At 54.4% G+C, this 57,119-nt stretch carries 57 protein-coding genes, 2 tRNA genes and 3 pseudogenes (2 of these 62 running past the window's edge); 26 read left to right on the top strand and 36 right to left on the bottom strand.

Translation table 11 applies throughout. The features are described 5' to 3' along the window. The 4 genes from glyS to NHAL_RS01080 all read right to left on the bottom strand — a co-directional run. A protein-coding gene (gene glyS, locus NHAL_RS01095; protein ID WP_013031319.1) for a glycine--tRNA ligase subunit beta crosses the window boundary here: on the bottom strand, positions 1-834 show its start. It extends 1,242 nt beyond the left edge of the window; 834 of the gene's 2,076 nt are visible here — the first part of the coding sequence; it begins with the start codon at positions 832-834; its stop codon lies beyond the left edge, outside the window. Further along, entirely contained in the window at positions 827-1,771 is a 945-nt protein-coding gene (glyQ, locus tag NHAL_RS01090; RefSeq protein WP_013031318.1) for a glycine--tRNA ligase subunit alpha, read from the bottom strand. Before glyQ ends, glyS begins: the two co-directional genes overlap by 8 nt. A gap of 124 nt (positions 1,772-1,895) precedes the next feature. Continuing rightward, on the bottom strand, positions 1,896-5,660 hold the full coding sequence (locus NHAL_RS01085) for a translocation/assembly module TamB domain-containing protein (RefSeq protein ID WP_013031317.1): 3,765 nt from the start codon (positions 5,658-5,660) through the stop codon (positions 1,896-1,898). Next, on the bottom strand, positions 5,657-7,390 hold the full coding sequence (locus NHAL_RS01080; protein WP_013031316.1) for an autotransporter assembly complex protein TamA: 1,734 nt from the start codon (positions 7,388-7,390) through the stop codon (positions 5,657-5,659). The genes NHAL_RS01085 and NHAL_RS01080 overlap by 4 nt, the downstream gene beginning before the upstream one ends. 264 nt (positions 7,391-7,654) lie before the next feature. On the opposite strand from NHAL_RS01080, the gene gshB reads away from it, so the two are divergent. The 16 genes from gshB (at position 7,655) to NHAL_RS21425 (ending at position 23,076) form a co-directional block, all read left to right on the top strand. Next, the gene (gene gshB, locus NHAL_RS01075; protein WP_013031315.1) at positions 7,655-8,617 is read left to right on the top strand and encodes a glutathione synthase; all 963 of its coding nucleotides are present in this window, start codon (positions 7,655-7,657) and stop codon (positions 8,615-8,617) included. Between the two features lie 8 nt (positions 8,618-8,625). Next, positions 8,626-9,537, top strand: coding sequence for an energy transducer TonB (locus NHAL_RS01070; RefSeq protein WP_013031314.1), 912 nt, complete (start codon positions 8,626-8,628; stop codon positions 9,535-9,537). Between the two features lie 293 nt (positions 9,538-9,830). Next, complete coding sequence (locus tag NHAL_RS01060) at positions 9,831-10,394, top strand: YqgE/AlgH family protein (RefSeq protein WP_013031312.1); 564 nt, start codon at positions 9,831-9,833, stop codon at positions 10,392-10,394. After that, positions 10,391-10,834 carry a Holliday junction resolvase RuvX gene (ruvX, locus tag NHAL_RS01055; RefSeq protein ID WP_013031311.1) on the top strand — a complete coding sequence of 148 codons (444 nt, stop codon included), beginning with the start codon at positions 10,391-10,393 and terminating at the stop codon, positions 10,832-10,834. Before NHAL_RS01060 ends, ruvX begins: the two co-directional genes overlap by 4 nt. 43 nt (positions 10,835-10,877) lie before the next feature. Further along, complete coding sequence (gene pyrR / locus NHAL_RS01050) at positions 10,878-11,411, top strand: bifunctional pyr operon transcriptional regulator/uracil phosphoribosyltransferase PyrR (protein ID WP_013031310.1); 534 nt, start codon at positions 10,878-10,880, stop codon at positions 11,409-11,411. Beyond that, a complete protein-coding gene (locus NHAL_RS01045) occupies positions 11,408-12,382 on the top strand; it encodes an aspartate carbamoyltransferase catalytic subunit (protein ID WP_013031309.1) in 975 nt (324 codons plus the stop codon). The genes pyrR and NHAL_RS01045 overlap by 4 nt, the downstream gene beginning before the upstream one ends. Beyond that, positions 12,382-13,671, top strand: coding sequence for a dihydroorotase (locus tag NHAL_RS01040; protein WP_013031308.1), 1,290 nt, complete (start codon positions 12,382-12,384; stop codon positions 13,669-13,671). The genes NHAL_RS01045 and NHAL_RS01040 overlap by 1 nt, the downstream gene beginning before the upstream one ends. Beyond that, the gene (locus tag NHAL_RS01035) at positions 13,668-14,543 is read left to right on the top strand and encodes a dihydroorotate dehydrogenase electron transfer subunit (protein ID WP_013031307.1); all 876 of its coding nucleotides are present in this window, start codon (positions 13,668-13,670) and stop codon (positions 14,541-14,543) included. The genes NHAL_RS01040 and NHAL_RS01035 overlap by 4 nt, the downstream gene beginning before the upstream one ends. Before the next feature lie 333 nt (positions 14,544-14,876). Continuing rightward, positions 14,877-15,752, top strand: coding sequence for a tetratricopeptide repeat protein (locus NHAL_RS01030; RefSeq protein WP_013031306.1), 876 nt, complete (start codon positions 14,877-14,879; stop codon positions 15,750-15,752). 447 nt (positions 15,753-16,199) lie between these two features. Then, the gene (locus NHAL_RS01025) at positions 16,200-16,478 is read left to right on the top strand and encodes a type II toxin-antitoxin system RelE/ParE family toxin (RefSeq protein ID WP_013031305.1); all 279 of its coding nucleotides are present in this window, start codon (positions 16,200-16,202) and stop codon (positions 16,476-16,478) included. Positions 16,479-16,487: 9 nt separating this feature from the next. Further along, positions 16,488-16,790, top strand: a complete 303-nt coding sequence (locus tag NHAL_RS01020) for a HigA family addiction module antitoxin (RefSeq protein ID WP_013031304.1) — start codon at positions 16,488-16,490, stop codon at positions 16,788-16,790. Between the two features lie 394 nt (positions 16,791-17,184). Then, entirely contained in the window at positions 17,185-17,373 is a 189-nt protein-coding gene (locus tag NHAL_RS21370; RefSeq protein WP_041354533.1) for a hypothetical protein, read from the top strand. After that, positions 17,292-18,635, top strand: a complete 1,344-nt coding sequence (locus NHAL_RS01010; RefSeq protein WP_238985535.1) for a copper amine oxidase — start codon at positions 17,292-17,294, stop codon at positions 18,633-18,635. The genes NHAL_RS21370 and NHAL_RS01010 overlap by 82 nt, the downstream gene beginning before the upstream one ends. Before the next feature lie 474 nt (positions 18,636-19,109). Next, positions 19,110-20,714, top strand: a complete 1,605-nt coding sequence (locus tag NHAL_RS01005) for a c-type cytochrome (RefSeq protein WP_013031303.1) — start codon at positions 19,110-19,112, stop codon at positions 20,712-20,714. Positions 20,715-21,314: 600 nt separating this feature from the next. Next, the gene (locus tag NHAL_RS21430) at positions 21,315-22,451 is read left to right on the top strand and encodes a multicopper oxidase domain-containing protein (RefSeq protein ID WP_049780563.1); all 1,137 of its coding nucleotides are present in this window, start codon (positions 21,315-21,317) and stop codon (positions 22,449-22,451) included. 43 nt (positions 22,452-22,494) lie between these two features. Then, complete coding sequence (locus NHAL_RS21425) at positions 22,495-23,076, top strand: cupredoxin domain-containing protein (RefSeq protein ID WP_203434345.1); 582 nt, start codon at positions 22,495-22,497, stop codon at positions 23,074-23,076. Between the two features lie 263 nt (positions 23,077-23,339). Here NHAL_RS21425 and NHAL_RS00985 read toward each other — a convergent pair whose 3' ends face one another. Continuing rightward, positions 23,340-23,687, bottom strand: coding sequence for an EF-hand domain-containing protein (locus NHAL_RS00985; protein WP_013031301.1), 348 nt, complete (start codon positions 23,685-23,687; stop codon positions 23,340-23,342). A gap of 193 nt (positions 23,688-23,880) precedes the next feature. On the opposite strand from NHAL_RS00985, the gene NHAL_RS00980 reads away from it, so the two are divergent. The 4 genes from NHAL_RS00980 (at position 23,881) to NHAL_RS00965 (ending at position 28,020) form a co-directional block, all read left to right on the top strand. Continuing rightward, positions 23,881-24,537, top strand: a complete 657-nt coding sequence (locus NHAL_RS00980; RefSeq protein WP_013031300.1) for a queuosine precursor transporter — start codon at positions 23,881-23,883, stop codon at positions 24,535-24,537. Positions 24,538-24,930: 393 nt separating this feature from the next. Further along, entirely contained in the window at positions 24,931-25,494 is a 564-nt protein-coding gene (locus NHAL_RS00975) for a Slp family lipoprotein (RefSeq protein WP_013031298.1), read from the top strand. A gap of 21 nt (positions 25,495-25,515) precedes the next feature. Beyond that, positions 25,516-26,010 (top strand): Slp family lipoprotein, encoded by a 495-nt coding sequence (locus NHAL_RS00970; protein ID WP_013031297.1) that lies wholly within the window; start codon positions 25,516-25,518, stop codon positions 26,008-26,010. A gap of 150 nt (positions 26,011-26,160) precedes the next feature. Continuing rightward, positions 26,161-28,020 (top strand): PQQ-dependent sugar dehydrogenase, encoded by a 1,860-nt coding sequence (locus NHAL_RS00965; protein WP_013031296.1) that lies wholly within the window; start codon positions 26,161-26,163, stop codon positions 28,018-28,020. Positions 28,021-28,150: 130 nt separating this feature from the next. On the opposite strand, the gene NHAL_RS00960 is transcribed toward NHAL_RS00965, so the two are convergent. The 23 genes and pseudogenes from NHAL_RS00960 to NHAL_RS00855 form a co-directional block, all read right to left on the bottom strand. Continuing rightward, the gene (locus NHAL_RS00960; protein WP_013031295.1) at positions 28,151-29,077 is read right to left on the bottom strand and encodes an alpha/beta hydrolase; all 927 of its coding nucleotides are present in this window, start codon (positions 29,075-29,077) and stop codon (positions 28,151-28,153) included. 215 nt (positions 29,078-29,292) lie between these two features. After that, positions 29,293-29,658, bottom strand: a pseudogene (locus tag NHAL_RS00955) (SDR family oxidoreductase). A gap of 32 nt (positions 29,659-29,690) precedes the next feature. After that, positions 29,691-30,218: an enoyl-CoA hydratase-related protein gene (locus tag NHAL_RS00950; protein WP_203434344.1), complete on the bottom strand. Its 528-nt coding sequence runs from the start codon at positions 30,216-30,218 to the stop codon at positions 29,691-29,693. A 256-nt stretch (positions 30,219-30,474) separates the two neighbouring features. Then, the gene (locus tag NHAL_RS00945) at positions 30,475-31,539 is read right to left on the bottom strand and encodes a M28 family peptidase (protein WP_238985408.1); all 1,065 of its coding nucleotides are present in this window, start codon (positions 31,537-31,539) and stop codon (positions 30,475-30,477) included. Next, the gene (locus tag NHAL_RS20050; RefSeq protein WP_083761340.1) at positions 31,536-31,709 is read right to left on the bottom strand and encodes an addiction module antidote protein; all 174 of its coding nucleotides are present in this window, start codon (positions 31,707-31,709) and stop codon (positions 31,536-31,538) included. Before NHAL_RS20050 ends, NHAL_RS00945 begins: the two co-directional genes overlap by 4 nt. A gap of 196 nt (positions 31,710-31,905) precedes the next feature. Further along, positions 31,906-31,981: transfer RNA gene (locus tag NHAL_RS00940), tRNA-Lys, on the bottom strand. Between the two features lie 65 nt (positions 31,982-32,046). After that, positions 32,047-32,721, bottom strand: coding sequence for a 7-cyano-7-deazaguanine synthase QueC (queC, locus tag NHAL_RS00935; RefSeq protein ID WP_013031293.1), 675 nt, complete (start codon positions 32,719-32,721; stop codon positions 32,047-32,049). Next, positions 32,718-33,359, bottom strand: a complete 642-nt coding sequence (gene queE, locus NHAL_RS00930; protein ID WP_013031292.1) for a 7-carboxy-7-deazaguanine synthase QueE — start codon at positions 33,357-33,359, stop codon at positions 32,718-32,720. The genes queC and queE overlap by 4 nt, the downstream gene beginning before the upstream one ends. 45 nt (positions 33,360-33,404) lie before the next feature. Beyond that, on the bottom strand, positions 33,405-34,169 hold the full coding sequence (gene ybgF, locus NHAL_RS00925) for a tol-pal system protein YbgF (protein WP_013031291.1): 765 nt from the start codon (positions 34,167-34,169) through the stop codon (positions 33,405-33,407). A 2-nt stretch (positions 34,170-34,171) separates the two neighbouring features. Beyond that, a complete protein-coding gene (gene pal / locus NHAL_RS00920; protein WP_013031290.1) occupies positions 34,172-34,747 on the bottom strand; it encodes a peptidoglycan-associated lipoprotein Pal in 576 nt (191 codons plus the stop codon). Positions 34,748-34,781: 34 nt separating this feature from the next. Continuing rightward, the gene (gene tolB, locus NHAL_RS00915; RefSeq protein ID WP_157862453.1) at positions 34,782-36,068 is read right to left on the bottom strand and encodes a Tol-Pal system beta propeller repeat protein TolB; all 1,287 of its coding nucleotides are present in this window, start codon (positions 36,066-36,068) and stop codon (positions 34,782-34,784) included. A gap of 6 nt (positions 36,069-36,074) precedes the next feature. Then, the gene (gene tolA / locus NHAL_RS00910) at positions 36,075-36,965 is read right to left on the bottom strand and encodes a cell envelope integrity protein TolA (protein ID WP_013031288.1); all 891 of its coding nucleotides are present in this window, start codon (positions 36,963-36,965) and stop codon (positions 36,075-36,077) included. An 8-nt stretch (positions 36,966-36,973) separates the two neighbouring features. Further along, a complete protein-coding gene (tolR, locus tag NHAL_RS00905; RefSeq protein WP_013031287.1) occupies positions 36,974-37,420 on the bottom strand; it encodes a protein TolR in 447 nt (148 codons plus the stop codon). Between the two features lie 9 nt (positions 37,421-37,429). Beyond that, positions 37,430-38,107, bottom strand: coding sequence for a protein TolQ (gene tolQ / locus NHAL_RS00900; protein ID WP_013031286.1), 678 nt, complete (start codon positions 38,105-38,107; stop codon positions 37,430-37,432). Further along, positions 38,097-38,504 (bottom strand): tol-pal system-associated acyl-CoA thioesterase, encoded by a 408-nt coding sequence (gene ybgC, locus NHAL_RS00895; protein ID WP_013031285.1) that lies wholly within the window; start codon positions 38,502-38,504, stop codon positions 38,097-38,099. Before ybgC ends, tolQ begins: the two co-directional genes overlap by 11 nt. After that, entirely contained in the window at positions 38,497-39,543 is a 1,047-nt protein-coding gene (gene ruvB, locus NHAL_RS00890; protein ID WP_013031284.1) for a Holliday junction branch migration DNA helicase RuvB, read from the bottom strand. The genes ybgC and ruvB overlap by 8 nt, the downstream gene beginning before the upstream one ends. Beyond that, a complete protein-coding gene (gene ruvA / locus NHAL_RS00885; RefSeq protein WP_013031283.1) occupies positions 39,540-40,139 on the bottom strand; it encodes a Holliday junction branch migration protein RuvA in 600 nt (199 codons plus the stop codon). Before ruvA ends, ruvB begins: the two co-directional genes overlap by 4 nt. Continuing rightward, complete coding sequence (gene ruvC / locus NHAL_RS00880; protein ID WP_013031282.1) at positions 40,136-40,660, bottom strand: crossover junction endodeoxyribonuclease RuvC; 525 nt, start codon at positions 40,658-40,660, stop codon at positions 40,136-40,138. Before ruvC ends, ruvA begins: the two co-directional genes overlap by 4 nt. A 101-nt stretch (positions 40,661-40,761) precedes the next feature. Next, positions 40,762-41,508: a YebC/PmpR family DNA-binding transcriptional regulator gene (locus NHAL_RS00875; RefSeq protein WP_013031281.1), complete on the bottom strand. Its 747-nt coding sequence runs from the start codon at positions 41,506-41,508 to the stop codon at positions 40,762-40,764. 31 nt (positions 41,509-41,539) lie between these two features. After that, the gene (locus NHAL_RS00870) at positions 41,540-42,469 is read right to left on the bottom strand and encodes a branched-chain amino acid transaminase (protein ID WP_013031280.1); all 930 of its coding nucleotides are present in this window, start codon (positions 42,467-42,469) and stop codon (positions 41,540-41,542) included. A 45-nt stretch (positions 42,470-42,514) separates the two neighbouring features. After that, entirely contained in the window at positions 42,515-45,421 is a 2,907-nt protein-coding gene (gene glnE / locus NHAL_RS00865; protein WP_013031279.1) for a bifunctional [glutamate--ammonia ligase]-adenylyl-L-tyrosine phosphorylase/[glutamate--ammonia-ligase] adenylyltransferase, read from the bottom strand. Positions 45,422-45,591: 170 nt separating this feature from the next. Further along, positions 45,592-45,981 carry a type II toxin-antitoxin system VapC family toxin gene (locus NHAL_RS00860; RefSeq protein WP_013031278.1) on the bottom strand — a complete coding sequence of 130 codons (390 nt, stop codon included), beginning with the start codon at positions 45,979-45,981 and terminating at the stop codon, positions 45,592-45,594. Continuing rightward, positions 45,981-46,229, bottom strand: coding sequence for a ribbon-helix-helix domain-containing protein (locus tag NHAL_RS00855; RefSeq protein WP_013031277.1), 249 nt, complete (start codon positions 46,227-46,229; stop codon positions 45,981-45,983). The genes NHAL_RS00860 and NHAL_RS00855 overlap by 1 nt, the downstream gene beginning before the upstream one ends. Positions 46,230-46,723: 494 nt before the next feature. Here NHAL_RS00855 and NHAL_RS00850 point away from each other — a divergent pair. The 5 genes and pseudogenes from NHAL_RS00850 to cueR all read left to right on the top strand — a co-directional run bounded on the left by NHAL_RS00850 (position 46,724) and on the right by cueR (position 52,165). Continuing rightward, positions 46,724-47,631, top strand: a pseudogene (locus tag NHAL_RS00850) (tyrosine-type recombinase/integrase). After that, positions 47,628-48,715 (top strand): annotated as a pseudogene (locus tag NHAL_RS00845) (IS91 family transposase). The pseudogenes NHAL_RS00850 and NHAL_RS00845 overlap by 4 nt, the downstream one beginning before the upstream one ends. A 311-nt stretch (positions 48,716-49,026) precedes the next feature. After that, the gene (locus tag NHAL_RS00840; protein WP_013031276.1) at positions 49,027-51,486 is read left to right on the top strand and encodes a heavy metal translocating P-type ATPase; all 2,460 of its coding nucleotides are present in this window, start codon (positions 49,027-49,029) and stop codon (positions 51,484-51,486) included. 46 nt (positions 51,487-51,532) lie between these two features. Continuing rightward, positions 51,533-51,742: a heavy-metal-associated domain-containing protein gene (locus NHAL_RS00835; protein WP_013031275.1), complete on the top strand. Its 210-nt coding sequence runs from the start codon at positions 51,533-51,535 to the stop codon at positions 51,740-51,742. Positions 51,743-51,760: 18 nt separating this feature from the next. Beyond that, entirely contained in the window at positions 51,761-52,165 is a 405-nt protein-coding gene (gene cueR, locus NHAL_RS00830; RefSeq protein WP_013031274.1) for a Cu(I)-responsive transcriptional regulator, read from the top strand. Between the two features lie 232 nt (positions 52,166-52,397). Here the strand turns inward: cueR and groL are convergent, their stop codons facing one another. The 3 genes from groL to NHAL_RS00815 all read right to left on the bottom strand — a co-directional run bounded on the left by groL (position 52,398) and on the right by NHAL_RS00815 (position 55,103). Further along, positions 52,398-54,047 carry a chaperonin GroEL gene (gene groL, locus NHAL_RS00825; RefSeq protein WP_013031273.1) on the bottom strand — a complete coding sequence of 550 codons (1,650 nt, stop codon included), beginning with the start codon at positions 54,045-54,047 and terminating at the stop codon, positions 52,398-52,400. 65 nt (positions 54,048-54,112) lie between these two features. After that, positions 54,113-54,403 carry a co-chaperone GroES gene (gene groES, locus NHAL_RS00820; RefSeq protein ID WP_013031272.1) on the bottom strand — a complete coding sequence of 97 codons (291 nt, stop codon included), beginning with the start codon at positions 54,401-54,403 and terminating at the stop codon, positions 54,113-54,115. 241 nt (positions 54,404-54,644) lie between these two features. Next, the gene (locus NHAL_RS00815) at positions 54,645-55,103 is read right to left on the bottom strand and encodes an FxsA family protein (protein ID WP_013031271.1); all 459 of its coding nucleotides are present in this window, start codon (positions 55,101-55,103) and stop codon (positions 54,645-54,647) included. Between the two features lie 125 nt (positions 55,104-55,228). Here NHAL_RS00815 and NHAL_RS00810 point away from each other — a divergent pair. Further along, positions 55,229-55,304 (top strand) — tRNA-Phe (locus tag NHAL_RS00810). A 125-nt stretch (positions 55,305-55,429) separates the two neighbouring features. Here NHAL_RS00810 and NHAL_RS00805 read toward each other — a convergent pair. From NHAL_RS00805 to NHAL_RS00790, 5 genes are all read right to left on the bottom strand, one after another. After that, on the bottom strand, positions 55,430-55,867 hold the full coding sequence (locus NHAL_RS00805) for a DUF29 domain-containing protein (RefSeq protein ID WP_013031270.1): 438 nt from the start codon (positions 55,865-55,867) through the stop codon (positions 55,430-55,432). A 426-nt stretch (positions 55,868-56,293) separates the two neighbouring features. Beyond that, entirely contained in the window at positions 56,294-56,554 is a 261-nt protein-coding gene (locus tag NHAL_RS00800; protein ID WP_041354518.1) for a nucleotidyltransferase family protein, read from the bottom strand. An 89-nt stretch (positions 56,555-56,643) separates the two neighbouring features. Next, complete coding sequence (locus NHAL_RS22375; RefSeq protein ID WP_157862452.1) at positions 56,644-56,925, bottom strand: GNAT family N-acetyltransferase; 282 nt, start codon at positions 56,923-56,925, stop codon at positions 56,644-56,646. Beyond that, positions 56,852-57,085 (bottom strand): hypothetical protein, encoded by a 234-nt coding sequence (locus NHAL_RS21365; RefSeq protein WP_041354516.1) that lies wholly within the window; start codon positions 57,083-57,085, stop codon positions 56,852-56,854. The genes NHAL_RS22375 and NHAL_RS21365 overlap by 74 nt, the downstream gene beginning before the upstream one ends. A gap of 19 nt (positions 57,086-57,104) precedes the next feature. Next, on the bottom strand, positions 57,105-57,119 hold the 3' end of the coding sequence (locus tag NHAL_RS00790) for a nuclear transport factor 2 family protein (protein WP_013031269.1). It continues 339 nt past the right edge of the window; only the last 15 of its 354 coding nucleotides appear in the window; its start codon lies off the right edge, out of view; it ends in the stop codon at positions 57,105-57,107.

Genomic DNA, 57,119 nt, shown 5'->3' with positions numbered 1-57,119 from the left:
GAGGACCTCTTCCGGCAACTGGAGAAAGTCCGGTTCAAATCGTCCCGCCAGGGCCACCGGCCATTCAACCAAACCGGTGACTTCATCCAACAAAGCATCCTCCACCAGGGCTTCCCCGCCTACCTTCTTGGCAGCCTCCACCACCTGGGCATAGATGGCCTCACGACGGACAGAAAAATCGGCGAGCACCTTGCCTTCGGTCTCCAATAACGGCCCGTAGGCGGCAGGTTCCGCCAGATAGAGGGGGGCAGGATGATGAAAACGATGGCCCCGAGTCTCTCGGTCCGCTTGGACACCTAGCAACTCTGCAGGAATAGCTTCATCCCCAAAAAGGAGCACTAACCAATGGACGGGGCGGATAAACTCTACCGAGAGGTCATTCCAGCGCATGCGCTTGGGAATGGGCAAGGCCTGAAGGGACTGGGCCAGAATATCCGGCAGTAATTCCCGGGTGGGCGCCCCCTGCCGCCGTTGCCGGTGCACTAACCAAGCCCCCTTCTCACTCTCCAAGCTCTCTAGCTCATCCACCGGCACGCCACAGCTTCGGGCAAAACCCTGGGCCGCAGCAGTCGCTCTGCCCTCATCATCAAAAGCCGCTGTCAGTGCCGGCCCCCGACGCTCCAGCACCCGATCGGGTTGGGAAGCGGTCAACTCCTGCACCCACACAGCCAAGCGTCGTGGCGCGCCATAGCCTTTCAAACTCCCATAGGCTAATCCTGCCGCCTGCAATCTTTGGCTAAGTTCTTGGGTCAGGCTCTCGGACAGTTTGCGCAGGGCTTTAGGGGGCAGCTCTTCGGTGCCAATTTCGATTAACAGGTCCCGGGTTTCAAGCACAGGCCGCCTCCTTGGTGACTCCTGCCAACATGGGAAATCCCAGGGCCTCCCGTCGCGCCAGGTAGGCCTCGGCCACCGCCCGCGCCAGGGCCCGGACTCGCAAAATGTAACGTTGGCGCTCCGTGACCGAAATGGCACGACGGGCATCCAGAAGATTAAAGGTATGGGAAGCTTTCAGGACCATTTCATAGGCAGGCAAGGGCAACCCGGCTTCAATCAAGCGCTTGCTTTCAGCCTCGCAACTGTTGAACCAAGCGAATAAACTTTCCGTGTCGGCTTGCTCAAAATTGTAGGTGGACATCTCCACCTCATTCTGGTGAAAGACATCCCCATAAGTAATGCGCCCTAAGGGACCATCGGTCCAAATTAAATCGTAGACGCTGCTGACCCCCTGTAAATACATGGCAATCCGCTCCAGGCCATAGGTAATTTCGCCGGTCACGGGCCGGCATTCCAATCCCCCCACCTGTTGAAAGTAGGTAAACTGGGTAATTTCCATGCCATTCAGCCACACCTCCCAACCCAGTCCCCAAGCACCCAGGGTAGGGGATTCCCAGTTGTCTTCCACAAAGCGGATATCATGCACCAGGGGGGATATCCCCAGCATCTGCAGGGATCCTAAATAAAGATCTTGGATTTCCAAGGGCGACGGCTTGAGTACTACTTGGTATTGGTAATAATGCTGGAGCCGGTTAGGATTATCCCCATAACGCCCATCCGTGGGACGGCGTGAAGGCTGGACATAGGCGGCACTCCAAGGCTCAGGGCCGATGGCGCGCAGAAAAGTGCCGGGATGAAAGGTCCCTGCGCCCACCTCCATGTCGTAGGGCTGGAGAAGCACACACCCCTGCTCAGCCCAATATTGTTGCAGCCGCAAGATGAGTTCCTGAAAAGTTGCAGGCATGGTCGCTGCAACAGGGCGGGGCTTGCTGATCAAAAGATTTTCTCTCCTCTTTCCGATGACTTTTTGATTAAATGTCCAAGTATATACCGTGCAGGGAAATTCCAATGCTAGGATGATAACCCGTCATTCTTGCAGGAGCATGATAGCTTTCCCCTTCCTAGCGCTCCAAGTTGTAAAATAGATCGACACCGCTTTCAAGGCCAGTCTCGGCTTGCAAGCTCCAATGCTCGCTCAAGGTATAGCGCATCTGAAAGGCATTAAAGCGTTCAAATATCCCGATTCCATAACCAATATAAAGGCGTGGTGAAAGGTGTTTACTCAGCATCAATGCCTGGCTCTGGTCCTCCCCTCTGGTTTCAATCCCGACTTCCTCCAAGCCAAAGGTTTCCCCAATTCGTTTGGCCAAAAGATTGCCGCCGGAGAGGCCAAGAGAAGTCGCAGCTTTCGCCAATAATTCGCCCTCATCACCGGACGCAGTGGCCAAAGGCCGTCCCAGGAGCAGATAGGCCAAAATATTATCCTCATTCATGGCCGGCTCGGAAAATAAAGTCAGCACCGGGGCATTCGCCAAACCCTGAATTCGAACTCCAGCAATGACATCACCGATCTGGCGCACCGCCTCCACATCTAGCCGAGGATTATTCATAGGCCCGGCGAAAATCACCCGCCCCTGCTGAATCTTTAGCTGCTGTCCATAGGCCTTATACTGGCCCTCCACCACCCGCAACTCGCCATTTCCCCTGGTGACTTTCCCAGGGGTCTCGGTCACCAACAGGTTGCCTGCTACCCGTCCTTTAAAGCCCAAGGCCTGCACCGAGACTTTATCCCCCAGGGTGATTCTAACCCGGGCATAAATGGGGAGCGCCTTGGCTTCAGCTTCCTTTTCCTGGGAGACTATCACCACATCGTTAGAGACCGGCACGCCCCCCCTTCGCTTGATATCCGTAATTTCTACGTTCGCCTCAGGGACCGCAACTTCCCCTTCCACCCGAATCCCCTCTGCCGCCACCTTTATCTCCAACTGGGGCGAGATCAATACCCGGATTTCAGTGGTTTCCATGGCTTCAAAGCGTTCCCCTGACACCGTCACCCTGGCAGGCCAACCTGCTGTCGGGTCCAGGCGAGCCTGGCCATCGAAAGCCAGTTGCCCCTCACCGGAATGGACTTCCCCCTCAAACGTTACCCTCTCCTGCTCACTGGCCTCTACCCGCAACCGGATTCCCGTCAATGCCAGGCCCAGGGGAACCACCTGGGCACCCCCTTCTTGCAGTATCACTTGCCCGCGAAGCCGGGGTGCGGCCACCCGCCCCCCTAAATCCAAATCCACCTCCAATTGCCCCTGAACCGCCTGCAATTCCGGCAGCAACAGCTCTACAAAAGCAAGGTCATCGAAAGCGGCTGAAACCTGGCCTTCCAACGGCAATTGCCCTAGGGCCGTTAGATCCCAAGGGGCGGGAGGCAAACGCAGGGAAGCATGAACCGGCGCGGCACTAGGTTCCGCCAAAAGCAACTGGAAACTTCCTTCCCCCCCGTCCTTTTCCAGGCGAAGCTTAACTTGCGCCCCTTGATGGGAAAAACGTAGGGTCTGCCCTTCAGCCGCCACCTGGGCCAACTGACCCTCGGAAACATTGAGTTGCAACTGGGCCTGGGCTAGTTGGCGCGCCTCCCCTTGCATCCTAGCCTCACCGGCAACAGTCCCTTCCAAAGTGGTTTTTTCCGGCAAAAGAGGCGCCAGTACCGCTAAAGGAAAATCCGCCATACCAAGGCTGGCTTGCCAAACGCCTCCCTGCTGCCAGCCCCCCCCAAGGCAAAGCTGAGCACTCTGTTGCTGCCAACACCAGGGAGCAAGGTCAACCCGGCTGGGGCTCAGGGTGAGAGGGGCGGGAGCCGCTGTCTCCCAGCGGCCCGTTTGAGAGTCCGTGAACAAAGCCCTAGAAAGTTGCCCTTGCCAAGCCGTTTCCCTCCAGGAACCCTGGGCCTCAAGGTCCAGGGAATGCTCCGGGGCTGCCACCTCCAGGCGCAGCTCATGTTGCGCTGGTGTCCCCCGCCCTTGGAATTCCAAGGAATGGAGCGCCTGCGTCCCCAAAGTGAAATCACTCGCCTCGACCCAGAGCTGTGAGGGCCGCTTTCCCTGCAAGTCTACATTCACATCAGCCGCCACCGATGCCAACTGAAGGTCCTGATAGGCCAACTTTTCCCCTTGGAGACGAAGGGTCAACGCAGGTTGCTGGAGCGGCCCGCCGAGATGACCCTTGGCCCTCAAATCCCCCTGGGCTGTAGGCAACAATTGGGAAAGGTCTGGAGAAGCAAGCCGCCAGTCCAACCCCAGCTCCTCGTTGATTGTTCCCTCCATTGAAAATTGGGAATCCCCCGAGCGGACTCTCAAATCGGCAATACGCCAGATCGTCTCTTGAAGTTGGACCTGTCCTTGGGCCGCCACCGGATAGCCCCGCAAGGATCCGGAAAGGGTTTGGAGATTGATCATGAGGGTCCGGGCGCTATCCTCAAAAGTACCGCGGGTATGGGTGCTAAAGGCCAGTTCCCCTGGCCATGCAGGCCATTGCTCCGCCGGGTTGAGAGATTTCCCCGCTAACTGCAACTGCCAGGCCAAAGCGGGAGACCAACGAAAATTTCCCGAGCCGCGCAAGAACCCATCCAACAACTGTCCCTGTAATTTTTCCAGTCCGAACTGGGTGGTATCCCCCCCGCCGGCTAAATGCCATTCGCTAGTGGGGATGTTCTGGCCCGCAAGGGCGCTGCTCATCTGCAATTGGTAGGCTGCGGGAGAGCCCGCCAAAGTCAATTGTCCCCAATCACTGGAGACCTGGGCCGTGCCCGTCAACGGCCAGGCCAGATCCTGCCACTGCCCCTCCAGAGTCAGTTGGGGTTGGCCCTCTGCCATCATCCCCTCCCCTCGAAGGGCTAAATGGGCGGGGCCCTCAATTTGCTGCACACTCAGTTGATTTAAGACCCAATGCCCTATTGCCCGCTGTTCCCCTGAGAGCTTGCCACTCAGCTTGCCCAATCGGGCTTCCTGGATCTGGTAAGAACCCCGCACCTTAAACTGGTTGAGTCCGCCGGCTCCTTTAAGATCCAACCCGAGGCGTAGGGGGGGCCACTGGGAAGACAAATGCCCCAGCTCGGTTTCGGGAATCTCAACGACCGCTACCCAGCGTGGCTGTTCCAATAGTTCAAATAATCTGCCCCGGAATTGGAGAGGGAAGGGGGTTTGAACTTCTTGCCGAAGGGTCAGTTGGCGCAGATCCCCCTGCACCTTGCCGCTGCCAACCACCTCCCCCAATTCAGGAGCCGGGATCTTCCACCCCATGGCAAATTCCAGGGGATAAGCTCTCTGGAAAGCGATTCCTCCCCTCACCTCCAGTTGCCCTTGGGGGGCGGAGATTCCCAACTCGGCCACCTCTAGGGCCTGACCATCGAAATTCCCCCTCAGAACCATAGTGTCTATCACCACTGGGGACACCCCTAACGGATGCCAGGAAAGATTCTGGAGCCGAACACTTTCTGCCCTCACTTTTAAGGGGAGTTGTATCTCAGGAAGGGTCATCGACGCTTCTTGAGCACTAGGCGCTGGAGGACGCTCCTGACGCCAACTGACCTCCCGAAGGTGCAGCCGCTCAACCCAGAAGGTCGCCTCCAGCAAGGCTGCCGGCCGCCAGGCAAAGTGAAGATGCTTGATGTCCAGGGTAAAATCCGGAGTTCGGTAGCGCAGCCCGGTCAGGGTAAGGGCCTCCCCCAAACGCCCCTCCACCTGTTGGGTCTGCAACTCTCCTGGCGCCACCCGCGCCGCTTGGGTCAATAGCCACCGGGTCCCTATCTCAGTCTGGGTCACATAGGCGATACTGCCCATGAGCAACACCACTGCCAAGAGGATAAGGGCACCCACCCACCGTAAAAACTTCACAAATCAGGACCTAAGTAGACATGTAAGCGAATAGGCGTATCGGCCTTAGAAAGGGCCCAGGCAAGATCCACCCGGACGGGTCCTACCGGGGAAATCCAGCGGATACCCACCCCTGCTCCTTGCCGTAAATCCAAGGAGAAATCATTAAATGCATTTCCCGCATCATAAAAGGTAGCCACCGCCCACTTATCGAGAAAGCGATATTCGTACTCCAGGCTACCCACCAGAAGATTTCTTCCCCCCACCACCCGATCCTCCTCGTCTTTAGCCCCTAGGGCATTAAAAGCATAGCCCCGCACACTCTGATCACCACCCGCAAAAAACCGTACCGAGGGCGGAAGCTCTGAAAACTCCGACACCAAACTCATCCCCAGCGCTCCCCGCACTAGCACCCGACTGCGGGACCCCAAGCTACGGACCATTTTCCCCCGCAGAGTAAGCTGGGAAAAAGTATTATCCGAAAGCAACTCCTGCGCTGCTCCCCGCAGTTCCAAACTGAGGCGATGGCCGCGGCGGGGATAGATAGGATCGTCGGCCTGGCTCCGATACCAAATGACACCGGGCATCAACAGATTGGCCGTCCCCGACTCCCCATCAATTTCAAAATCCTCCCAACGATAATCCAAAGATAAGGTTTCCCGCCACCCGTCCCGGGCCGTGATCCGACGGACTCCCACTTGGGCAATGCGGCTATCACTGGTGCGGGTTGATTCTCGGCCAAAACTGGAAGCAAATCCCAGTTGATCCGTACGGGGGTCTCGCATAGGGATCACATAGTTGGTATCAAAAGCCTGGCGAATCTCTGAAGCTCTCAGGGCGAAACCAAAGCGATGGCCGCGACGATTAACATATCGATTTTCCCAACCCAGATTAATTCGCGGCCCCGTGTCTGTCCCAAAACCTACTCCCGCCGAATAACGATGGCGCTTCTTGGCTTGTAAGCGAACCCCTATGGGTACTTTGTGTTCCACCGCCTGCTCAGGCTGAGGCTCCACTTCCACCTCAGCAAAATAATCGCTGTCCACTAACGCTTTGTGGAGTTCAATCAGGCCTGAGCTTTCATAAAACTCCCCTTCCTCAAAAGGCACATAACGGGCTAAGAGCTGGGGCCGCACGACGGTCTCGGAAAAAGTCACCGGACCAAAGCGGTAACGGGGGCCGGTGTCAAAATGTAGGACCACGGTAGCCGCATAGGCTTCAAGGTCTACCTGCAACTTCTGTTGGATAAACTCCGCCTGAAAATAACCACGCTCAGCGGCTAATTGCTGCAAAGCGGCCTTCCCCTGCTCATAATCGGCGTGATTCAGGGGATCCTTCCTTTTAACAGGGAAGTCCTCTTGTAATGCCTGAAAAGCAGGGTCCTCCGTCCCCTCACCGGTAAGGTTTAAATTCACCTCCTCCACCCTCATCCGGGGACCCGGATCAACCCGGTAGCGGGCCAACCATTGCTCGGGATATGGTTGCAATTCCGCCTGGATCTGGGGCCAGTAATAACCATAAACGACTAGGGCGGTCTTGATCTCATCCACCGCCTTATCATGAAGGCGGCGAATTTGCCCCACGGTCAGCTTCGGGTCCTCCTGGTGGTGGACAATACTGAGATAGGCCATCACATTTTTCAGGACTTTCCCTTCCACACCCTGCACCTCTACTTCAAGGCGGGCTTGAGGCCAAGCAGATCCGATCCCCAAGAAAAGGAGCAAAAGAGCGAATAAGGTCCGCTGAAACATCACCGGCTTTATTTTTAGATTCTTATGAATTGCACGATTCAGAACCCAAATTTGTGTTCCAAGTACCTAGGGCATCGTCGCCAGGTATGCGATACTTAAACGGGTTGAAAAGCAAACTCTGAATAGGCCCCTGGGGATGCTCATAATAGTGGGTACACCGTATTTCCTAATAAGTAATAAGTAAGGGGTCTCGCTGGGTCTTCGATACAAAATAGCGCTTGATCAAGCCAATATCTAAGTGACTAACGAGTTGGGGTATTACTGGTGACCATTCGACTCGGCGTGGTAATGGATCCTATTGCCACCCTCAATATCAAAAAAGACAGCACCTTTGCAATGCTACTAGAGGCCCAGTCCAGGGGCTGGACCTTGGGCTACATGGAGCAAAGCGAACTTTATCTCAAGGACGGTCATGCCTATGCCCTGCTTCGAGAGCTCATGGTCAAAGACGATCCTGCGAGCTGGTATCAACTCGGTCAACCCCACCCCGTGTCACTGACCGAATTGGATCTTATCCTAATGCGAAAAGATCCCCCCTTTGACATGGAATATGTCTACACCACCTATCTGCTTGAGCGGGCAGAACAAGCCGGGGTGTTGGTCGTGAACAAACCCAGTAGCCTACGCGATGCCAATGAGAAACTCTATACGGCTTGGTTTCCCCAGTGTTGCCCCCCCACCCTGGTCACCCGTAAGGCAACGCTACTGCGGGATTTTCTGGCTGAACAACAGGATATCGTCCTCAAGCCTTTAGATACCATGGGAGGGGCCTCCATCTTCCGGGTTCGTCAAGAGGACCCTAATCTGGCGGTTATTATTGAAACCCTGACCCACCAGGGCCAACGCCAGGTGATGGCTCAGCGCTACCTGCCGGAAATTCGCTTTGGCGACAAACGCATTTTAATGGTGGATGGCCAACCCATTCCTTATGCCCTTGCCCGCATCCCAGCGCCAGGGGAAACTCGCGGTAATCTTGCCGCCGGAGGCCGGGGTGAGGGGATTCCCCTCAGCGCCCGAGACTATTGGATCTGTGAGCAGGTGGGTCCCACCCTGAAGGCACGGGGACTTATCTTCGTAGGCCTAGACGTGATTGGCGATTATCTCACTGAGATTAATGTCACCAGCCCCACTTGCATCCGGGAATTGGATGCCCTTTATGGCCTCAATATCAGCGCCCAACTGATGGATTGCTTGGCCAGCCGGCTAGCACCACAAGCAAGGGCTTAAAGGGAGCCATGTCCTTCACAGCTTTTACTATCCCCACCATGAGCTACCGGTTGGGCTTGGCGCTGCTCCTCTCGGCTCTGCTCCATGGAGCTGCGATCCTCAGTATAGGCCAGTTGAATATTCTTCCCCCGCCGACTCCAGTCCACTCCCCCCCCTTGGAAATTGTGCTTGTCCCCATCAAACAAGAACAAGCCCCTGAGAAACCGGACTTTCTGGCCCAAGCCAATCACATCGGTGGGAGTCTGAAAGAGAAACAACCTCCACGGCCGACGCCCCCTAGCCCCCCCCCTGCTTCCAAGCCTCTCCAGACAGCCTCCAACGGGACAACTCAACCCTCAGGGGCGACCCTAACCGAGAAAAAACTTCCTCCCCCCGAGCCCGTCACCACGCCCTCCGTGCTGACTCAAAAACACGCTTCCCGCCCTGTGACTCAACAGGCATCCGAACCCGAGCCACTCGACACCGTGGAAGTGGAGGATTCTCCCAAGCCCCGGCCCTCGGCCCGAGAGTTGATCGCCGCCTTAGAAGGACAACTTGCCAAGGAAATCCAGGGTTATGCCAATCAGCCCCGTAAGCGGCACATTGATTCCAGCACCAAGGAATATGCGGCAACCGCTTATTTAGATGCTTGGCGCAAAAAAATAGAGCGGGTCGGAAAAATGAATTATCCAGAGGAGGCCAAGCGGCAGGGACTTTCGGGAAGCCTCATCCTGGTGGTGGACCTAAACGTAGATGGCAGCGTCGCCAATATTGTGGTACGCCGCTCTTCTGGTTATCAGATTTTAGACGAGGCGGCCATCCGAATCGTGCGCTTGGCCGCCCCTTTTGCCAAAGTGCCCGAGAACTTACTTCAGGGTCACGATATACTGTCTATTACCCGCACCTGGCAATTCCACAGCGGTATTGGAGTTTCGCCATGACTGATTTCAATTTTGTTCCTACAAAACTTCATCAATCTGGAGAATTCGCGGTTCCTCGCGGTCCTCGACGAAGGGATGACCTTGGTCTTGGGGTCTTTACCGCTCCTCGCGCTTTCACTTCGGGCGCTCCCCACCCTAGGCTCCGAGAGCAAGAAAACCATAGCGCCAATTCATGGCAAAACGCAAGCAATGCGGCCCTCGCGCTCGGCGCGCCGTTTCACTTCGCGACCTTGCTAGGGGGTCGCCTAACATCCATGTGAGGCTCCAATGCTGCTTGGTATAATGACTCTACCATGAAGACGATGCGCTATCTCCGTAATCATTTTTTGATAGCCATGCCTACCCTGGAGGATGCCAATTTTGCTCGCACGGTCACCTATATCTGCGAGCACAACCGGGACGGCGCCATAGGCCTCATTATCAATCGCCCCTTAAATATCACCCTGAAGCAAGTGTTGCAGCACATGAAAGTCAAAAACTGCCCCCAAGAGGTGGGGGCAAGTCCTGTACTTCTAGGGGGCCCCGTCCAACAAGACCGGGGGTTCGTGCTGCATCGTCCCATTGGCCACTGGGAAGCAACGCTCACGGTCAGCGATGAGGTGGGTATTACCACCTCCCGCGACATTCTCGACGCCATTGCCCAAGGGCAAGGCCCCCAACAGACCCTGATTGCCTTGGGCTATGCCGGTTGGGGGCCTAATCAGTTAGAGCAGGAGCTGGCGGAAAATGCTTGGCTAAGCACCCCTGCCAATAGCACGATTGTTTTTGACACCCCTTACCCACAGCGCTGGGAAGCGGCCGCGGCCTTAGCCGGAGTCGACCTCTCCCGCCTCTCCGGAGAGATTGGGCACGCATGAAGGGGACCGCTGCCACTCCCCCTCCCCCAAAGCCCCGAGTGGTTTTTGGCTTTGACTTTGGCATGCGTCAGATAGGGGTCGCCGTAGGCCAGGAAGTGACCCACAGCGCCACTCCCCTGACCACCTTGAAAGCCCGTGACGGAAAACCCAATTGGGACCTGGTCACCCGGCTTATCGAGCAATGGCGCCCTGACTTGCTGATCGTCGGACTACCTCTTAATATGGATCAATCCGAGCAGCTCTTGACTCAAGCGGCTCGCCGCTTTGGCAATCGCTTACATGGCCGGTACGGTTTGGCCGTGGAATGGGTTGATGAGCGTTTATCCACCATCGAGGCCCGGGAACGGTTAAATCTTAAGCCCTCTTCCCTTGGCCGCCACCCGGAGCTTGATCAGGTAGCTGCCCAGTGTATCTTGCAAACTTGGCTAAGAGAGCAATAAACCATCCGCGGCGAAAAGCGCGGATTTCCGGTGCGAGGTCCCTATGAATCTTCCGCGGTCCCTTTCGTTAGATGTGGAGGCTTTATGCCGTAAGCTAGCAACAGACCTAAGCCAGCGGATGGCTGAACAACAATGGGATAACCCGGCCATGATTGGTATCCACACGGGAGGGGTGTGGGTGGCAGAGCGTTTATTGGCCCAGCTAGATAATCTAGTTTCCGACCCTTTAGGGGTGCTTAACATTGCCTACTACCGGGATGATTTCACCCGCATCGGCATGCATCCCCAAGTGCAACCTTCCCAATTACCCTTTTCTGTCGCCGATCGGCATATTATCCTGGTAGATGATGTGCTTTACACGGGACGAACGGTACGAGCAGCGTTAAATGAGATTTTCGACTATGGTCGCCCTGCCAGTGTTACTTTAGCCGTCCTCGTAGAACGGGCCGGCCGCGAGCTGCCGATACAAGCAGACGTGCTTGGCCATCATTTGGATCTAGCCCTTAACGAACAAGTCAAACTGACCGGCCCAGAACCTTTGCAATTTAGCATCCAGTGTGTCGAGCCTAACGAATGAATAACATTCAACTGGACAGCGAAGGCCGATTACGCCATTTTCTCAGCATCCAGGGACTGAACCGGGAGCTGCTCACCCGTGTCCTGGATACTGCCGAATCCTTTGCTGCCATTGGCGCCCAACAGGTGAAAAAGGTTCCCCTGCTGCGGGGAAAAACCATTGTCAATCTCTTTTTCGAGAGTAGCACCCGAACCTTAAGCACCTTTGAATTGGCGGCCAAGCGTCTTTCAGCGGACGTCATGAACCTCAATGTGCGCACCTCCTCCACCAAGAAGGGGGAAAGCCTACTGGATACCCTCCGCAGCTTGGAAGCCATGCACTGCGACATGTTCGTGGTCCGCCACTCCGACAGCGGCGCCGCCCACTTCATCGCCCGCCATGCCCCCTCCCATGTCAGTGTTATCAATGCGGGAGATGGTTGCCACGCCCACCCTTCCCAGGCCATGTTAGACATGCTCACAATCCGCCGGCATAAGGGCTCATTTCCCAATCTCCGGGTAGCGATTGTGGGCGATATCCTCCACTCCCGGGTGGCCCGCTCCGAGATCCATGCCCTGTCAACCCTAGGAACGGGCGAAATCCGGGTGATTGCCCCCCGGACCCTGCTACCCCGCAGCGTGGACTCCTTGGGAGTTCATGTCTTCCACAACATGAAGGAAGGTCTTAAAGATGTGGATGTAGTGGTGACGCTGCGGCTCCAGCGGGAACGCATGCAAGGCGCACTCCTGCCCAGCGAACGGGAATATTTTCGACTCTACGGTTTAACCGAAGAAAAACTTGTCCTCGCTCGGCCCGATGTCATCGTGATGCATCCGGGCCCCATCAACCGGGGAATAGAAATCGAATCGGCCGTTGCCGACGGACCCCATTCGGTCATCCTGGAACAAGTCAGCCATGGCATCGCGATTCGCATGGCGGTGATGGCCATGGCCATGCAGGTACCGGTCCCTGAAGCCAAGGAGGCCCGTTAATGCGCTTGGTCATTAAAAATGGGCACCTCATTGACCCCTATAACGAGGTGGATGCCGTCCAGGACCTCTATCTAGCCGATGGCCGGGTAGTGGCCATCGGTAACGCCCCAGAAGGTTTTAGGGCCGAACAGGAAATCAACGCCCAGGGCCAAATCGTATGCCCCGGACTGATTGATTTGCGGGCCCGCTTACGGGAACCGGGACAGGAGCGGAAGGGAACTATCGCCACGGAAACCTTGGCCGCCGCCAAAGGGGGCATTACCACCCTCTGTTGTCCGCCGGATACCATTTCCGTCGTCGACACCCCCGCTGTGGCCGACCTGATTGCCCACCGGGCAGCACAACATCAGCGAACCCGAATTCTGCCACTCGGTGCTCTCACCCAAGGATTAAAAGGCTTACAATTGGCGGAAATGGCTATCCTCCGGGAAGCAGGTTGCGTAGGGGTGAGCAATGCCTTAGTTCCCATCGCCAACAGTCAGGTCATGCGCCGGGCCATGGAATATGCCGCCACCTTAGGGATCACCGTCTTTCTCCATCCCCGGGATCCTTGGCTCGGCATTGATGGCTGTTGCCACGAAGGCATTGTCAGCGCCCGCCTAGGGCTGACGGGCATTCCCGAGACTGCAGAGACTGTTGCGCTGGCCCGGGATCTATTGCTCATTGAACAAACCGGCGTTCAGGCCCATTTCTGCCATCTCTCTAGCAGCCGGGCCGTTCGAATGGTGCGGGAAGCCCGGGCCGAAGGGCTCCCCATCACCGCCGATGTGACCGCCTATCATCTCCATCTCACCGAACACGACATTGGGGAATTCAACAGCCAGTGCCACGTCATTCCCCCCTTGCGTTCCCTACGGGACCGGGATGCTCTCCACGAGGGCCTGCGGGATGGCGCCTTCAGCGCCATTTGCTCCGATCACCAGCCCCATGAGATCGATGCCAAACTGGGCCCTTTCCCTATTACCGAACCGGGGATTTCAGGACTGGAAACCTTGCTTCCCCTCTCCTTGCGACTCACCCAGGACGATATTTTGACTCTCCCCGAAGTCATTGCTTATCTCACCTACCAACCTGCTCAAGTACTCGGCATTGAAGGCGGCCATTTGGCCCCTGGACAGCGAGCCGATATCTGTATTTTTGATCCCCACGACCACTGGGTTCTCAAGCCTGAGGAAATGGTCAGTCAGGGGAAAAATACCCCCTTTGGAGGATGGGAATTTCAAGGGCGGGTCACTCATACTCTGCTGGAAGGCCAGGTGGTTTTTGCCACTGAAACTAAAGACCCATGAAACCCAAATCCCACCGGGGCACCATTCTGATGGAAGACTGCGAGGTCTTGGCCCATGACCCCCATCCGGGTGATCAATATGTGTTGAGAGTCACCGCCCCCGGCATCGCCCCCCGTGCGACCCCTGGCAGCTTCGCCCATCTCCAGTGCGATCCTAGCCTTCCCATGCGGCGGCCCCTCTCTATCATGCGGGTCGATGCCCGCCACGGCTGGATGGACTTTCTTTACAAAGCGATAGGCCAAGGTACTCGATTGCTGGCCCAACGGAAGCCTGGTGAGAAAATCAGCATCCTGGGCCCCATCGGCCAACCCTTCCAAATAGACCCTGCCTATCCACGGCCCCTACTTCTCGGCGGCGGCGTAGGCATCCCCCCCATGGTGTTTTTAGCCGATACTTTGCGCCGGGACAAACAATTCAAGCCCCTGGTGCTCATGGGTTCGGAAGTCCCTTTCCCTTTCCGGCCACGGCCCTCCCAATTTCTGATCCCAGGCTTGCCGGAGGGAGCCATCGGCGCCATGCCCCTGTTAGAAGATTGGAAAATCCCCAACCGGCTTACCAGCCTCCAGGGCTACCCAGGTTGCTTCGAAGGCTTTATCACCGACTTAGCCCGCCACTGGTTGCAAACCCTGGACCCCGCCCAACGCCAAGCAGTCGCCATTTACGCCTGTGGTCCCCACCCCATGCTAGAAGCCACGGCAAAACTTGCCCAGGAATTCGATCTCCCCTGCCAGGTCTCCCTGGAAGAATTCATGGCCTGCGCCGTGGGCGGTTGCGCCGGCTGCGTGGTAAAAGTTCAAACCTCCCAAGGACCGGCCATGAAACGGGTTTGCGTAGACGGACCAGTATTTGATGCGAAGGCGGTGTTTGCCTAACGAGCAAAATTCCCTAGCGAAAAGGGGGTAAATAGAACACGTCATCAAGATCTTGCTACGTGCATACAAAAATATATAGCTACAAAAAGCACAATGCAAGACCTGACACGTTAATGATGCTTGACAGTCATAAATAAGCCTGCTACTTAAAAGCAAAAGAAATCAGTAAGATCTATTTCTGCTGATTGTCAATAATAACAGATAGTTATCTACAATTTACTGAATTAGATCTCACTTTTGACGTTTTATAAGGCGTCGTTTAGGAGGTCTACGTGTAGATAACAACGTTTGTGTGCGCTTAAGAAGTGATATTCCGATTTAATGGGTGGACTCATGCAAGCTCCAAAGAAGTATTGGTGGGTTGTCGGCGTTGCGGTTCCTATCGTTGTTGCGATAATTACTATGATCCCGGACATAAGGAAAGATGGGGACAGTAAACCGATATATGTTGATGTTGTTGGAGCGCAATTCACCGGCAAGGTCGCTTTCAACAATGTGACTGTCATTGCTGAACAAGCACTCCAGGTATTGGGTAAGGACTTACCAGACGACGTAGTGACGACTTTACGCCAAGCATTGGAGTTTGCCCAGTCGAAAGAATTCGACAAGGCAATCCCGCTTCTCCAGGGTGCGGTGGCAGCCGCGCCAGTTCCGGCGGTATTCAACAACCTGGGTGCTGCTTATCTGGCAACTGGCAATCAAGATAAGGCTAAAGAGTACTTTAAGAAAGCCGTTACGGAAGCGCCAGACGAAGAGACAGCGAGCTTTAATCTTACTCAGCTACCAGGGATTGACAGCATTCGCATTAAGGAAGAATCTGAAGAAAAGCCTACACCAAGCACCCGTCCAGCACTTGCCGAGGTCGGGTCAGGAAGCTCCAATGCCCTAGCTCCAGTGGCAGGTGGGTATTCTAGTATCAAGCTCCAGACCGGTGACGTACGTAGGGTCAAGTACACCGTTAAGATTAACGGACTCCCCCTGGGAATCTATCAATTCGATAAGAATCTTGTTATAGATCGCTTCCTAAAGCAAGGTGTGCAGAATACTATCTCCTTTGAATTCGAAAAGGCAAACGATTACGGTCCTGACCTGTGGATAGACGCCAGGCTTCCTGGGCATAAGGATTGGTTCCGGATCTATGAGTTTACCGCTATTAAAAATCGCCTCAAGGGCAGCGTTACGATACCGTTTGCCGGGCCTGAGAAATGATTGCGCTCGAATAAAGGGGTCAGATCTTGCTATATGCGCAATAAAGGGGTCAGATCTTGCTATATGCTTTTTACTAGCTCATTCTACTGGAGGCACTCAGCAAGACTAATCCTATATTTCCTATAATCCTAATCACACCCGAGGGACTTATGGTGCTGCCCGTGCTACAGAAGCCTCCGACAACCAACAGACAGCCCGCGATCACTACGATAAATCACTAAAATTGACAGCCAATCGCGATACCGAGCGCCCAGAACTTGCCCAAGCTAAGGCGTTTCCAGCCAGGCAATGACCATGGTTGATCCCAAATCTAGCCTAGATGGAGCAAAACTAAGAGATGAAGTATTCGAACTAACCCTGAAGTCCAATAAATGCTGCAGAAGCGGCACCGCTAAGGCAGGACATCAAAAATTGTAACCTATCTAGTTATAGGTTACACTCTACCCTATGATCAAGGGCTTCAAACATAAAGGCCTGGAACGGTTCTTTCTCCACGGAACAAAGGCAGGCATTCAAACTAAGCATACTGAACGTTTGCGTTTGATTCTAGGTCGTTTGAACGCCTCTACATGCCCTCAAGACATGAACCTACCTGGATTAGGTCTACATGAATTGAGCGGCGATCGCAAAGGCATTTGGTCTGTGAAGGTCAGTAGTAACTGGCGAGTCACCTTCACTTTCTCAGGTGGAGATGCCGACGATGTGGACTATGAAGATTATCATTGAGGCAAGTTTATGCAGATGCACAACCCTCCCCATCCTGGTGAAATCCTAAAGCACCTGTGCCTTGAACCTTTGGGTTTAAGTGTTACTGAAGCCGCCAAGGCGCTTGGGGTTAGCCGAAAGACTTTATCGAGCATTTTAAATGGCCGTACGGGTATTAGCCCTGAGATGGCTATTCGTCTTTCTATTGCCTTTGATACAACAGCGGAAAGCTGGTTAAATCAGCAAGTTCAGTATGATCTCTGGCGGGCTGAACAGCACCGTGGCAAACTTCAAGTAAAGAAGTTGTCATCCAAGCAATCTGAATATACCTAACGCAGCGCTGCACCTGAGGCGGCTTTAATCTTTCAGAAATTGCGCAGCGGCTCTTTCCCCGCCACCAAATAGTTAAAATAGCATTAAAAAGGGTCAGGTCTTGATAGATGCTAAACCTTAGTTTTAGTTCTAGAATACCCCCAGAATAGAAATGATGTGACCCCGTAACGTGGTGTGCTCCACTTGCATTCAGCATACTCTACGAACAAGGCTCAAGGGGCAACATTATTGTCAACGTTGCACCCGGTTCCTATCAAAACTATATTCCTCTGTATTGCATCGCCAGTTAGCATTTACAGTAGAGCAGGATAAAGGGGGAAACACTGCGAGAAAACCTATTCCGCCATTATGGTTAGATACCATCCAGGGCATAATTCAAGGGAGATACGAAACCATGAAGAAGACCGTGCTTACTGTCTTTCTCCTCGCAGTTATTAGCCCGCTGACAGTGGCAGCTCAGGGGGTACGGCATCCCCTCGACCCACTGACATGGCAGGAGTACTGGACCGTGCTGGAAGTACTCCGGAAGGCGGAATACTTAGATGCAAATACCCGCTTCTCAATGGACCAGGCTTTCGTCTGAACGGACATCAGGTAGCGTGGCAAAAGTGGCGCTTTCATGTTCGCCCCGATCAACGGGTCGGGATGATCATCTCGGCGGTCACCTATGGTGAAGGTGATCAAGCCCGTCCTATCTTGTACCAAGGCCACCTGTCAGAGATATTCGTGCCCTATATGGATCCCTCCTTCGCTTGGTATGCCCGCAATTTTCTTGATGCCGGGGAATTCAGTTTCGGCGGCCTTTCCAAGCCCCTGATCCCCAAACAAGATTGTCCCGAACATGCTATCTACTTCGATGCTCTGGTTGCAGGAGACAGGGGGCGCCCGCACACGGTGCCCAAAACCATCTGCGTGTTCGAGCGGGTGACGGGCGATATGGTATGGCGCCATTGGGACGAGGATGGAGGCTCGAAAAGCCGTGCAAAGCGAGATCTTGTTGTACGAACTGCGGTGGTCATTGGAAATTACGACTATGTGTTCGACTGGATCTTTCAACAAGACGGAGCGATTCGGGTGGCTGTGGGAGCTACGGGCATAGCCGAAACTAAAATGGTCACTCCGAAGACAGCTTCCATGAACACAGGCCCAGCCGGCGGAACCCATGGCTCGAATGGTCAGGAGACCCCCACTACCACGGAGGATGCCGATGCTTACGGGCACTTTGTTGACCGGCAGATCGTAGCGGTCAACCATGACCACTACTTCAACTTCCGGCTGGATCTTGATGTAGATGGCATTGCAAACAGCCTGCTCATCGACCGCTTGAAGACCCAAATTCTTCCGGAGGGCCACCCGCGCCGGAGCGTGTGGGTACGTGAGCCGATGCTGGCACGCCAGGAAGCCGACGCCCAACTCAATATTAGCCTGGATCGACCTGCCCTTTGGCGCGTGATCAGCGATTCTCAAACCAACCATGTGGGATATCCAACCAGCTATCAACTCATGCCGGGTAAAAATACCAACACGCTGCTCAGCCCGGATGACTATCCGCGTCGCCGCGCCGGCTTCATTGATCATCATCTGTGGGTCACCCCTTATCGCGTGAACGAACGCTACGCAGCAGGAGACTATCCGACCCTTAGCAAACCGGAGCAAGGGTTACCCGCTTGGAGCAGTGAGAATCGTTCAATCGAGAATACCGACATCGTTCTCTGGCATACAATCGGCATGCATCACCTGGTCAGAGCAGAGGATTGGCCCGTGACGCCTATGCTGTGGCACAGCTTCGAACTCCGACCCTTCGACTTCTTTGACCGTAACCCAGCGCTGGATCTGCCTAAGTAAAGAAAGACACCGAAAATGGTGTCATGGTTTTGCCTATTGCAGCCTAACTATCAAACTCCCAGATAAGCACTAAACAAGGTTAGTCCCTTTACCTGTGCAGGGTCCAGAATGTGCCCGCACCGCTACACCCCAATGCTGGTTATACCAATTTAGTTAAAGAATGCAATTTATTGAGGCTTCAAGTGGTTGTTTAGACTGAATCTATAGAATGCAAAATTACATGAAATTGGTATTACATGGGGGGTGTCAACTAGTTAGTTATGGGGCTTTGGAGCGGTAATTAGAAACTCTCCCCTACCCGATAATTATCTAGCCTATTATGGATGCCGAGCATTGTTCTGAACTTTCCTAATGCCAGTCCCTCTTGAAAACTAAAGTGGAAGTGCTAAACCCTACAATAATAAGGAGCGTAACCCTATAGACAAAAAAAGCATGCTAGCGTTGGAAACTCACCGCTGGCAAGGAGGTCATTCTATGACATGGCTAGGGCGAAATTTGTGCATACTTTTGCTGTTTTATCTGGTACCAGGCTATTCTTCAGAAGAATTTTCTGGGTCCCTCCCCGAGCTTAGAGCTTCCTTGCCTAGTGGGAAGCCTACTCTGCATCGCCGCGAGCCTGGCTTCAACCACGCCGGTAGCGGAGAAAAAAACTCCGCCATCCAACGCGGCCGTGATATCTGGTTCAATAATACTTATGGCGGGGAGAAATTCTTCGATTTTCTAGCTGACAGGCGCCTGCAGGTCGGTTTTAAGAATGTCATCAACACCCCAAGGGATCGCCGTTTTCAGGCCTGGGGCACCCTCAATGATCCTGACTGCAGGGCAAACCCCCAAGGGGGACCGGATCTCTGTTCTGATCCTAATGCCAGCGGCGTTATCGGAATCCGCCGATTTCTTACTGCTGATGGACGGACGATCTTTGGTCTCTCCTGTGCCTCATGCCACGCGGGTTTTGATCCACTCAATCCTCCCTTAGATGTCAATGAACCGAGTTGGGACAATATCCACCCGACGATTGGCAACCAACATTTGAAAGCCGGCAAGATCCTCGCAGCGAATCTTCCTGCCGATGATCCGCGGCGCTTTATGTTTGAGGGGTGGCCAGATGGCACTGTCGATACCACGGTCCTTTTCAGCGACCATATCATGAACCCAGGCACAATTACCCCGATTTGGGAGCTGCGGCACCGTCCCACCTTTAACGTAGGACCTGATAAACCTAAAATTCGGATGGGCCAGGGGGGCGAGGACGACCTGGGCAGCCAAAGGGCGGCTCTGCGTGTCTACACGAATATTGGGGTCTGCTTCTTTGAATGCGTCGCACCGAGTCTTGCTGAGGACAGGCCTATTGATCTCAAGCAGTGTCGCCGCGACTGTGCCGACCTTCCTCCAGAACAGGATCTCAATGATTTGAGCCGATTCCTTCGTTCAATCAAGGCGCCAAAATTCCCGGAGTCGATCCAAACAAACTTCTCCCGTGAGCGTTCACGCAAAAAATATCTCTTTGCCTGGGGACAAAAGGTGTTCAAAGATAACTGTGCTTCCTGTCACACCTTTAAGGGTAAGGCGGGACGTGTTCTCTCCAATGATGAGGTGAATCCGCTTATCCAAGCACCGGAAAACGCCACCAATGCCTGCCGCGCCCTCACTTCCCAATGGGAAGCTGACCATTTGTGGGCGGCTTTCTCTTCCCAGGTCTATAAGGACCGGGCGGCGGCCGGTTTAAAGGGGTATCGTACTATGCCACTTGCGGGAATTTGGGCAACGGCGCCATTTCTCCACAATCAATCCGTCGGTCCTTACCCTGAAGCGAACACCTCGCCTGAGGAACGCGCAGAGATCTATGAAGTCGCGATGCGGGAACTGCTCTCGCCATTTCGCGTGCCCCAGATCAATATGTTGCCGGTATCGATCGGACCCTTCCCGGCGGGTACACCCTTGACCTACGTCTTTAGCCGTGACCCAGAGACCAATGAGCTCCTCTGCGACGATATCATTGAGAACCGAGGCCATTACTATGGCTCAGAGCTTCCCGAGGAAGACAAAGAGGCCCTTATCTTTTGGCTTAAACGACAGTAGGCGCTTCCCTTAATGGAGTAATCTCATTCATACCCAAATTATTCCATTCGCCCTCGTATTAATATTGATTTACGGCAAGGAGAAGTACAGCTAACTCCCTCAAAACTTCTGCGCTGCTACGGGCAGTATGGTGGAAAATTTTAGCAATGCTGCAATGGCGGCTGTGCTCCTTAACACTTTCCCTCGGGGAAACCGTTCAAAAAAATGGCAAGGGCACCCTTTTCTTGGGCACCCTTGCCGCACTTGCACACTGAAAAAATAGGCCAGCAGCGCAGCCCCTTAAACTATGGGCAATTTAAGCGGCACCCAAACCTAAGCCAAGCAGGATGACGGCAAACAGCACATAGAGAATTAACAAGGAAAAAGTAAGCAGTGAACTGCGGGATTGGGTTTCTTGTTTCCGTTTCATTTGGATATACCTCCTTTAGTGCTGTTAGATAATGTCAGGATAAAACATGAAACTGAAGACAAACTGAAAAATGGGGCAGGTTTACTTTATAAAAATAAAAAACAAGTGCACAGAACACGACAAACCGCACAAAAAAGAGATGGAAATAGCTTTTCGGCTCGCTCAGTTATCCAAGGTGAACAGGAGTAGATATGCGTACCAGGAATCTTATCGCTCTCACGCTCACTAGTGCGGCCACTTTTCTTATGAGTCACCCGATCTTTGCCAAAGGTGATCCTCAAGCTGGCCGCGAAGTATTCCGCAAGTGTCAGGCTTGTCATAGGCTTGAACCTGCCCAATACCAAGTTGGTCCCTCACTTGCTAATCTCTTCGGGCGTCAGGCGGGCAGTCTTAAGGAGTTCAGTTATTCCCAGGCAATGGAAGAGGCCGATATTATCTGGACGGAAGACACTCTCAATAAATTCTTAGCCAACCCGCAACACTACCTACCTGGAAGTCAGATGCACTTTGCGGGTCTACGCAATGAAGAGGACCGTGAGAATGTCATTGCTTACCTTAAGCAGGGGATAAACGCCTCCCTTCGACGCACCCCTGCCTCCCCCGAAGAAACCAAACTACAGCAAGAAAACAATACACAAAGCGTAGCAGCCTACACCCCCGATCTTACCGTGACCTTGAAAACCGGGGTTGCCGCAGGGCGTCTCGTTTTCATCGGTGTCGGTGCCGATATTGACGGGGTGGTGAACCCTACTCTGGAGGTACATAAGGGAGAGGTAGTGCAGATCAACCTGGTCAATGGCGAAGGCACTACCCATGATATTTTTTTCCCTGAGTTCAACGCCCGCTCCGAGCAGGTGACCACTCCAGGCAGTAGTACGACGCTGGCTTTCCGGGCCACCAGCGCGGGTGAACTCACTTATTATTGCACCCTTCCCGGACATCGCGAGGCCGGAATGGAAGGGCATCTCCTAGTACGTGAAACACCTCGGGAGGAATTGGCAAAGGCTCGGGATATTGTGCGCAATCCCCATGATGTGCCTCAACCTGTGGGAGACCGAGAGTCCAAGAAGCTTGAGTTCGGCCTTGAGGCGGTAGAATTGGAAGGAGAACTTGCGGAAGGCACGACTTATCACTACTGGACCTTCAACGGCACGGTGCCCGGTCCCCTGCTCCGAGTCCGGGTTGGCGATACAGTCAAACTCAAGCTCGCCAACGAGATTGACAGCGACATCATTCACTCGGTCGATCTCCACGCAGTGACCGGACCTGGGGGAGGCGCCACTTATCTTCAAGTCCCCCCCTGGCGAGGAGAAATCCATTACCTTTAAAGCGCTTACCCCAGGGCTCTATGTTTATCACTGTGCCACCCCGATGGTGGCCCATCACATTGCCAATGGAATGTACGGCATGATTCTGGTGGAGCCTGAAGGCGGGCTACCGCTAGTCGATCGGGAGTATTACGTGATGCAGGGGGAAATCTACACCCAGGCCTCCTTCGGCAAGAAAGGACGCCAGGAGTTCAGCGTTGAGAAACTGCTGGATGAAGCCCCTGAATATTTTGTCTTCAACGGCGCGACGGGGGCGCTTACCAAAGACTACCCGCTGCACGCTCAGGTAGGTGAGACAGTACGCATTTTCTTCGGAGTGGGCGGACCAAACTTCACCTCCTCTTTCCACATCATTGGCGAGATATTGGACTACGTCCATGAATGGGGCGGGCTGAGGAGCGGACCGGTTGAGGGGATTCAGACAGTGCCCGTAGCGCCTGGTGGCGCTGCTATTGTGGAACTTAAACTGGATGTACCAGGCAAATACATCCTGGTCGATCACGCCTTATCCCGTATGGAACGGGGACTGCGCGGATTCCTTTACGCCAAGGGCAAGGAGAAACCAGAAATCTACCAAACTGGCGCTTCTTTCGAGAATAATAGCAGACACCCTATCAAGCGGTGAAAACTCCACCGACCAATAAACGACTCTCGCTCCTATTGGGGTAAAAAACTGGCAAAAGTCATCGACTAAAGAAGAACTATGATGTCAAACCCGATTGCAACGGGTCAGAAGATTCCTATTGCCTGCCGACGAGAAGAATATACCAGGCCGACTTCAGGATTGGCGAAATATTTTCTCTGTCGGATTAAAGATAAAGAAGAGGCACCTGCCAGCTTGAGAGAAGCTTTTTCAGAGGTGCCCCCTCTCTCTTGCCTGTTACCTCCCTAGTATCCCTCGCTGCCTTCACCTGCTCCGCGGTGGTGCTCTTTCTTATATTCCTTCTTATGTTTCTTAGCGGCGGCCTCCCATTCTTCCTGAGTTAATAAGTCGTCATCATCCTTATCCATACGTTCGAATTTCTCCTCCATGGCCTCTTCAAATTCGTCCTCGCTGATCTTTCCATCACCATCTTCATCCAGCTTTTGGAACATTTTTTTGTGCATCTCCTGCTCTTCCGCTGCCCCCTCTTCTTCACTGCCATAGGGATTCCCAGCAAAGGCGGGTATTAAAACCAGGGATAAGACTCCCCCAAGAAAGAGGGAATAACACATTACCTTGTATTTCATAGCCATCTTGAAGTTCCTCCTTTCAGCCATTAATCCGCAGAAGTCGTGCAAAGCATGCCTTCCTCTTAACTTAAAGGATAGAAACTTCTCCAAACATAACAAGGTGAAACGGTATGGCGGATCACCCTTCTAACGGAGCGACAACGGGCTCAGGTTTACCGATAGAGCATAATCAAAAAATTGCAGAGGGAGGTACATCATGGATGCTCAGACAATTAATCCAACAAGGACCAAGAGTAGCTATTCTCCTGCCTTCCTGGTGATCCTAGCAGGCTTCATCACCTCCTTGCTCATCGCCAACATTATTGCCGTCAAGCTAATCGATATTTGGGGCTGGGTCATGCCAGCCGGGGTGATCATCTTTCCCCTGAGCTATATCATCGGCGATGTGCTGACTGAGGTCTACGGTTACCGTCGCGCCCGCCAGGTGATATGGCTGGGCTTTTTCTGTAACCTCTTGGCAGTAGGCGCCATCACCTTGGCCATGGCACTGCCTCCCGCTGCATTCTGGGATGGGCAAGAAGCCTTTGAGCGCATTCTGGGCTATGCCCCTCGCCTGTTGCTGGTTTCCTTCCTGGCCTATCTGGTGGGCGAGTTCACCAATGCCTACGTGCTTGCCAAGATGAAGATCGCCACCCAAGGACGCTGGCTATGGACACGTACTATTGGCTCCACACTTGTGGGTCAGGGACTGGACTCAGCGGTGTTCATCATCGTAGCCTTTTTGGGCACTATACCGCTGGAAGGTCTAGTTCTCGCCATCCTGATCCAATGGGGCGTGAAATCCGCATATGAGACAGTGGCAACTCCCCTCACTTATCTAGTGGTTAACTACTTGATTGGAGTTTCGCCATGACTGATTTCAATTTTGTTCCTACAAAACTTCATCAATCTGGAGAATTCGCGGTTCCTCGCGGTCCTCAACCAAGGGGTGACCTTGGTCTTGGGGTCTTTACCGCTCCTCGCGCTTTCACTTCGGGTGCTCCCCACCCTAGGCTCCGAGAGCAAGAAAATCATAGCGCCAATTCATGGCAAAACGCAACTAATGTGGCCCTCGCGCTCGGCGCGCCGTTTCACTTCGCAACCTTGTTAGGGGGGCGCCTAACATCCATGTGAGGCTCCAACGTACTGAAAGAGCCGATGTTTACGACCATGAAACGAATTTCAACCCATTCAAGATCAAAAAATTTAAAAGACAGGATCAATCGGACTGAAACGGGACCAAACTATTTAAAGGGAGAGGGGACTGATGAAGAAACAGCGCTACCCCATTTTCATCCTCGGGATTTTATTGTCCGCGTGCGCCCAAATGCCCAAGCCCATTCAGGAAGAGTTGCCCGTTAATCCGAGCATTGAGACCGTGCGCGCCAATATTGATGACTTTCAAGGGCAAAGAGTGCGATGGGGTGGCGTTATTCAGGAAGTCAAAAATTTTGAAGCGCGGACCATCATTGAAATCGTCGGCAAACCCCTCAACAATGAGGGAAGACCGAGGGCTGTCGATGAGAGTCCAGGGCGCTTTCTGGCCGCTTTCCCGGGGTTCCTTGATCCGGCGATTTACACCAGCGGGCGCCTTATCACGGTCCTTGGAGAAGTGACCGGTGCTGAAACGGACGAGATTGGCGCGTTCAACTACCGCTACCCGGTGGTCCATGTGGATCGTGATTACTTGTGGCCCAGCAAGGTCGTGCAATATGTCTATCCAGATCCCTTCTTCTACGACCCATGGTTTTACTCTTGGCCCTACTATCGTTTCAGTCCCTTTTTCTACGATCCCTGGTTTTACCCTTGGCGGCGGCCTTATTATTGGTAAGAAAGCAGTAGGAGGCCCATCGTGAAGCTTGTTTTCCTAATGCTCGCCGCGCTAGGGCTGGGCTCTTGTGCCACTGCGCCTAAGTTGGAGACGGCTGGCGCCGCCCAAGACCTTGCCCCTCCTGAAGTGGCCGCCAACTTTGATGCTTACCAGGGGCAAAGGGTGGTGTGGGGTGGCCTTATCGTTAACCATACGAGTCTGGCGGAAAGCACAATGCTGGAAGTGCTGGCCTACCCGCTTTCAGGCAACCTAGAGCCCAAAACCCAGGCTCAACCTCTGGGCCGCTTCATTCTCCAAAGCGACTCTTTTCTGGAACCGATCGATTATTCACCGGGGCGAGAGATGACGGTGGTGGGCAGCATAACAAAAACCACCACGGGAAGGATTGGCGAAATGGAATATACTTATCCGGTTTTGCGACCGGAGCAGATTTATTTATGGCCCCGCGAAAAAGAAGCGGGAGGCGGTGGTAGAACAGGCTTTCATTTTGGAATAGGAGTTGGAATCGGGCTATGAGGAGAGCAATTTCCTAATAGCCACAGGCTAATTTTTTTGGGAAAAGCCTCCACACCGCCACTACACTGTTAATCATAGTGATAACAAGCTGACCGCGAGTTCCAGCCTTACCCTAAACCGAACTTGCGCTACCTTAAAGGAAGCAGGGTGATGAATAAGACAATGCACCTAGGGGGGCTCGCGATGCTTGCAACCTTACTGACAAGCATCGCCTCCGCTCCTGCTAATGGCAACGAACCGCTTGAAGATCCCATTCCCAGGTCAATTCCAGAAGGCCGTGTCCCCATCGCACTCGAAGCGGTGGCTGAGAGGCTGACGGCCCCCAATTGGGGGACGGCGGTACCGGGCTGCGCTAACCTGCAGAACCGTCTCGTAGTCACGGACCAAGACGGGATCCTCTGGGCGATCCATCTGACAACAGGCGAAAAGCGCGTGTTGCTCGATGTCAGCGATCGATTAGTCTCTCTCGGCGTGGCGGGTCCAGGCACCTTTGATGAGCGAGGTTTTCTAGGCGTGGCCTTCCATCCCGAGTTTGCAGATAACGGTCTTCTTTACACCTATACCTCAGAGCCGGTGGATGGTCCAGCCGATTTCTCCACCCTACCCGCAGGGGAAACAGCCAATCACCAGAGCATAGTGCTTGAATGGCGAATCCCTGACCCCTGCCATCCCGATTCGGTCGTCGATCCTGACAGTGCCCGAGAGTTGCTTCGCATTGATGAACCTCAATTTAACCACGACGCCGGTGCCCTGAACTTTGGAATGGACGGGAAGCTTTATATTTCGCTCGGTGACGGCGGCGCTGCCGATGACCAGGGAGGAGGTCATGTCCCCGGAGGCAATGGTCAGGACCCCAGCAATATTCTCGGCACCATCCTCCGGATCGATCCGGACGGCTCGAACGCCGCCAACGGCCAATACGGTATCCCAACCGACAATCCCTTTGTTGGTCAGTCGGGTTTTCTCGACGAGATCTTCGCCTATGGCTTTCGCAATCCCTTCCGCTTTTCCTTCGATTCCCGCACGGGGGAGATGTGGATTGCGGATGTGGGGCAAAATGATATCGAGGAAATTGACGTGGGCCTCGCCGGCGGCAATTACGGCTGGCGCTTGAAAGAGGGGTCGTTCTGTTTTGACCCCAACGGCAATGATCCTGGCTTTGTCTTTGAATGCCAGCCGGATGATGTGCCTGCTGATCTTATCGACCCGATCGCCGAATACGACCACGACGAGGGCACCGCTGTCATCGGTGGCTTCGTGTATCGTGGTATTCAGCTGCCCTCACTCCGGGGGCGATATGTGTTCGGTGACTTGTTCGATCCCGCCAGCGGCAGTGGCCGACTTTTCTACCTGGAAAGGAATCCCCGAATCTTTAAGTTCCCGTCTGTGTTCGGTGATTTTTCCGATTCTCCCAGCGGCAGTGGCCGGCTTTTCCAGCTTGAAAAGAATCGCCGAATCTTTGAGTTCCCGCTGGCTAATCAGGAGAACCTGGGTCTGTCGTTGCTCGGCTTTGGCCAGGATGCCTTCGGCGAATTGTATGTCCTCGCCAACATGACTGGCACGCCTTTCGGCGACACGGGTGTTGTGCTCAAGATCACTCGGGACCGGGGCCAAATCCCAGCCCGCTTTTCAGCTCACTTGAGCGGAGATGAAGAAGTCCCGCCAGTGGATACGCAGGCCCAGGGGCAAGCCCTTTTCACAGTGAACCAAGCGGCGACCGAACTGACCTTCAAGCTCATTGTTGCCAACATCGAGGAGGTGATTGCAGCGCATATTCATTGTGCACCCCAGGGCGTGAACGGCCCCATTGGCGTTACGCTCTTTAGTGGTGGCCCGGTGACCGTCAACGGCATTTTAGCAGAAGGGACCACCACCACACCCGATGCCGGTAATGCCTGTACTTGGGACGACATAGCAGATGTCAAGGCTGCCATGGGCAACGGCGGTGCCTACGTCAATGTCCATACCTTAGCTCATCCGGCGGGTGAGATCCGGGGACAGATCCGTTGATCAACTGAACGCTATTTTGTAGTTATGGGATATTCCTGGGAAGGGAAGCCCATCAAGCAGCGAGCGGGGATGTGTTCGACCTTCGGCCACGCCATCGCTACAATCGATTCCTTTGTCCTTTGTATTGGGCTTAAAGGTATCGTTTGAAAAAACTTGTGGTCCTGCGTAAGAATTCCTCGCGCAACGGGGAAAGTTTATCGCAATCAGGCACGAGACGAACACCCTGCGTATGTCTACGGCCTGGCAATAACCACAGTTGGGTATTGGGTCCACCGGCTTGGTTTAAACGGCGTGCATGGTCGGGGGGAAGAATTTCATCCTCTTGTCCATGTATCAACAAGAGTGGGCGCTGTTGTATTTTACGGACTGCCTGCAAAGGCATAGCCTTATCAATATCAAGGCCATACACGACTCTGCCCATCAGTTCAAATCCTGGGGCGAACATGACACCCCATTCTGAAGGCAAGCCTGTCTGGCGCTCCAATTCACCGCCGATTACATCAAAGAGATTCGCATAAGCGCTGTCAGCAATCACTGCTTTGATCGCCTCAATGTCGGCTGCGGCAAACAAAGCCACTACCGCGCCATAAGAAGTGCCATGAAGCCCGATACTTCCCGGCGGGATAGCCGCCTCGGTTTGCAAGTAATCAACTATCGCTTGAATGTCGTGATGCTCATGCAGACCCAACCCAATATGTTCACCACCGGAACCACCGTGGGCCCTTAAATCGAACAGGAAAACCTGAAAACCGGATGCCTGATAAGCGCGTACGACATCCGGCGTCTGACAGTCCCAAGCATTAGAATGGATTCCATGTACCAATATAATCGCTCGAGACTGGTTGGCGGGCACCAACCAACCACGCAAGCGGATATGGTCTTTTGAAGTTTCCACCCATACAGATTTGGTGTTGGGAAAACCCAGTTGCACCGGCGTTTGTGTCATCGGCTTATGTTCGGGAGTGAGCAATAAGTGTAGCACCGCCCAGGAACTACTAAGATACCCGAGCAACACCGATGCGACAATAATAAGCACTCCCCTCTTGAGCCCCATCATAGCACCTCCATTGCACTCGGCACGGGCGAGCAAATGCCCGCAAGTCCTATTCCTGCCACTCACAAAACTGCTCGCCGGTGAAGAGCCACTTTCTATTGCGTTTAGGCCGGGAAAAAGGCTATAAGACCCCACCTATCGGTACTATAAAGTCAATCTCCAATTTTTGGTATAGCAGATAAAAAACCTCTTACTCCAACCCCGCCGGTTCTTTCCCCTCACATCTTTTTTTTCTTCAACATTTTTGCAAAACCCATCCCCATCATACCTGCACCTCCCTGCACCCAGCCGCCATCCACCGGCAACACGGCACCGGTGATATAGCTGGCACAGTCCGAGGCGAGAAACAGGCAGGCATGGGCGATGTCATCAGGTGTGCCCATGCGCTTGAGCGGAACTGAGTCGATAACTGCCTGGCGAGCTGATTACGTAGGGGCCAAACGCCGCATGCCCTCGGTGCCATCGGTGGGGCCAGGAACCACAACGTTGACGCGTACCCCTTGTTCGCCCCATTCCAGCGCCAAGGTACGGGTGATCATATCCACTCCAGCCTTGGCAGCACAGACATGGGATTGGGCCGCCATGGGAATCAGCGCCTGCGGAGCGGAGATATTGATTACCATGGCGCCCGGCTTTTGCAGCTGAATGCCTCTCCCAACAGCAGTAATTCGGCGGCCTTGGCATGCCCCAACCAACGCGGCAACAAATAGCTGGCGGCATATTCGAGACAGAGGCCAAGATTAACGAAGGGTAGCTGCAGTTGCGCACCCTGGGCGGCGTAAACCAGATCGCAGTGGAATAGCAATGTGGTGCCTATACCCACCGCAGGGCCGCGCACCGACGCCACTACTGGCTTACGGCAATGCTGCAAGGCGCGCATAAACCGAACCACCGGATGATTCTCATGGATTGTCGATGCCTGCCTGAAATCTTTCAAGTCATTGCCGCTAGTGAAATAACCGGCAGTGCCATAAATCAGAATCACCCGCACATTATCAATCTCGTCCGACTGTTCCAGAGCATCCGCTGCAGCAGCGTACATGGCTAGTGTCAAAGCATTTTTATATTTAGGCCGGTGAAATCCGATGGTGAGCAGTGGTTGCCTCTGCTCCACCAACAACTGAGGACAATCACTGGGAATCACTATCATCACCCTCCCGGAGTACCCATCAATTTGCGGTCTCCTGATCCTCAAGGAAATCAAGATTTTTCGCTGCCTGAATGATGAGCTTAGAGGCTTTATTTTGAGATATCGACGATTTTTGCCAAGTCTTCTTACCCCAACCCGTTAGACCTGTATAGCAAAAAGGAGCTACTGAAGGGCCAGAAAACTATATCGTGTGCTTTACAATTTTTTTTATTTTGGGATAGCCACAGAAAGTCGTTTTGCCACGGTGAGCTTACAGATCTGCCGAGGCGAGTTCGAGCAACATCCCGTAAAGACCCACCGTAAGCTGCACCAAGGAATCATAGTCCAGTTTATCGGGCGTATCCTGGAACGAGTGGTAATAGGGGTAACGGTACAACGCCGTATCCGTCACCATGATGGCGTCATAGCCATAGCGCCAGAAGGAACTGTGATCGCTCCAATCCACACCGGGGATGAGAGCGGGTGCCGACAGATATTCCAAGGGAAAATTAGAGTGCTTCCGAAAGGACCCAACGGCGCGGTGTAGCAACCCGCGAGATCGCAGATTGGAGACAAAGCCAACGAAATTGCCCCGATCCGGATAGAATAGGCCAAACAGGGGAGGATACTTCTGGGTGTCGGGCTCGTTGCGATAGTAGCCAATGGTTTCCAGCACCACTACTCCCTTTAGTCGCTTACCACGTTCGCGGGCCATGCGCGCGTAAACTCGGCTGCCCATCTTCGGCGTCTTGAAAAAAGGGGGTTCCTCATTGACGAAGGCGACGAACCTTAGCGAGCGAGGCAGTTCTTTACCTGCCAGTTTGTGCGAGAGTTCGAGCAGCGCAGCAACGCCGCTGGCATTATCGTTGGCGCCGGGACTGCCGGGCACCGTATCGTAGTGGGCCCCCACCAAAATGACTTCTTCGGGGAACTCGGTCCCCTTCAGGGCCACTTCCAGGTTCTCCACTTCCTGCCCTCGTACGATATAAGGGTACGCCGCCACCTCATAGCCCTGGGTTTCCCATTGATGGCGGATATACTCCGCGGCGCGGGCCAGGGAATTAGGAGTAAACATATTGCGCTCGCCGATGCCCGTGGCCAGCGCCTCCACGTGGGCTCGGAGCTGAGTAGCCCGGCTTTTTTTGATGGCGGGCGTCATTGCCAGTCCTGGGGAGTGTTGATCTGCTATTTCCGGTGTAGCCTTACCGATAAGGGACAGCATAGCCAGCAGACCACCTGCTAGCCAGAATCCAGTTAGCTTATAGGAAAAATAAACGCCCTTTTTCATTAAGGGAGGAATGTACCGGAAGCCCGATTGGCTGTTAAACACACTCACAAACAATCCAAAAAGCACAAAATTTGGCCCAATGTGGCAAATTCCGGATCTCCCTCGGCTGACAACGCCTTATACAGGCTTTCACGCGAAAGCCCAGTTTCATGGGCCAGCTGTATCATCCCTTTGGCGCGGGCAATCACCCCCAGCGCATAGGTAATCAATGAGAGCATCTAGGCAAAGAGAAGGGCGGAAGCAGCTATGAATGAAGTGATGGAATGGCCCGCTGATTTGGGGGTGGGGTCTATTAGAGTGACGCACCATCAACTGTAGCAGGGAAGTAGTGACCCGATCGGAAAGATTGTCACGATCTGGTCACGTTGCGGAAAATGAGAGTGTCGAAAAATTCCGTAAGCAATTGATTTAAAATGGTGGGCCGTGAAGGATTCGAACCTTCGACACACGGATTAAAAGTCCGGTGCTCTACCAACTGAGCTAACGGCCCCCGTGATAGGATAAGCACGTAATTTTACCTGAGTTGCCGAGAATCTCAAACCATTGCAAGCATTTTTAATGATATCGGGTAGGGTCAGGCACACCGGCTTCCTGAAAACCCTGTTTGCGGAACCGGCAAGAATCACAAACCCCACAAGCGCGCCCGGTCTCATCTGCCTGATAGCAGGAAACCGTGCGGGAATAATCAATACCGAGGCGAATGCCTTCCCGGATAATCTCAGCCTTGGAAAGATGAATTAGGGGAGCTTGAATACGAAACCGCTGCCCTTCCAGGCCTGCGCGGGTGGCAAGGTTGGCCAGGTGCTCAAAAGCCTCAACAAATGCCGGGCGGCAATCAGGATAACCGGAGTAGTCCACCGCATTGACGCCAATGAAAATATCCTGGGCTCCCAGTACCTCGGCCCAACCTAAAGCAAAGGCCAAAAACACCGTATTCCGCGCCGGCACGTAGGTGACTGGAATGGCCTCCGTGGGCGCCTCCGGCACGGCGATACTGGAATCCGTCAAAGCGGAGCCTCCCATACCGCCCAGATCGATGGTGATAAGTTTGTGCTCGACAGCCCCTAACAAGCGGGAAATTTCGGCGGCCGCCTGAAGTTCGACCCGGTGCCGCTGGCCATAATCAAAGCTCATGGTATAGCAAGCAAACTCCTGCTCCCGGGCGATAGCCAGTACCGTGGCTGAATCCAGCCCTCCAGAGACTAGAACCACCGCTTTAGGGGAACTCATCGTCCAGGCTCCTCCCCCCAAAGGTATTTATGTAACTGAATCTGCATTCTCACCGGCAAACGGTCTTCCAGTATCCACTCAGCTAGATCGGTGGGACTGAGTTGTTCGTAGCTGGGGGAAAACAGCACCTCGCAACGTTCAGCCAGGCGATGACGCTCCAGGGCCGTCCGAGCCCACTCGTAATCATGGCGGTCACAGAGCACCAGCTTTACCTGGTCCTGGGACGAAAGATAATCAAGATTAGTAGTGGAGTTCCGTGCTTCTTCCCCCGATCCCGGAGTCTTTAAATCCATGACCTTGACTACCCGCGGATCAACGGCGGAGATATCCAACGCCCCACTGGTCTCTAATGAGACCTCGTACCCGACGTCACAGAGTTGGGTCAAAAGTTCCAGGCAAGCTGGTTGAGCCAGAGGTTCGCCACCGGTCACCGTCACATGGCGAGCGCCGAATTCGGCGACGGTGGCGAGAATCTCATCTAGCTCCATCCAGGTTCCGCCCTGAAAGGCATATTCAGTATCGCAATAATGGCAGCGGAGGGGGCAACCCGTTAAACGCACGAAGACCGTCGGCCAACCCACGCTGCGGGATTCTCCCTGGAGGGAGTGAAAAATTTCAGTGATACGTAGACGCTTCATAGCAACCGCATCCAGGGAGACGGTAACTCCACCATGGCAATAGGATCAACGATGACCCTCACGCTTCATTTTTTCAAGGCGATCTTCGGCCAAGCGACTAACGGTCGAAGCAGGATAGCGGGCCATCACTTCTTGGAGCTGCGCTTTCGCTTGCTCCCACTGCTCTAATTCGTAATAAGCCAGCCCTTGCTTGAGCATAGCATCGGGAACCTTGGCGCTTTCCGGATACTGCTCCGCCAGGGCCTGAAAGGCTTGGGCGGCGGCGCTAAAATCCCGCAACATATAGTAGGACTCTCCCAGCCAGTACTGGGCATTAGGCCGATAACGGCTCTCTGGATACTGCTGGGGAAACTGGCGAAACGCCGCCATCGCCTCTTCATAGCGCCCTTCCTTGAGCAACTTCAGGGCAGCCTGATAGGCTGGCTCCCCAGAATCAGGAGCAGAGTCCATCGTACCAGCCTCTGTCATTTCTGAAGGGGGGGATAAGCTTTCCTCGGAGGCGTTTAGCTTTTGTAATCGCCGGTCCAAATCCAAATACAATTCCCGCTGCTGTTCCTTGAGATTATCAATCTCATATCCGAGTTCCTCATTTTCCCCCTGAAGTCGCCGCACCTCAGCTTCTAGCTGTTCCAACTTCAACAACAACTCGGACAACCCCTGCCCCTGGACGATCCGTTCTAGGCGCTGGAGGCGTTGCTCCAACTCACCCATATCAACCACCTCAGCCACTTCCACTTCAGCCCCAGGCACAGCCGATACCTGGAGCAGCAGCCCCCCTGCCAATAGCCAGTGGCTCCGGCACGACGCCATTGTTATTCTCCTGAATAAAGGATTTCGACCCGACGATTGAGCTGCCAAGCCCCTTCATCGTGGCCATCCACGGCTGGCCGCTCTTCACCATAGCTGACCACTTGAACTTGGTCTTCCGAAGCTCCCATCAAGAGAACCAAACGACGCACCGCATTGGCCCGGCGCTCACCCAGCGCTAAATTATACTCCCGGGAACCCCGCTCGTCGGTATGGCCTTCCAAAGTCAAGCTGACATCAGGATGCTTTGCCAGATAGTCGCCGTGGGCCTCCACAATGGGCCGGTCATCTTCTTGGATCTCACTGCTATCAAATTCAAAATAAATCACCCGGTTGGCCAAAGGGCTTGCAGGATCAGCCAAGGGATCTCCTTGATAGGCGGCCCCCTCGCCTATTCCCCAGGCGGTTGCCCCTTCACCTTCCAAGGCTTCACCCTCAGGATAGGCGGTCTCGCCAACACCTGTACCCCGTTCCTCCACGACGACACCGGTGGGCTCGCCCTGGGTGGCAGGACCTCCAGCACATCCTGCCAGCCCGTAAACCGATGCCAGCAGAAAAAAAAAGGGAATGACTAGACGCATCGCTAGAACTCCTTAAAAATTTTATTTTTTTAGTTCAAGGTGACCAGGCTGGCTCCCGGACTTCATCGCCTTTCTGGGCCAAACGTTGGCGAACCCGCCCGTCGGTAGAGACGGCGGCTAATGCCCCTCCCTGGGGCCCTGAAGTGGCATAAAGGATCATCCGGCCATTAGGGGCAAAGCTTGGAGATTCATCCATCCGAGTCTCGGTCAAGACTTGCAAGTCTTTGCTCGCTAAATCCAATACAGCAATATGAAATTGTCCCTTATCTCCATGAACGAGCGCCAACCGCTGGCCATCCGGCGCAAACGAGGCGGAAGCATTATAAGTCCCGTCAAAGGTCAAGCGCTGCGCCTGCCCACCCGAAGCGGAAATCTGATAAAGTTGTGGCCGCCCGCCACGATCTGAGGTGAAGACAATACTCCGCCCATCGGGGGCCCAGGTGGGCTCGGTATCAATGCTGGCGTTGCGGGTCAGGCGGGTCAGCCTGCGGGTTGCCAGATCCAGAATATAGATCTCCGGATTACCCTCCTTGGATAGAACCAGTGCCAACTTGCGCCCATCCGGGGACCAATCGGGGGCGCTGTTGATCCCAGGGAATGAAGCGACCGACTGCCGCCGGCCGGTCCGTAATTCCTGAACAATGACCTCCGAACGCTTTCGCTCGAAGGACACATAAGCGAGCTTAGTCCCATCAGGAGACCATACGGGTGACATAATGGGTTCCTTCGATTGCAAGATGGTGTGGGGATTATGGCCATCCACATCAGCCACTTGGAGGGAATACTCTTTAGCCCCATCAACCGCCTTGGAAACCGTGACAAAGGCAATGCGGGTGGTAAAGGCCCCTTTTTCACCCGTCAGGGTCTCGTAGATCAAATCCGCAATCTGGTGGGCCAAATGACGCAGCCCCGTCGCCGGAACCTGGTAGCGGCGTCCCACCAATTGCTCTGCCTTATAAATATCAAAAAGCTGAAAGCGCACTCCATAACGATCCGCCCCCAAATGAGTGACCTCACCGATCACCAAACCTTCCGATCCTAGCCGCCGCCAATCATGGAATTCGATTTCAGAGGCGCGATGGGGGCGGGAGAGCAGATCCTTTTCCGGCAACGGGGCAAAACGCCCGCTGCGGGCTAAATCAGCGGCCACAACGGCAGCCACATCTTCAGGCGGAATACCGCCCTGGCTCCCGAAGGGAACAATCGCAATAGGTAAGGCTGCCTCGGTACCGCCGGTGATTTCAATAGTGAGCACCGCCGAAACATTTTGTGTCGGCACGAGCAGTATCCACAGCCACAAAATCTTAGACCAAACTTTCATGCCCATTTAGCTACCGGAAGTAAATTTAAAGTTAAAGCTAGGCAGCAACTTTGCCGCTGCCGCCCGGTCAGGCGGTACCGGCAAAGGCGCGGCTTTATAAACAGCGGCCTCCGCCGAGCGGTCGAAGGCTCGGTCGCCGCTGGTTTTAACCACTTTCACATTGCGCACCTCACCATCGGGTAACATTTCCACCTGTAGCACAACCTCTAGATTATCGCGGGCACTAGGAGGACGAGTCCAATAGCGCCCCACCCGTTGTTGTATTTGAGTCTCAAAGCGGTTGAGGGCAGCCTCAACTTGAGCGGCATTTTGCTCCGCCTCGATACGGGCCTGAAGCTCCTGCTGGCGGCGTTTTTCCTCCGCCTTGCGGCGGGCCGCCGCTGCCGCTTTTTTACGCTCTTCCTCCGCTTTTCGCCTCGCTTCCTCGGCCCGGCGCCGCTCTTCTTCCAAGCGCCGTTTCTCGGCCTCAGCCCGGCGCTTTTCCTCCTCAGCGCGCTTCCGTTCCGCTTCTGCCTTACGGCGAGCTTCTTCTTTCTTGGCTTTCCTTTCCGCCTCCAAGCGTTTGAGCCGCGCTTGCTCCTGCCGCCGTTTTTGTTCCAATTCCTGCTGTTTTTTTGCCTCTTGCCTGGCCTGCTCCGCCATGGCCTGTTGCTTGGCCGCTTCCCGCTTTTGCGCTTCGGCTTGCTGGCGGGCTAATGCAGCTTGTTCCGCCCGCCGCTGCTCCGCCAACAACTTCTCCCGCTCCACCACCGTGGCCTGCACAATCTCCATGGACCGAGTATCCACCGGCTCGGGTTTAGGAGTCCAACCAAAGCTAAGAACGATCACCCCGAACAAGAGTCCATGGACCAGGAGAGCCAGTAAAAAGGCAGCCAGCGGCGGGCGTGACTTCCCCATGGGCAATATTAACCGGGTTCCCGCCGGGTTGGCGTTTCTGTAATCAACCCGATATGGGGAGCCCCCGCCTGCTGTAACAGGGCCATCACTCGCACCACGGCGCCATAAGGAACCTCCCGGTCCCCCCCCACGAGAACCGGGGTATGGGGTTTACGGCGCAGGACGGCAGCCACCTTGGTTAAAAGCTCATCGGCCGTTATCGGTTGGTGCGACGCTTTGCCCATATTGAGATAGTAGCGCCCTTGGGCATCCACGTTGACTAGCAAAGGGTCCTGATCCTGGGGCAGCTTTGCCGGTTTAGCGTTTGCCTGGGGCAGATCCACTTTGACTCCCTGGGTCAGCATGGGCGCCGTAATCATGAAGATCACCAATAACACCAACATCACATCAATATAGGGCACCACATTGATTTCCGATAGAGGCCGACGCCGCTTGCGTTGCTGAGAAGCATACATTGAACTGACCTAAGCAAGGTGAAGTTGGCGCTGAAGAATAGTCGAAAATTCTTCCAAAAAAGTGTCATAGCGGTTAATCAAGCGCTCCACTTCATGGATATAACGATTGTAAGCAATGACCGCTGGAATGGCGGCAAACAGCCCCATGGCCGTAGCGATAAGGGCCTCGGCGATCCCTGGCGCCACCATGGCTAAAGTGGCTTGGTGGGCATTTCCCAAAGCCCGGAAGGAATTCATGATTCCCCACACCGTACCAAACAAGCCGATATAGGGACTGGTAGAGCCCGCAGTGGCCAAAAAAGGTAACGCGGCCTCCAAAGTATCGATTTCCCGCGCCAGGGAGACCCGCATAGCCCGCTGCGTTCCATCCAACACGGCCCGGTGCTCCGCGTTGGTCTGTTTACGTAGGCGCACGAACTCCCTGAAACCTGAAAAAAAAATACCCTCCATGCCATGAAGCGGGATTTCTCGCGCCGCCAACTCAGCATAGAGGCTATTGAGTTCTTTGCCCGACCAAAAACGATCTTCGAACTCATCAGCCGCCTCCTTGGCCCCTTTAAGCTCACTTCGTTTGCGGAAGATAAGGGTCCAAGCGATCACAGAAATCACCAGCAATATCAGCATCACTAGCTGCACTAAAAAGCTGGCTCCCGTGACGAGTTCAAAAAGAGAAAGATCAACAGCCACCAGTAATCTCCGCAAGTATCAGTTTAGGTATAGGACGGGGGCGAAAGGTTTGGGCATCTAGGCAGGCCACCTTGACCTCAGCCTGGCAGAGCGCGGATTCCTCTCCCCGCTGCACCGTCTGGGAAAAAGTCAAACTGGCCTTTCTGCACTGCAGGAGATGAGTATGCACCTTTAGCCAATCATTAAAACGCCCTGGCCGCAGGTAATCCAAACGCAAGGAACGCACCGCGAACAACAGTCCCTGTTCCTTGAGCAAAGCATCCTGCTCAAAGCCCTGACTACGCAACCACTCGGTGCGGGCCCGTTCCATAAACTTGAGATAATTGGCATGATAAACCACACCACCGCTGTCCGTGTCCTCATAGTAGACACGCATTGGCAATACAAACTCATTCATTGAAGAAAAGATCTGGGGTTTCTTGCTGTACTGCCTCCGCAGCCGGCTCCAAACCAAAATGAAGATAGGTATGACGGGTCGCCATTCGGCCTCGCGGCGTACGCATCACAAATCCCTGTTGGATTAAAAATGGCTCTATCACATCTTCGATAGTGCCCCGCTCTTCACTAATGGCAGCGGCCAAACTATCGACCCCCACCGGCCCGCCATCAAATTTTTCAATCATCGCTAGCAGCAGCTTGCGGTCCATGGTATCAAAACCGTTGCTATCCACATCTAGCAGGTCCAAGGCTTTTTTCGCCACCTCATGGGTAACCCGGCCGTCTCCCTTCACCTCGGCGTAATCCCGCACCCGCCGCAGCAGGCGGTTGGCAATCCGTGGTGTCCCCCGAGAGCGGCGGGCCACTTCCAACGCGCCCCCTGCTTCCATGACCATGCCAAGAATACGGGCCGTACGTTCCACAATCAAGACCAAATGCTCGACGTCATAGAATTCCAGGCGTTGGACGATACCAAAGCGATCCCGTAAAGGAGAGGTCAGCAATCCAGCCCGGGTGGTGGCCCCCACCAAGGTGAAGGGCACCAAATCCAATTTAATGGAGCGTGCCGCCGGACCTTCACCAATCATAATATCGATCTGGCGATCTTCCATGGCAGGATAGAGCACTTCTTCCACCACGGGGCTCAAGCGATGAATTTCATCGATAAAAAGCACATCCCGTGGCTCTAGGTTAGTTAGCAGAGCAGCCAAGTCGCCAGGACGCTCCAATACCGGCCCGGAGGTCTGGCGCAGATTGACCCCCAATTCATTGGCAACGATATGGGAAAGGGTGGTCTTACCCAATCCTGGAGGCCCAAAAATGAGCACATGATCAAGAGCCTCTCCCCGAGCCCGAGCGGCGGGAATAAAAACTTCCATCTGCTCCTGCACCTGAGGTTGTCCCACATAATCAGCCAATTTGGCAGGGCGCAGGGAAGGTTCAACGACGGCTTCATCACTGGCCCCTTGGGGGGAAACCAAGCCCCGACTTAGAGTCATGATTTCAGCATCCTCTGTAGGGCCTGACGGATGATCTCTTCAGTTGCCAGTCCTTCGGTATTCAGTTGGCGCACCATTCGGCTAGCGTCCTGGGATTTATAGCCTAGGGCCACCAAGGCACTGACCGCATCGGAGGTTGGCACCTGGCCAGAGCCCACCCGAGGGAGTACGCCGGCCATCTCCTCCCTGGGCCCATCGAAGAGCCGATCCCGCATCTCCACAATGAGGCGCTCTGCCGTTTTCTTACCCACACCAGGCAACCGGGTCAGACTCGCCGTATCTCCTTCCTGAACACAGCGGGTGAAAGATTCGACCTCAATTCCGGAAAGAATAGCCAATCCCAATTTAGCCCCCACCCCATTGACCCGAATAAGATTGCGGAACAGTTCGCGCTCCTTTTCACTGGCAAAAGCATAGAGCAAATGGGCATCATCCCGCACCACCAAATGAGTGTATAGGATTACTTCAGCGCCCCTATCAGGAAGCACATAAAAAGTGGACATGGGCGCTTCTAGCTCATAACCCACGCCCTGCACCTCTAGTAGCAAAAAGGGGGCCCGTTTTTCCAACAAAACACCCCGCAGGCGCCCAATCATCGGTAATAGCGTCCCCGCCGCCGGCCTCTCACCTGCCCAGCCAAGCCAGCCAACAGGGGACCCGCATGACCATGGCAGAGAGCGCAGGCTAGAGCATCGGCGGCATCCGTCACCGGCTCAGAAGGCAGTTTAAGCAATAACCGTATCATATATTGAACTTGAGACTTGGCGGCATCACCCCGGCCCACGACCGCCTGTTTCACCTGGGAGGGCGTATATTCGAAAACCGGGAGGACTACATTCATAGCCGCGCAGATAGCCGCGCCCCGGGCATGCCCTAGCTTCAGGGCAGCCCCTGGATTTTGGTGCATAAAAACTTGCTCCACTGCCACTTCATCAGGATGATAGTCCTCGATGATCGCGGTGATTCCCTTGAATATCCGCCCCAGCCGTTCCGCTAGTTCCCCATTCCCCGCCTGAATACAGCCAGCAGTGATATAGGCCGCCTCCTTGCCATTGGTTTCAATCAACCCATAGCCGGTGATACGAGACCCGGGATCGATACCAAGGATTCGCACCATAAACAGACTAGAGTATTCTCTGAAAAAGAAAAATTTCGCTAGGCGGTAACATCCGTCTTTCCCGCCTAATCGCCCTACTTTGCAATGGCCAGGTCCTCACCTTACTCCAGTTGGGCCAGAGTCTCCTCGGAAAAGTCAGCGTTGCTGTAGACTTGTTGGACATCATCCAGATCTTCCAAGGTCTCCAGAAAAGTCAACATTTTCTTGACATCCTCTAACTCCAAGGACACGATGGTGGAAGCATGTTGAGTCACATCCGCCTGGGCCGGCTTTAGATCAGCCTCCTCTAAGGCCTTCTTGACAGCCGAAAACTCCTCCGGCTCGGTGAACACGTCTATTGAACCATCCTCGTTAGTCACCACGTCTTCGGCGCCCGCTTCAATCGCCACCTCCATGATGGCCTCCTCATCGCTCCCTTTAGGATAGCTAATAATGCCTTTTTTACTGAATAAATAGGCGACTGACCCATCTGTGCCTAGATTTCCGCCCCATTTACTAAAGACGTGACGAACCTCGGCCACGGTACGGTTCCGATTATCGGTCATACAGTCTACCATTACCGCTACCCCATGGGGGCCATACCCTTCATAGCGGATCTCTTCGTAGGCCACGCCTTCCATATCGCCAGTGCCCCGCTTGATAGCCCGCTCAATATTATCCTTGGGCATATTGGCGGCCAACGCTTTGTCAATGGCAATGCGCAAGCGGGGACTTGTGGCCGGATCGCCCCCCTCCAGGCGGGCTGCCACCGTAATCTCGCGAATAAGCTTGGTAAAGAGTTTGCCACGCTTGGCATCTTGGGCACCCTTGCGGTACTGAATATTGGCCCATTTACTATGTCCTGCCATAGCTCTCCTTTCGTTTAATCAATCAGCAATCTCAATCGGATACCAGGGTTAACCACTCCGGATGGGTTTCTCGACGGCCATGGACCTGATCGAAATACAGAGTCTGGAGACGCTCCGTAATGGGTCCTCGGGCCCCATTACCAATCTTTCGGCCATCCAACTCGCGGATGGGGGTGACTTCCGCCGCCGTCCCGGTAAAGAAAGCTTCATCCGCCACATAGACCTCATCCCGGGTGATCCGTTTCTCGCACAGAGGCACTCCAATCTCCCGAGCCAACTGATAAATGGTGTCCCGGGTGACTCCCTCCAGGGCGGAAGTAAGATCCGGGGTATAGAGCACCCCGTTGCGGGCAATGAAGATATTTTCCCCGCTGCCTTCGGTGACATACCCTTCCGAATCCAGCAATAACGCCTCATCGCAGCCGGCAGCCAGGGCCTCTTGCAGAGCCAGCATGGAATTCATGTAATTGCCGTTGGCCTTGGCCTTGCACATGGTGATGTTCACATGGTGCCGGGTATAGGAGGAAGTCTTCACCCGGATTCCCCTTTCCATATTCTCAGCGCCAAGATAGGCTCCCCAGGGCCAGGCTGCGACCATCACATGGACCCGGAGGTTGTCGGCTCGCAACCCCATACCTTCGGAACCGTAAAAGCACATGGGACGGAGGTAAGCGGTGTCTAAACCGTTCTCTCGCACCACCAGGCGCTGGACCTGATTCAAGGTTTCCCGGTCATAGGGAATGACCATATTGAGGATATGGGCGGAGCGGAATAAACGGTCGGTATGCTCCTGCAACCGAAAAATAGCGGTACCTTGAGTGGCCTTGTAAGCACGCACCCCCTCAAAAACGCCCATTCCATAGTGTAAGGTGTGGGTTAATACGTGGACCCGGGCTTCGCGCCAGGGCACCAGTTCGCCGTCTAACCAGATGACGCCGTCGCGGTCATCCATAGTGCTCATTTCATTTGGTCTCCTTCACTTACCTGGTTATTCATTTAGGAGTCATTAGGCAGCCTCATCCTCTAGCAGCGCAGACCACACCCCCTGGACGGCGGTACGCTCCTGGCGAAATTGCTCATCCTCCACTAGGGCCTTCTGCTCCTGTAAGGTGAGTCGATTAGCTGCTGCCCGATAGGCGCGATAGGCATCTGCTAGCTGCAGGCTTTCTGCTGGCGCCATCAACCCAGCCTGGGCAAAGCCTTCCAGAATCCGAATATTATCCGGGTACTCTAGCAGTTGTGGGTAAGCATGGGCCCAGGCAAGTACGCCATATTGGACCATAAATTCTATATCGGCGATACCACCCTTGCCCTGCTTAAGGTCAAACCAGCCCGGTCGACTCCAGTCCAATTGGTTCCGCATCTTGGTCCGCATACCGCGAACCTCCTCCCGTAGTGTTGCCAGATCCCGCTGGCGCCCCAAGATCTCCCGTCGCATAGCGGCAAAGGCAGCGCCGAGTCTTTCATCGCCCGCCACGAAGCGGGCCCGAACCAGGGCTTGATGCTCCCAAGTCCAAGCTTGAGTGCGCTGGTAATCACTATAGGCCTCCAGGCTGCTGACCAGCAGCCCCGAAGCCCCGCTGGGACGCAGGCGAGTATCCACTTCATAGAGTTTTCCGGAGGGAGTCAGAGTCTGCAACATGTGGATCAAACGCTGACCCAAACGGCTATAAAAGACAATGGGATCCAAGGTTTTTTCCCCTTCGGTGGGGGGATCACTGGATTGGGCGGCATGGAGGAAAACCAGGTCCAGATCGGAACCATAGCCCAGCTCATATCCTCCCAACTTACCATAGCCAATGACAGCAAAGCCGTACTCTCCTGCTTGCTCTCCGCTGCTACGTTGAGGCCGGCCATGGCGGTGGGTCAAGTGCTGCCAACTAAGCTCCAGGGCCTTTTTTAGGATCACCTCCGCCAAATGAGTTAAGTGATCGCCCACTTTCATCAGGGGCAAAACCCCGGTCACATCGGCAGCGGCCACCCGCAACGTCTGGCGCTGGCAAAAGTGGCGAAGCAACTCCATCTGTTGCTCTAAATCATCCCCGGGAACCGCTCCCAATGATCGCCCCAAATCCTTGACCAAGGACTCATAGTCCGGCACGCGATACAAGGAACGGGGATCCAGCAACTCATCCAACAGCAAGGGGTAGCGGGTAAGCTGGCGCGCAATCAGGGGGCTGGCCGCGCAGAGCTTAACAAGCTGGGATAAAGCCATGGGATGTTCCGCCAGCAAAGCTAAGTAAGCGGTGCGTTGCGCCACGGTCTCCAGCAAGGTCACCACTCGCTGCAGGCACTGCTCTGGTTGCTCGGTACGGCCAACCGCTCCCAGCAACAAGGGCATCAACTGATCCAAACGAGCTCGGGCCTGAGCGCTGAGAGCCCGCACCGTATAGGACTGACGCAAGTAGGCCAGGATCTGTGCCACTTCTTCCGGGGAATGATAGCCCGCCGCCTTTAAGGTTGCGAGGACCGACTCCGTTGGACCACTCCCTGACCAGACCTCAGCCAACCCCTTTTCCCGCGTCATCTGGCCAGCCGTGTCCATATGGGGCGCGGCGAATAACTGTTCAAAATGCCCTTGGACCCGACGCCGGTGATCGTCGAGCTTACTGGCAAAGGTTTCCCAGTCTCCATAGCCCATGGCAAAGGCCAGGCAGGCACGCCTTTCCGCCGAGGTTGGCAGAGTATGGGTTTGTTCATCCCGATAAGCTTGCAGGCGATGCTCCACCCGCCGCAGAAACAGATAGGCGGCGCATAGTTCTTCTTTGACATAAAAGGGCAAGTGGCCCTTTTCCGCCAATAAGGCCAGCACCTGGAGGATGCCCCGCTCCTGAAGCACCGGTTCCCGCCCCCCTCGAATCAACTGAAAGGATTGCCCAATAAATTCGATCTCCCGAATCCCTCCAGGCCCCAGTTTGATATTCGCTTTAATCCCCTGCCGCCGCAGTTCCTGGGCAATCATCGCCTTCATGCTGCGTAAAGATTCAATGGCCCCAAAATCCAAATAGCGGCGATAAGTGAAAGGCCGCAACATGGCCATCAAACGGGCTCCGGCCTGGCGATCACCGGCCACCGTGCGGGCCTTGATCATGGCATACCGTTCCCAGTCACGACCCTGATTCTGGTAGTAGTTTTCCATGGCGTCGAAGTTCGCCACCAGTGGTCCCGAATCCCCATCGGGCCGTAGGCGCATGTCAACCCGAAAGACAAATCCCTCCGCCGTACGCTCTTCAAGGACCCGGATTAAGCGCCGCGCCAGACGAGTGAAATATTCTTCGTTGCTCAAGACCCGCCGGGCGCCGCGGGTCTCTCCCGACTCGGGATAAGCAAAAATGAGGTCGATATCCGAAGAGAGATTAAGTTCCCAAGCCCCCAGTTTCCCCATGCCCAACACCACCAAGGACTGGGGCTGACCCGAGACCGCGCCGTGAGGGGTTCCTAACTCCTCGCTTTGCCAGCGATGGAGAAAAGCCAAAGCACTGTCGAGGCACGCCTCGGCTAGCTGGGAGAGCTCCCCCAGGACTTCCTCAAGGCTGGCCCAACCCGCCAAATCACGCCAAATAATACGCACCATCTCGCGGCGACGAAAACGCCGCAAAGCAACCATCAGCGCCGCTTCACTATCCAGCTCATCAAGCTGCCGTTCCAGAGTCTTGGCGTAGTCGTTAGGTTCGTAGGGACGAAAAAGATCGCCACTTTCTTGCAACCCTAGCAACAAAGAAGGGTCACAAATACAGGCGCTTGCCACAAATTCACTGGCGGCCCAGACAGGGCAAAGGGTCCCTATCGTCTTCTCTTTGAAGACCGTTTCCAACCCACCCTGCCCTAGCGCTTCCTGAAAGCGGGCCAGATCGTTTTGAATCCGCCCCTGGAGAAGGGGGGGGAGTTTGTGGATATTGGCTTGCCAGTCCATGCTTATTGCCAAGGATGCAATAAAATAACTTCAAGCTTACTTAGCCCGACCGGAGCAGGACAAGAACAGCTTATTTCACTCTTGCTAATGGCCAATCTTACCCACGTGCTTCCAACCTTTCCGAGCATCTGCGGTACTGGCGATAAGTATGGTTAATACAATTGTTAGGCTTAATCTGACTTCTTATAAGGCACAAGCACCTCCTTTAGCATAGGAAAGTGCTTGCGATTCAGGGTAACAACTTTGGCCTGACATAGCTCGGCTGTGGCAGCAATAAAAGCGTCCGCAAGACCAGTCCCGTGGCTCTTACCATAATCCCGACGATAAAGGCCTCCCTTCTCAGCAATAGGCCGATCGAGGGGTACCACTTCAAAAGCCCCCAGGAAGGCACTAAGAGTGGTACGCTCCCGCCCTTCACGCACACCCGCAAATAGCTCCGTTACCGTAATGACTGAGATCAACAACACCTCCGCACAGCCTTCCAAATAGCTGACAGCCACTGGTACCCCACGAAGATAGTCAATTAGCACATCGGTATCGAGCAATAGCCGTTGCGCCATTACTCGAATTCCAAAGTAGATCGATCGAACTCGCGCCGTAAAGCAGCAAAATCAGGGAGATCGGTACGATTCTGCCAAAGGCCGCGAGCTTGCTGTAGCAGCAAACGGCGATCAGTTTGTTCAGCTTGCGCGATGAACCTGTCAATAGCCTCGCGGATCAGCTCACTTTGGGTACGACCCGTACGGCGTGCAAGAACCCGTAGGGCCTGCTGCTCGATCTCTGTTAAGTAGATCTGAGTGCGAACCATCTATAATCTCCTCCATCGATGCAACGATGTATAAATACAATGTATAGATAATAGGCACTCAGCACAAGCCTCAAGAAGGCCTAACGCCGAAGATCACTGGCCGCGAATGTAGTGTCGATATTTCGAGGTAGAACTTCGCCCTCACGCGCCCACTCGTCCCGGATGGGCCACCCCTCAGATGGGGTTTCTGCTCGTCGCCCCGCAGTTTTGCATTGGCCTTCCTCCAGCCAACATCTCGCCATGTTAACCTTGCCCTTCTGCTAACCTTCGGATTTGCAAACACCTGCTATCAAGACTTTCACCTGACAAGTTCTGTGCCATACCCAGCACACATGGTTCAAATCAGCCGCTGGCGTAGCCGGTCAGCTGCATTTGATTGTTGGACGAAGCCGCTACGCGGCAGAAAAGCCTCAATGCCCGATTAAATCTAAAATGTAACCTCACGCCCTCCATATGAGGGATCATTCAAGCACGAATCATGAGGTTACAATGCAATGACAGCATCATCCGAGGCGAATTTCAAGCGCCACTACCAGACCCATCTCAAGCACCTCAAGCTCAAGGGGCTACAGCCGAAGACCATCGAAGCCTATGCGCGGGCAATCCGCCGCATCGGGGTTTACTTTGACCATCAGATCGAGGATCTGTCCGAGCAGCAGTTGACGGACTATTTCACCGATTTGCTGGAGTCGCATTCGTGGAGCGCCGTCAAGCTCGATCTGTACGGGCTAAAGTTCTTCTACACCCACGTGCTGCACAGACCCTGGGTGAACGTGGATCTGATCAAGCCGCCGAAGGCCCAACGCCTGCCCGATATCGTCACCCTCGAAGAAGCCCAGCGCCTGTTCAGCGCGACCCTAACACTCAGTTACCGGGTGTTCTATTTCACCCTCTATAGTCTGGGCCTGCGCCTGGGGGAAGGACTGCGTCTTGAGGTGGGCGATATCGATGCGCACCGTCAGCGCGTCCATATCCGCGATGCCAAAGGCCACAAAGACCGTTTTGTTCCTCTGCCGGAGGCAACGCTCGATCTGTTACGCCGTTTCTGGCGGGTGCACCGCAATCCGGTGCTATTGTTTCCGAATCGTCACGGCGGCTTGAAGGCGGCTCATCGCGCCACCACTCCGCTCGATCGTGGCGGCGTGCAGACCACCCTACGCCAGGTGGTGGCCGATTGTGGAATAAAAAAAAGATCACTCCCCACAGTCTGCGCCACAGCTATGCCACCCATCTGATCGAAGCCGGCGTTGACCTGCTCGAAGTCCAGAAAATCCTCGGTCATCACTCCCTCCTGACCACCGCCAAATACACTCATCTGACCTCCCATACCAACCAGAAGGCAAAGCAGCTCATCGATGCGCTGATGAACGGCTTTTCTCTTGATTGGAGGAAAGTCAAATGATCCTGCTCTCATCGATTATCCACACTTTCGAGGCCGAGTTCTTGGCGCAATATCAGGTTTCGATCCTGCCTTCCCATCGCCAGGCACTGGCCGCCATGAAAGACTGTCGTACTTCATCCAGTCCTCAACTGTTAGCGCAATGCGCTGAGTGTGATAATCAGCTCTGGGTGCCGCATTCCTGCGGCCATCGCCACTGTCCGCACTGCCAGCACCATGAAAGCCAGCAATGGCTAGAACGTCAGCTTCAAAAACAAGTCCCCGCCGAGTATTTTCTAGTGACCTTCACCTTACCTGAGGAACTCAAGCCGCTGGCTTGGCAGCATCAGCGCACGATCCATGACTTAATGACGCGCTGTAGCTGGGAGACCGTGCGCACATTTAGTCAGAACGACCCGCAGCTTCAGGGCACGCCGGGCGCCCCATTACGGTCCTGCACACGCATACCCGGCGTCTCGACTACCACCCGCATGTGCATTTGGTGATGCCCGCTGCGGCCGTTGACGAAGAAAAAAAGCAGTGGCGGACCAAAGGGGGTAAAAAACGCAAGAACCCCTCCGGCTATCTGTTCAACCACCAGGCGCTGGCCACGGTCTTTCGCGCCAAACTGCTCGACGCCATTCGCCAGGCGGGACTGGAACTGCCCGTCAGCTATCCCGACACCTGGGTCGTAGACGTCAAGTCGGTCGGTACCGGTGAGAAGGCGCTGATCTATCTCGGTCGCTATCTCTATAAAGGTGTGATCCAGGAAAAAGATATCATCGCCTGCGAAAATAGCCAGGTCACCTTTCGCTACCAGAATAGTAAAACCCAACAAATCGAATACCGAACCGTCCCCGGCCCCCGGTTCCTGTGGCTGTTCCTCCAGCATGTGTTGCCCAAGGGCTTTCGACGCGCTCGTAACTTCGGCTTTTTACACGCCAATAGTAAACGTCTGATCGCCTTGCTTCAGGCTTTGCTGGGCTTCGACCCGAGCCGAGCGTTGGCTTGGGTCAAACAACGTCCAAAACTCACCTGCCGTTGCTGCGGCGCGGTGATGAACATCGTGCGAACGCGGATACGACCTGTGTTCCCGGTCCTCGCATAATGAAGCAGCGGATGAGTAGAACTCATAATTATACCTATATAGCAAATAGGCACTCACGAGGAACGCCGCCTTGGCGCCATGGACACGGCCAGTAGGTCACTCCAAAGGATAAAATTATAATCGCCCCCTTGACCTTCCAGTGACTGGAAGGTGGATAGTAATATCCATTCAATCAGAACTTACGCAAAAAGCCCGGAGTTTTCATATCCATGAAGGCGGAAACGGCAATCCAGGTCACTTCAGTTAATCAAAGAACGCCATTCATTTATGAAGGTTGCAAATGAAAAATTATATAAAATGGGTATAAGCCTATGTTAGAAATATCAAACTTAGACTCGGTTCAACAGTCCCCTCCTAGGGAGATCCTGACAGGGGCGGTCCAAACATTGGCTTTGCCCATCAAAGGCATGACCTGCGCCACCTGCTCAACCCGGTTAGAGCGGGTGCTCAACAAAGTCCCCGGAGTGGTGAAATCCCAGGTAAACCTGGCCTCGGAACAGGCCAATATCGCCTTTGATCCGCAACAGGCCTCCCCCGAGCAATTCTACCAGGCCATTACTCAAGCGGGCTTTACAGTGCCCACCGCAGGGATGGAATTTCGCATCGGAGGAATGACCTGCGCAGCCTGTTCAGCCCGGCTTGAAAAGGTGTTCTCACGGCTCCCTGGAGTCAGCAAGGCAACCGTTAATCTGGCTACAGAGCGGGCGGTGGTCACAGCCCCTTCAGGAGTGCTTAGTCCTGCTACCATCATTGCCGCTGCCCAGCGGGCTGGCTTCACCGCCGAACCCCTCTCCAGCCTGGCAGAACGGCGCGCCCAAGAAGAGGCTGAGTCCACCGCCCGGGAGCGGCACGAAGGAAGGCAATTGCTGCTGGCAGCCCTGCTCACCCTGCCCTTAGCCCTGCCCATGCTGCTTATGCCCTTCGGCATCCATCTCGGCTTACCCGCCGAAACCCAACTCTTATTGGCCACGCCGGTCCAATTTTGGATTGGCAAACGCTTTTATGTGGGGGCCTACAAATCCTTGCGGGGCGGGGCCGGCAATATGGATGTGCTGGTTGCCCTCGGGACCTCCGCCGCTTGGGGGTTAAGCACTTGGAATACCCTCCTACCCGGCACCGGTCATCACCTATACTTTGAGGCCTCGGCCATGGTGGTGACCCTGGTCCTGCTGGGTAAATGGCTAGAAGGGCGGGCAAAGCGGAGCGCGGCCTCGGCCATCCACGCCCTAATGGCGCTCCGGCCAGCAACCGCACGGATAGAGCGGGAAGGAAAAGTGGTTGAAGTTCCCGCCGAGCAGGTGGCTGAAGGCGACATCGTCCTGGTACGACCGGGAGAGCGAATGCCTATTGACGGCCTTATTCTAGATGGCCGCAGCCAACTGGATGAGTCTCTTATCACCGGTGAGAGCCTGCCGGTGAGCCGGGGAGAAGGGGAAACGGTTACCGGGGGCTCAGTGAACGGAGAAGGCTTATTGCGTATCCGCGCCACCACCGTCGGGGCTGAATCGACCCTGGCGCGCATCATCCGCCTGGTGGAAGATGCCCAAGCCAGCAAGGCCCCGGTCCAAAAACTAGTCGACCAGGTGGCGAATATTTTCGTTCCGGTCGTGGTGACGTTGGCCTTTCTGACCTTTGCCGGCTGGTGGTTATTAGATGGCGCTGCCGATACCGCCTTTAAAGCAGCCGTCTCAGTACTGGTCATCGCCTGTCCCTGTGCCCTAGGCCTAGCGACTCCTACCGCCTTGATGGTGGGAACCGGCGCCGCCGCTCGCCATGGCATTCTAATCCGTGATGCGGTGGCCCTGGAACGGGCCCGGGACAGCGATACGGTGGTCTTTGACAAAACGGGAACGCTCACGGAAGGCCAACCGGCAGTCGCTGAGATACTCCCGATCAAAATCAGTGGCAAGGAATTGTTGCGGCTGGTGGCTTCCGCCCAACAGGGCAGCGAACACCCCCTGGCCAAGGCGGTACTGACTAAGGCCCAGGACCTCCCCCTGAGCCCGCCTCAAAATTTCCGCAGTCTTCCCGGGCGCGGTCTGTGCACCCAAGTGGAGGAGCGAAACCTGCTCGTGGGCAACCTTCGGCTGATGCGGGAAAATCAGGTGGATCTCACGCCCCTGACAGCCCAAGCTCAAGCATTGGAAGAAAGCGGCCATACCCTGATGTGGGTGGCAGAAATGGACTCAGCGCCCCAGCTACTCGGTGTTTTAGCTGTCACCGATCCCATCAAAAGTGTCACCCCCCAAGCGGTAGCCGCATTAGGGGCACAGGGTCTGACCACGGTGATGCTGACTGGGGATAACCCCCGCGCCGCTAAATCAGTGGCCGATAAAGTGGGTATCGACCATGTCATTGCCGAAGTATTACCTGAAGACAAAGCAACGCAGATCCAGGCGTTACGCGCTGAAGGCCGTCATGTGGCCATGATTGGCGATGGCGTCAATGATGCCCCAGCCTTGGCCGCGGCAGACGTGGGAATGGCCATGGGCACGGGCACCGATGTGGCCATGGAAGCGGCGGGGATCACCCTCATGCGCGGCGATCCCACCTTAGTGGCGGAGGCCTTGTCTATTTCTCGGGCCACCTACCGCAAGATTCGCCAGAATCTTTTCTGGGCTTTTATTTACAATGTGGTGGCCATTCCACTGGCAGCCTCGGGACTGTTGAACCCGGTGGTGGCAGGGGCAGCGATGGCCATGTCCTCGGTGAGCGTGGTTTCCAATTCCTTGCTTTTGCGACGCTGGCGTCCAGGAACCCAACTTAAATAAGCCGTTTTACTATTGAAAGCAAATGATGACTGAAAGGAGAGCAACAATGGAAAAAACCTACAAAGTGGAAGGCATGACCTGCGGGGGCTGTGCCCAATCCGTGGAAAAGGCGATTAAAGGAATAGCCCCTGCCGCAACCGTCAAAGTGGATTTGGAAAATAAACAGGTTACCGTCACGGGAGTCGAGGACGATACCTTGGTCGCCCAAGCCGTGGAGGGCGCAGGGTTTGATTACGAAGGTTTGGTCTCACCTTGACCGATGAGGGTGGCTCCAATGATCAACATCAGCAAAGCTTCCAGTCAATCGGGGGTACCGGCTAAAACGATACGTTATTACGAAGACATTGGCTTAGTTTCTTCTCAGCGGGCGAGCAATGGCTATCGTTGCTACGACCAGGAGACCGTCCGCACCCTCCAGTTTGTCAAGCGTGCCCGCAGTCTTGGCTTCAGTATTGAGGAATGCCGCAATTTACTGTCTCTCTATAAAGACCAAAACCGCGCCAGCGCCGAAGTCAAACGACTGACCAAGCAACGGGTTGCGGATATTGATACCAAAATCGCCGAGCTAACCGCCATGCGCGCCACCCTGATCCAGCTCATGGAACGCTGCCATGGCGACCAACGGCCGAGTTGCCCCATCCTAGAGGATCTTGCCCAACCCGGCACCTTCCCCTCTTGATAACACCGTAGCAGGGCTCATGGCCAGCGAGGTAACCTAATACTAATCCCAGAAATTAACGCTCTTTTATCCCTTCTCCCCTGGCGGGAGAAGGTTAGGATGAGGGGGGGTTATGGGATTGGTATAAGTTCTAGATAAGCGAGGGGTGTCTCTGGTGGTTAATGCTATAAAAAAGCCCCGATCTTTAAGATCGGGGCTTTTTTCTCAATCCTAGAGAGTGGGTCTGGGCCCTTTACATCATGCCCATATCGCCCATGCCGCCCATACCCGGCATACCACCACCGGCCGGTACTGGCTCCTCTTCCTTCGGCGCTTCGGCAATCATGGCTTCGGTCGTGATCATGAGACCTGCTATACTGGCCGCATTTTGCAAGGCCGTCCGGGAGACCTTAGTCGGATCCAAAATGCCCATGGCAATCATATCGCCAAATTCACCCGTCGCCGCATTGTAACCGTAGTTACCTTCTCCTTCTTTAACCTGGTTGACGATGACAGAAGCTTCTGCACCGGCATTGGTCACAATCTGACGGAGGGGCTCTTCCATAGCCCGACGGGCAATATTGATGCCCACATCTTGGTCATGGTTAGCGCCCTTAAGGTCCTGAATGCCTTGCAAAGCCCGGATTAAGGCCACCCCACCACCGGGGACGACCCCCTCTTCCACCGCAGCACGGGTGGCATGCAGCGCATCTTCAACCCGGGCCTTTTTCTCCTTCATTTCCATTTCGGTGGCAGCACCCACTTTAATGACGGCCACCCCACCAGCGAGCTTGGCCACTCGCTCCTGGAGCTTCTCTTTGTCATAATCGGAGGTGGCTTCTTCCATCTGAACGCGGATTTGCTCCACCCGAGCCTTGATGTCCTCAGCGCTGCCCGCCCCATCCACAATGGTGGTATTTTCCTTGTTGACGCTCACCTTCTTGGCCCGTCCCAAATCATCCAAGGTGGCCTTCTCCAGAGAAAGTCCCACTTCCTCGGAGATCACGGTACCGCCCGTCAGCACGGCAATATCTTCCAGCATCGCTTTACGGCGATCCCCAAAGCCCGGCGCCTTGACCGCGCAAACCTTGACGATGCCCCGAATGGTGTTGACCACCAGGGTCGCCAGGGCTTCGCCTTCCACATCCTCAGAAATGACCAACAACGGCTTGCCGGCTTTGGCCACGTTCTCCAGCACCGGTAGCAGCTCGCGGATATTGGAAATCTTTTTATCGTGGATGAGGATATAGGGGTCATCCAACTCCGCCGCCATGGTCTGCTGGTCGGTAATGAAATAGGGCGAGAGATAACCCCGGTCGAACTGCATTCCCTCAACTACTTCCAGCTCATTCTCTAGGCCAGAACCTTCCTCGACCGTAATCACGCCTTCCTTGCCGACTTTCTCCATGGCCTCGGCAATGATCTTACCCACACTTTCTTCCGCGTTAGCCGAGATAGTCCCCACCTGACCAATGGCCTTGCTATCTTCACAGGGCTTGGACAGCTTTTTCAGCGCTCCAACCGCGCTAACGACGGCCTTGTCGATGCCCCGCTTAAGGTCCATGGGATTCATGCCGGCGGCCACCGCCTTCATCCCCTCGCGCAGGATACTCTGGGCCAATACGGTTGCCGTTGTCGTCCCGTCACCGGCCTCATCGGAAGTCTGAGAAGCCACTTCCTTGACCATCTGGGCGCCCATGTTTTCGAACTTATCCTTAAGCTCAATCTCTTTGGCCACACTGACCCCGTCCTTAGTAATGGTGGGCGCACCAAAGCTTTTCTCCAACACCACATTGCGGCCCCGGGGACCCAAAGTCACGCGCACCGCTTCGGCCAAAATGTTCACACCATGGATCATGCGATGACGCGCATCTTCGCTAAACCTTACGTCTTTAGCTGCCATACTGTTTTCCTCTGTTACTGAATTTGCTTATTGCTTCAAGACCTTGTCGCGTTGCCAGCCGCGTCCTAACCCTCGAGCACTGCCATGATGTCATCTTCACGCATCACTAGCAGATCTTCGTCTTCGACCTTAACCTCGGTGCCGGAATATTTGCCAAATAGCACTTTATCCCCCACCTTCACGTCAAGGGCACGAACTTCTCCATTTTCAAGAGTCTTGCCATTGCCAACGGCAATGACTTCACCGCGGATAGGCTTTTCAGCCGCTGTGTCCGGAATCACAATACCGCCAGAGGAAGTTTTTTCTTCCTCCATACGACGAATGATAACGCGATCATGAAGTGGGCGAATCTTCATCAACTTCTCCTCGTTACTTTTGATGTTGATATAGGGAAATCTACGAATGCTTGTTATGGGGATGACCCCTCTGGGTTTCAAGGGCGGCACCAAAAAAATTATTAGCACTCACCCCTAGTGAGTGCTAATAATAGCAACATCGCAATGCGAGTCAACAGGGAATCCCCCGTGAACTTGTAAAGAAATTAAGAATTACAGGAGGTTAGCGATGGCAGAAGGTAGAACGGTAGGCTAGAGCGCTTTACTCATCTTCACGTTTGGCACGACCTTCAATGACACGAGGCCGCTGGCGGTGGCTTGAGTCATCGGGTCCTTGGCGATATACCGTCACTTCGAACTCCTCACGTTGTAGGGCACGCTTTACGGCCCAGAGCACGAAGGCCTGACGAAGACTAGGGATGAGCCCCAAAAAGCCCAAGGTATCAGTAAAAAAACCTGGGGTCAGGAGAAAAATCCCGCAAGTCAGCAGGACAGCACCTTCTAGCATCTCCAACGCCGGGACCTCGCCGCGGGCCATGGTCGTCTGAACCCGGCTCAAGGTAGAGAAGCCTTGCTGACGCAATAACGCCGCGCCCACCACCGCCGTGAAAATACATAGAAACACAGTCCAACCAGGACCGATGGCACTGCCAACGCGGATCAGGAAATAGATCTCAATAAGAGGAAAGGTAAGAAAAAGAAAAAAAAGTAAGCGAAACATTCGTAACCGGAATTCTCAGCAGTTCATCATCAGTATACGCGACCTAATTTCTAATGTCGCCTTGACTTATGGTCGCTAAATCGTTTTAATGGCGACCGAAACGTATTATTATAGACGGTTTTCAAGGCCAGGTAGCTCAGTCGGTAGAGCAGGGGACTGAAAATCCCCGTGTCGGCAGTTCGATTCTGTCCCTGGCCACCATGTAAAATCAGCGGCTTATTCAATAATGCGGGACCGCTGTTTTTTTATGTAAGCAGTAAGTAAGCGCCAGACGAAAGATAAGCCACTCCCCTACGCTCAGGGGCTAACTGAAACAAGCCGTGGAACTATTCCGGCAAAAATTCCGAATCTAACACCTGCGCCCAGGTCCACCCGGTTTGCTCGAATGTGGCGGGAAAAGTGTCTTTGTCTAGTTCCGTCTCTGCTACAGCATCGAGTACCGCGCTTTCGTAGGCCTCTATGCCTATCTGTGCAAAATGTTGCTTAAGGCTGGGGTTATCGCGAAGGAGCCGGGCTACTCTGAGCCGTTGATTGCTGATAGTTGCCGCCCAACTCCGGCCCCTTCGATCCGGTTGATGCTTCCATTTAAGCAAATGCATCAGTAGCACGGTTAAACGGCTCTCAAGCGCCCGGCGTTCAGAACGGCCCATGTCTTCTAGTTCCTCAATCAAGTCATCCATGTTCACCTCGCTAAACTTCCCCTGGCGTAGTTTCTCAACGGTTTCTTGAGTCCAACCGTAAAAGTCCTTGTTGGGGTCAATCATTGTCTTCGCTCCCATGAAAACCCCGCCGGGGCGAACCGTGGCGGGATATTGGTTAGCGGCTGGTAAGGCACCCATGTCGCCCTACCGACCTAACCATAACCGACCGCCGGAGGGCCAGTCATGGTTACGTTCAAGCGTCGCACAAACGCCACAGGCAAAACAAGATTTACCGCCATTCACCAAACCAAAAACAGCGAGACTAGGACCGTACCGGTTAGAGGGGCTGCGCTAAGCATGCTCAGGACATGTGCAAAGGTGAGGTGCATGGATACCGATTTAAGTACCTCGGCAAAAATTTTGGGAGGAATGTGGTCATTTTCACGCCCCCTACAAGCCGACAAGTAGCGTGCGCTGTGCGCACGAAGAGGAGGGATGATACCAATTTCATGTAATTTTGCACTGTATATGTCTAATATAAACAAACACTTACAAGCTTAATAAATTGCATTCTTTTGTTAAATTGGTATGAGAGGCCAGGAAAACAAAACCCTCAAAAAGGGGATCGGCATCCTCCAGTCGCACCAAATCCAGCTCACTTCCTCCGAATGCCTCATTAATGACCCCATAACATTCCCAATATTTCTCAGATGGGCAGCCATATACGCCCACATCGATGTCACTATCCGGACCCGGTTCTAGCCGCCCTTTTGCGTGGGAACCGAACAGCACCACTAGACGCAGTCCCATTCGATTCTAAAAAAACCACACCCTCGAAGACCCAGAGCATCGCGCCACTCAAGAACGGCCAGCGATACACCGCCGAGCGCGACACCTGGCTAGGTCAACAGCTTCCACTCCCATACTCTACCATCCTCAGGATGGTCAAGCTCACCGACAGACACAAAGCCCAGCTTTTTTAGAATGCTGCTTGAGGCGTTATTCTCTGGAAGAGTTTGAGCCGTTATGGTCAATGAAGGTATTTGCGCTCGCGCGATTTGTATCAATTGTGATGACATGCGGGTGGCTATACCCCGGCCTTCATTATTAGGAAATGTGAAGTAAGCAATTTCTATTTCGTTGTTCTGTGGGGGTGTCTTGAATGCACATGTTCCCCACACACTTGCCCTCTTCAATGGCCAGATAGCCGATCCAAGGTGGCTTATAGCCAGTTTTTTTATACTGTTTTGCCGTTGAGTGCATGACTTCCATAGCGATTTCGGGAAAATCTTCAATGGCTCTCGCCGGTAGGCCTTGTTCCGTTATTTCAATCAGCTCCAATTTTTAACTCCGTGCATTGTTAGAGATCATAATG

Source organism: Nitrosococcus halophilus Nc 4, assembly GCF_000024725.1.
Classification (GTDB): domain Bacteria; phylum Pseudomonadota; class Gammaproteobacteria; order Nitrosococcales; family Nitrosococcaceae; genus Nitrosococcus; species Nitrosococcus halophilus.
Note: the sequence above shows the minus strand (reverse complement) of the source record. Positions and strands in the feature narration are given on the sequence as shown.

Bases quoted from the DNA above. Each gene is read 5' to 3' on its own strand.
- NHAL_RS00875 (WP_013031281.1), bottom strand. From the start codon at position 41,508: ATGGCAGGACATAGTAAATGGGCCAATATTCAGTACCGCAAGGGTGCC.
- NHAL_RS00815 (WP_013031271.1), bottom strand. From the start codon at position 55,103: ATGTTTCGCTTACTTTTTTTTCTTTTTCTTACCTTTCCTCTTATTGAG.
- pal (WP_013031290.1), bottom strand. From the start codon at position 34,747: ATGCGTCTAGTCATTCCCTTTTTTTTTCTGCTGGCATCGGTTTACGGG.
- NHAL_RS00835 (WP_013031275.1), top strand. From the start codon at position 51,533: ATGGAAAAAACCTACAAAGTGGAAGGCATGACCTGCGGGGGCTGTGCC.
- NHAL_RS00980 (WP_013031300.1), top strand. From the start codon at position 23,881: ATGGATGCTCAGACAATTAATCCAACAAGGACCAAGAGTAGCTATTCT.
- NHAL_RS01045 (WP_013031309.1), top strand. From the start codon at position 11,408: ATGAATAACATTCAACTGGACAGCGAAGGCCGATTACGCCATTTTCTC.
- NHAL_RS00860 (WP_013031278.1), bottom strand. From the start codon at position 45,981: ATGGCGCAACGGCTATTGCTCGATACCGATGTGCTAATTGACTATCTT.
- NHAL_RS21425 (WP_203434345.1), top strand. From the start codon at position 22,495: ATGGTGGCCCATCACATTGCCAATGGAATGTACGGCATGATTCTGGTG.
- NHAL_RS00965 (WP_013031296.1), top strand. From the start codon at position 26,161: ATGAATAAGACAATGCACCTAGGGGGGCTCGCGATGCTTGCAACCTTA.
- NHAL_RS21430 (WP_049780563.1), top strand. From the start codon at position 21,315: ATGCGTACCAGGAATCTTATCGCTCTCACGCTCACTAGTGCGGCCACT.
- NHAL_RS01070 (WP_013031314.1), top strand. From the start codon at position 8,626: ATGTCCTTCACAGCTTTTACTATCCCCACCATGAGCTACCGGTTGGGC.
- NHAL_RS00800 (WP_041354518.1), bottom strand. From the start codon at position 56,554: ATGGGACTGCGTCTAGTGGTGCTGTTCGGTTCCCACGCAAAAGGGCGG.
- tolA (WP_013031288.1), bottom strand. From the start codon at position 36,965: ATGGGGAAGTCACGCCCGCCGCTGGCTGCCTTTTTACTGGCTCTCCTG.
- NHAL_RS00855 (WP_013031277.1), bottom strand. From the start codon at position 46,229: ATGGTTCGCACTCAGATCTACTTAACAGAGATCGAGCAGCAGGCCCTA.
- NHAL_RS00960 (WP_013031295.1), bottom strand. From the start codon at position 29,077: ATGATGGGGCTCAAGAGGGGAGTGCTTATTATTGTCGCATCGGTGTTG.
- groES (WP_013031272.1), bottom strand. From the start codon at position 54,403: ATGAAGATTCGCCCACTTCATGATCGCGTTATCATTCGTCGTATGGAG.
- NHAL_RS01005 (WP_013031303.1), top strand. From the start codon at position 19,110: ATGACATGGCTAGGGCGAAATTTGTGCATACTTTTGCTGTTTTATCTG.
- ybgF (WP_013031291.1), bottom strand. From the start codon at position 34,169: ATGGCGTCGTGCCGGAGCCACTGGCTATTGGCAGGGGGGCTGCTGCTC.
- pyrR (WP_013031310.1), top strand. From the start codon at position 10,878: ATGAATCTTCCGCGGTCCCTTTCGTTAGATGTGGAGGCTTTATGCCGT.
- tolB (WP_157862453.1), bottom strand. From the start codon at position 36,068: ATGAAAGTTTGGTCTAAGATTTTGTGGCTGTGGATACTGCTCGTGCCG.
- queC (WP_013031293.1), bottom strand. From the start codon at position 32,721: ATGAGTTCCCCTAAAGCGGTGGTTCTAGTCTCTGGAGGGCTGGATTCA.
- glnE (WP_013031279.1), bottom strand. From the start codon at position 45,421: ATGGACTGGCAAGCCAATATCCACAAACTCCCCCCCCTTCTCCAGGGG.
- NHAL_RS01025 (WP_013031305.1), top strand. From the start codon at position 16,200: ATGATCAAGGGCTTCAAACATAAAGGCCTGGAACGGTTCTTTCTCCAC.
- NHAL_RS01030 (WP_013031306.1), top strand. From the start codon at position 14,877: ATGCAAGCTCCAAAGAAGTATTGGTGGGTTGTCGGCGTTGCGGTTCCT.
- NHAL_RS00805 (WP_013031270.1), bottom strand. From the start codon at position 55,867: ATGATTGACCCCAACAAGGACTTTTACGGTTGGACTCAAGAAACCGTT.
- NHAL_RS00870 (WP_013031280.1), bottom strand. From the start codon at position 42,469: ATGAGCACTATGGATGACCGCGACGGCGTCATCTGGTTAGACGGCGAA.
- NHAL_RS00985 (WP_013031301.1), bottom strand. From the start codon at position 23,687: ATGGCTATGAAATACAAGGTAATGTGTTATTCCCTCTTTCTTGGGGGA.
- cueR (WP_013031274.1), top strand. From the start codon at position 51,761: ATGATCAACATCAGCAAAGCTTCCAGTCAATCGGGGGTACCGGCTAAA.
- NHAL_RS01035 (WP_013031307.1), top strand. From the start codon at position 13,668: ATGAAACCCAAATCCCACCGGGGCACCATTCTGATGGAAGACTGCGAG.
- tolR (WP_013031287.1), bottom strand. From the start codon at position 37,420: ATGTATGCTTCTCAGCAACGCAAGCGGCGTCGGCCTCTATCGGAAATC.
- NHAL_RS01040 (WP_013031308.1), top strand. From the start codon at position 12,382: ATGCGCTTGGTCATTAAAAATGGGCACCTCATTGACCCCTATAACGAG.
- NHAL_RS01060 (WP_013031312.1), top strand. From the start codon at position 9,831: ATGAAGACGATGCGCTATCTCCGTAATCATTTTTTGATAGCCATGCCT.
- ruvX (WP_013031311.1), top strand. From the start codon at position 10,391: ATGAAGGGGACCGCTGCCACTCCCCCTCCCCCAAAGCCCCGAGTGGTT.
- queE (WP_013031292.1), bottom strand. From the start codon at position 33,359: ATGAAGCGTCTACGTATCACTGAAATTTTTCACTCCCTCCAGGGAGAA.
- ybgC (WP_013031285.1), bottom strand. From the start codon at position 38,504: ATGAATGAGTTTGTATTGCCAATGCGTGTCTACTATGAGGACACGGAC.
- ruvA (WP_013031283.1), bottom strand. From the start codon at position 40,139: ATGATTGGGCGCCTGCGGGGTGTTTTGTTGGAAAAACGGGCCCCCTTT.
- groL (WP_013031273.1), bottom strand. From the start codon at position 54,047: ATGGCAGCTAAAGACGTAAGGTTTAGCGAAGATGCGCGTCATCGCATG.
- NHAL_RS21370 (WP_041354533.1), top strand. From the start codon at position 17,185: ATGAAGAAGACCGTGCTTACTGTCTTTCTCCTCGCAGTTATTAGCCCG.
- NHAL_RS01020 (WP_013031304.1), top strand. From the start codon at position 16,488: ATGCAGATGCACAACCCTCCCCATCCTGGTGAAATCCTAAAGCACCTG.
- NHAL_RS00975 (WP_013031298.1), top strand. From the start codon at position 24,931: ATGAAGAAACAGCGCTACCCCATTTTCATCCTCGGGATTTTATTGTCC.
- NHAL_RS01080 (WP_013031316.1), bottom strand. From the start codon at position 7,390: ATGTTTCAGCGGACCTTATTCGCTCTTTTGCTCCTTTTCTTGGGGATC.
- ruvC (WP_013031282.1), bottom strand. From the start codon at position 40,660: ATGGTGCGAATCCTTGGTATCGATCCCGGGTCTCGTATCACCGGCTAT.
- ruvB (WP_013031284.1), bottom strand. From the start codon at position 39,543: ATGACTCTAAGTCGGGGCTTGGTTTCCCCCCAAGGGGCCAGTGATGAA.
- NHAL_RS20050 (WP_083761340.1), bottom strand. From the start codon at position 31,709: ATGCTCTCATTGATTACCTATGCGCTGGGGGTGATTGCCCGCGCCAAA.
- NHAL_RS00840 (WP_013031276.1), top strand. From the start codon at position 49,027: ATGTTAGAAATATCAAACTTAGACTCGGTTCAACAGTCCCCTCCTAGG.